49 protein-coding genes (2 of these 49 running past the window's edge) are annotated in these 57,671 nt (G+C 61.1%); 23 read left to right on the top strand and 26 right to left on the bottom strand.

Annotation, left to right across the window (positions count from 1 at the left end; all coding sequences use genetic code 11):
- Nucleotides 1-75, top strand: the end of a protein-coding gene (gene mdoH, locus ACQKEN_RS01835) for a glucans biosynthesis glucosyltransferase MdoH (protein ID WP_427683232.1). The gene continues 2,523 nt to the left of window position 1, outside the view; the window shows 75 of its 2,598 coding nt (coding positions 2,524-2,598); its start codon lies beyond the left edge, outside the window; the stop codon is at nucleotides 73-75.
- Between the two features lie 216 nt (nucleotides 76-291).
- Here the strand turns inward: mdoH and ACQKEN_RS01840 are convergent, their stop codons facing one another.
- From ACQKEN_RS01840 to ubiE, 11 genes are all read right to left on the bottom strand, one after another.
- Nucleotides 292-2,235 carry a methyl-accepting chemotaxis protein gene (locus tag ACQKEN_RS01840; protein WP_427683234.1) on the bottom strand — a complete coding sequence of 648 codons (1,944 nt, stop codon included), beginning with the start codon at nucleotides 2,233-2,235 and terminating at the stop codon, nucleotides 292-294.
- 496 nt (nucleotides 2,236-2,731) lie between these two features.
- Nucleotides 2,732-4,648 (bottom strand): methyl-accepting chemotaxis protein, encoded by a 1,917-nt coding sequence (locus ACQKEN_RS01845; protein ID WP_427683236.1) that lies wholly within the window; start codon nucleotides 4,646-4,648, stop codon nucleotides 2,732-2,734.
- 362 nt (nucleotides 4,649-5,010) lie between these two features.
- On the bottom strand, nucleotides 5,011-5,718 hold the full coding sequence (locus ACQKEN_RS01850) for a 16S rRNA (uracil(1498)-N(3))-methyltransferase (RefSeq protein WP_427683238.1): 708 nt from the start codon (nucleotides 5,716-5,718) through the stop codon (nucleotides 5,011-5,013).
- Nucleotides 5,715-6,509, bottom strand: a complete 795-nt coding sequence (gene tatC, locus ACQKEN_RS01855) for a twin-arginine translocase subunit TatC (RefSeq protein WP_065986665.1) — start codon at nucleotides 6,507-6,509, stop codon at nucleotides 5,715-5,717. Before tatC ends, ACQKEN_RS01850 begins: the two co-directional genes overlap by 4 nt.
- Nucleotides 6,506-7,093 carry a Sec-independent protein translocase protein TatB gene (tatB, locus tag ACQKEN_RS01860; protein ID WP_427683240.1) on the bottom strand — a complete coding sequence of 196 codons (588 nt, stop codon included), beginning with the start codon at nucleotides 7,091-7,093 and terminating at the stop codon, nucleotides 6,506-6,508. The genes tatC and tatB overlap by 4 nt, the downstream gene beginning before the upstream one ends.
- Before the next feature lie 10 nt (nucleotides 7,094-7,103).
- Complete coding sequence (locus tag ACQKEN_RS01865; protein WP_427683242.1) at nucleotides 7,104-7,388, bottom strand: twin-arginine translocase TatA/TatE family subunit; 285 nt, start codon at nucleotides 7,386-7,388, stop codon at nucleotides 7,104-7,106.
- Between the two features lie 42 nt (nucleotides 7,389-7,430).
- The gene (locus ACQKEN_RS01870) at nucleotides 7,431-7,763 is read right to left on the bottom strand and encodes a phosphoribosyl-ATP diphosphatase (RefSeq protein ID WP_427683244.1); all 333 of its coding nucleotides are present in this window, start codon (nucleotides 7,761-7,763) and stop codon (nucleotides 7,431-7,433) included.
- Between the two features lie 2 nt (nucleotides 7,764-7,765).
- Nucleotides 7,766-8,158 (bottom strand): phosphoribosyl-AMP cyclohydrolase, encoded by a 393-nt coding sequence (gene hisI / locus ACQKEN_RS01875; RefSeq protein WP_427683246.1) that lies wholly within the window; start codon nucleotides 8,156-8,158, stop codon nucleotides 7,766-7,768.
- A gap of 56 nt (nucleotides 8,159-8,214) precedes the next feature.
- Nucleotides 8,215-9,834 (bottom strand): ubiquinone biosynthesis regulatory protein kinase UbiB, encoded by a 1,620-nt coding sequence (ubiB, locus tag ACQKEN_RS01880; RefSeq protein WP_427683248.1) that lies wholly within the window; start codon nucleotides 9,832-9,834, stop codon nucleotides 8,215-8,217.
- Nucleotides 9,831-10,454, bottom strand: a complete 624-nt coding sequence (locus tag ACQKEN_RS01885; protein ID WP_427683250.1) for a ubiquinone biosynthesis accessory factor UbiJ — start codon at nucleotides 10,452-10,454, stop codon at nucleotides 9,831-9,833. Before ACQKEN_RS01885 ends, ubiB begins: the two co-directional genes overlap by 4 nt.
- The gene (ubiE, locus tag ACQKEN_RS01890; protein WP_122534362.1) at nucleotides 10,454-11,224 is read right to left on the bottom strand and encodes a bifunctional demethylmenaquinone methyltransferase/2-methoxy-6-polyprenyl-1,4-benzoquinol methylase UbiE; all 771 of its coding nucleotides are present in this window, start codon (nucleotides 11,222-11,224) and stop codon (nucleotides 10,454-10,456) included. The genes ACQKEN_RS01885 and ubiE overlap by 1 nt, the downstream gene beginning before the upstream one ends.
- Before the next feature lie 141 nt (nucleotides 11,225-11,365).
- On the opposite strand from ubiE, the gene ACQKEN_RS01895 reads away from it, so the two are divergent.
- On the top strand, nucleotides 11,366-11,644 hold the full coding sequence (locus ACQKEN_RS01895; RefSeq protein WP_108119118.1) for a polyhydroxyalkanoic acid system family protein: 279 nt from the start codon (nucleotides 11,366-11,368) through the stop codon (nucleotides 11,642-11,644).
- A 209-nt stretch (nucleotides 11,645-11,853) separates the two neighbouring features.
- Here the strand turns inward: ACQKEN_RS01895 and ACQKEN_RS01900 are convergent, their stop codons facing one another.
- From ACQKEN_RS01900 to ACQKEN_RS01925, 6 genes are all read right to left on the bottom strand, one after another.
- Nucleotides 11,854-12,231 carry a gamma-butyrobetaine hydroxylase-like domain-containing protein gene (locus ACQKEN_RS01900; protein ID WP_427683252.1) on the bottom strand — a complete coding sequence of 126 codons (378 nt, stop codon included), beginning with the start codon at nucleotides 12,229-12,231 and terminating at the stop codon, nucleotides 11,854-11,856.
- A gap of 143 nt (nucleotides 12,232-12,374) precedes the next feature.
- Nucleotides 12,375-13,712 carry an ATP-dependent protease ATPase subunit HslU gene (hslU, locus tag ACQKEN_RS01905; RefSeq protein WP_192171220.1) on the bottom strand — a complete coding sequence of 446 codons (1,338 nt, stop codon included), beginning with the start codon at nucleotides 13,710-13,712 and terminating at the stop codon, nucleotides 12,375-12,377.
- Nucleotides 13,713-13,781: 69 nt separating this feature from the next.
- A complete protein-coding gene (gene hslV, locus ACQKEN_RS01910) occupies nucleotides 13,782-14,312 on the bottom strand; it encodes an ATP-dependent protease subunit HslV (RefSeq protein WP_074890792.1) in 531 nt (176 codons plus the stop codon).
- Between the two features lie 265 nt (nucleotides 14,313-14,577).
- Nucleotides 14,578-15,267: an SPOR domain-containing protein gene (locus ACQKEN_RS01915; RefSeq protein WP_427683255.1), complete on the bottom strand. Its 690-nt coding sequence runs from the start codon at nucleotides 15,265-15,267 to the stop codon at nucleotides 14,578-14,580.
- A gap of 1 nt (nucleotide 15,268) precedes the next feature.
- A complete protein-coding gene (gene argS / locus ACQKEN_RS01920) occupies nucleotides 15,269-17,014 on the bottom strand; it encodes an arginine--tRNA ligase (RefSeq protein ID WP_427683257.1) in 1,746 nt (581 codons plus the stop codon).
- Nucleotides 17,015-17,134: 120 nt separating this feature from the next.
- Entirely contained in the window at nucleotides 17,135-19,354 is a 2,220-nt protein-coding gene (locus ACQKEN_RS01925; RefSeq protein WP_427683259.1) for a primosomal protein N', read from the bottom strand.
- A 168-nt stretch (nucleotides 19,355-19,522) separates the two neighbouring features.
- Between ACQKEN_RS01925 and rpmE the strand changes: the two genes are divergently transcribed.
- The 3 genes from rpmE to ACQKEN_RS01940 all read left to right on the top strand — a co-directional run bounded on the left by rpmE (nucleotide 19,523) and on the right by ACQKEN_RS01940 (nucleotide 22,030).
- Entirely contained in the window at nucleotides 19,523-19,756 is a 234-nt protein-coding gene (gene rpmE / locus ACQKEN_RS01930) for a 50S ribosomal protein L31 (protein WP_065986634.1), read from the top strand.
- Between the two features lie 23 nt (nucleotides 19,757-19,779).
- Nucleotides 19,780-20,583, top strand: a complete 804-nt coding sequence (locus ACQKEN_RS01935; protein WP_427683261.1) for a thermonuclease family protein — start codon at nucleotides 19,780-19,782, stop codon at nucleotides 20,581-20,583.
- A 178-nt stretch (nucleotides 20,584-20,761) separates the two neighbouring features.
- Nucleotides 20,762-22,030, top strand: a complete 1,269-nt coding sequence (locus ACQKEN_RS01940) for a malic enzyme-like NAD(P)-binding protein (protein ID WP_427683263.1) — start codon at nucleotides 20,762-20,764, stop codon at nucleotides 22,028-22,030.
- A 245-nt stretch (nucleotides 22,031-22,275) separates the two neighbouring features.
- Here ACQKEN_RS01940 and ACQKEN_RS01945 read toward each other — a convergent pair whose 3' ends face one another.
- A complete protein-coding gene (locus tag ACQKEN_RS01945) occupies nucleotides 22,276-24,750 on the bottom strand; it encodes a penicillin-binding protein 1A (RefSeq protein ID WP_427683788.1) in 2,475 nt (824 codons plus the stop codon).
- A gap of 209 nt (nucleotides 24,751-24,959) precedes the next feature.
- On the opposite strand from ACQKEN_RS01945, the gene ACQKEN_RS01950 reads away from it, so the two are divergent.
- The 11 genes from ACQKEN_RS01950 (at nucleotide 24,960) to hemE (ending at nucleotide 40,917) form a co-directional block, all read left to right on the top strand.
- A complete protein-coding gene (locus tag ACQKEN_RS01950; RefSeq protein WP_237253552.1) occupies nucleotides 24,960-26,024 on the top strand; it encodes a type IV pilus assembly protein PilM in 1,065 nt (354 codons plus the stop codon).
- On the top strand, nucleotides 26,024-26,593 hold the full coding sequence (locus tag ACQKEN_RS01955) for a PilN domain-containing protein (protein WP_427683265.1): 570 nt from the start codon (nucleotides 26,024-26,026) through the stop codon (nucleotides 26,591-26,593). Before ACQKEN_RS01950 ends, ACQKEN_RS01955 begins: the two co-directional genes overlap by 1 nt.
- Nucleotides 26,590-27,237: a type 4a pilus biogenesis protein PilO gene (pilO, locus tag ACQKEN_RS01960; protein WP_346629402.1), complete on the top strand. Its 648-nt coding sequence runs from the start codon at nucleotides 26,590-26,592 to the stop codon at nucleotides 27,235-27,237. Before ACQKEN_RS01955 ends, pilO begins: the two co-directional genes overlap by 4 nt.
- On the top strand, nucleotides 27,234-27,761 hold the full coding sequence (locus ACQKEN_RS01965) for a pilus assembly protein PilP (protein ID WP_427683267.1): 528 nt from the start codon (nucleotides 27,234-27,236) through the stop codon (nucleotides 27,759-27,761). The genes pilO and ACQKEN_RS01965 overlap by 4 nt, the downstream gene beginning before the upstream one ends.
- 53 nt (nucleotides 27,762-27,814) lie before the next feature.
- Nucleotides 27,815-29,899, top strand: coding sequence for a type IV pilus secretin PilQ (pilQ, locus tag ACQKEN_RS01970; protein ID WP_427683269.1), 2,085 nt, complete (start codon nucleotides 27,815-27,817; stop codon nucleotides 29,897-29,899).
- 4 nt (nucleotides 29,900-29,903) lie between these two features.
- A complete protein-coding gene (gene aroK, locus ACQKEN_RS01975; RefSeq protein WP_427683271.1) occupies nucleotides 29,904-30,422 on the top strand; it encodes a shikimate kinase AroK in 519 nt (172 codons plus the stop codon).
- A gap of 130 nt (nucleotides 30,423-30,552) precedes the next feature.
- On the top strand, nucleotides 30,553-31,656 hold the full coding sequence (aroB, locus tag ACQKEN_RS01980) for a 3-dehydroquinate synthase (RefSeq protein ID WP_427683273.1): 1,104 nt from the start codon (nucleotides 30,553-30,555) through the stop codon (nucleotides 31,654-31,656).
- 10 nt (nucleotides 31,657-31,666) lie between these two features.
- Nucleotides 31,667-33,286 carry an SPOR domain-containing protein gene (locus ACQKEN_RS01985; RefSeq protein ID WP_427683275.1) on the top strand — a complete coding sequence of 540 codons (1,620 nt, stop codon included), beginning with the start codon at nucleotides 31,667-31,669 and terminating at the stop codon, nucleotides 33,284-33,286.
- 358 nt (nucleotides 33,287-33,644) lie between these two features.
- Complete coding sequence (gltB, locus tag ACQKEN_RS01990; RefSeq protein WP_427683790.1) at nucleotides 33,645-38,090, top strand: glutamate synthase large subunit; 4,446 nt, start codon at nucleotides 33,645-33,647, stop codon at nucleotides 38,088-38,090.
- 122 nt (nucleotides 38,091-38,212) lie between these two features.
- Nucleotides 38,213-39,631 (top strand): FAD-dependent oxidoreductase, encoded by a 1,419-nt coding sequence (locus ACQKEN_RS01995; RefSeq protein ID WP_346629398.1) that lies wholly within the window; start codon nucleotides 38,213-38,215, stop codon nucleotides 39,629-39,631.
- A gap of 221 nt (nucleotides 39,632-39,852) precedes the next feature.
- Nucleotides 39,853-40,917: a uroporphyrinogen decarboxylase gene (hemE, locus tag ACQKEN_RS02000; RefSeq protein ID WP_427683277.1), complete on the top strand. Its 1,065-nt coding sequence runs from the start codon at nucleotides 39,853-39,855 to the stop codon at nucleotides 40,915-40,917.
- Between the two features lie 272 nt (nucleotides 40,918-41,189).
- On the opposite strand, the gene ACQKEN_RS02005 is transcribed toward hemE, so the two are convergent.
- A complete protein-coding gene (locus tag ACQKEN_RS02005) occupies nucleotides 41,190-42,455 on the bottom strand; it encodes an MFS transporter (protein WP_427683279.1) in 1,266 nt (421 codons plus the stop codon).
- A gap of 116 nt (nucleotides 42,456-42,571) precedes the next feature.
- Between ACQKEN_RS02005 and ACQKEN_RS02010 the strand changes: the two genes are divergently transcribed.
- On the top strand, nucleotides 42,572-43,462 hold the full coding sequence (locus ACQKEN_RS02010) for a LysR family transcriptional regulator (RefSeq protein ID WP_122625545.1): 891 nt from the start codon (nucleotides 42,572-42,574) through the stop codon (nucleotides 43,460-43,462).
- A gap of 83 nt (nucleotides 43,463-43,545) precedes the next feature.
- On the opposite strand, the gene ACQKEN_RS02015 is transcribed toward ACQKEN_RS02010, so the two are convergent.
- Nucleotides 43,546-44,034: a DUF3261 domain-containing protein gene (locus ACQKEN_RS02015; RefSeq protein WP_427683281.1), complete on the bottom strand. Its 489-nt coding sequence runs from the start codon at nucleotides 44,032-44,034 to the stop codon at nucleotides 43,546-43,548.
- 353 nt (nucleotides 44,035-44,387) lie between these two features.
- On the opposite strand from ACQKEN_RS02015, the gene ACQKEN_RS02020 reads away from it, so the two are divergent.
- Entirely contained in the window at nucleotides 44,388-45,170 is a 783-nt protein-coding gene (locus tag ACQKEN_RS02020) for a ParA family protein (RefSeq protein WP_427683283.1), read from the top strand.
- Nucleotides 45,171-45,173: 3 nt separating this feature from the next.
- Here the strand turns inward: ACQKEN_RS02020 and ACQKEN_RS02025 are convergent, their stop codons facing one another.
- Nucleotides 45,174-45,551: a PAAR domain-containing protein gene (locus ACQKEN_RS02025; protein WP_427683285.1), complete on the bottom strand. Its 378-nt coding sequence runs from the start codon at nucleotides 45,549-45,551 to the stop codon at nucleotides 45,174-45,176.
- Nucleotides 45,552-45,687: 136 nt separating this feature from the next.
- A complete protein-coding gene (gene trxC, locus ACQKEN_RS02030; RefSeq protein WP_427683287.1) occupies nucleotides 45,688-46,122 on the bottom strand; it encodes a thioredoxin TrxC in 435 nt (144 codons plus the stop codon).
- Between the two features lie 286 nt (nucleotides 46,123-46,408).
- Here trxC and ACQKEN_RS02035 point away from each other — a divergent pair, with 286 nt between their 5' ends.
- The 5 genes from ACQKEN_RS02035 to ACQKEN_RS02055 all read left to right on the top strand — a co-directional run bounded on the left by ACQKEN_RS02035 (nucleotide 46,409) and on the right by ACQKEN_RS02055 (nucleotide 49,035).
- The gene (locus ACQKEN_RS02035; protein ID WP_427683289.1) at nucleotides 46,409-46,678 is read left to right on the top strand and encodes an AbrB/MazE/SpoVT family DNA-binding domain-containing protein; all 270 of its coding nucleotides are present in this window, start codon (nucleotides 46,409-46,411) and stop codon (nucleotides 46,676-46,678) included.
- Entirely contained in the window at nucleotides 46,678-47,040 is a 363-nt protein-coding gene (locus tag ACQKEN_RS02040) for a type II toxin-antitoxin system PemK/MazF family toxin (protein WP_427683291.1), read from the top strand. The genes ACQKEN_RS02035 and ACQKEN_RS02040 overlap by 1 nt, the downstream gene beginning before the upstream one ends.
- Nucleotides 47,041-47,320: 280 nt before the next feature.
- On the top strand, nucleotides 47,321-48,265 hold the full coding sequence (locus ACQKEN_RS02045) for a hypothetical protein (protein ID WP_427683293.1): 945 nt from the start codon (nucleotides 47,321-47,323) through the stop codon (nucleotides 48,263-48,265).
- Nucleotides 48,266-48,343: 78 nt separating this feature from the next.
- Nucleotides 48,344-48,637, top strand: a complete 294-nt coding sequence (locus ACQKEN_RS02050; RefSeq protein WP_427683294.1) for a type II toxin-antitoxin system HigB family toxin — start codon at nucleotides 48,344-48,346, stop codon at nucleotides 48,635-48,637.
- Nucleotides 48,634-49,035 (top strand): helix-turn-helix domain-containing protein, encoded by a 402-nt coding sequence (locus ACQKEN_RS02055; RefSeq protein WP_427683296.1) that lies wholly within the window; start codon nucleotides 48,634-48,636, stop codon nucleotides 49,033-49,035. Before ACQKEN_RS02050 ends, ACQKEN_RS02055 begins: the two co-directional genes overlap by 4 nt.
- Before the next feature lie 17 nt (nucleotides 49,036-49,052).
- Here the strand turns inward: ACQKEN_RS02055 and selO are convergent, their stop codons facing one another.
- The 4 genes from selO to ACQKEN_RS02075 all read right to left on the bottom strand — a co-directional run.
- Nucleotides 49,053-50,516 (bottom strand): protein adenylyltransferase SelO, encoded by a 1,464-nt coding sequence (gene selO, locus ACQKEN_RS02060; protein ID WP_427683298.1) that lies wholly within the window; start codon nucleotides 50,514-50,516, stop codon nucleotides 49,053-49,055.
- Nucleotides 50,517-50,564: 48 nt separating this feature from the next.
- On the bottom strand, nucleotides 50,565-53,933 hold the full coding sequence (gene mscK / locus ACQKEN_RS02065) for a mechanosensitive channel MscK (RefSeq protein ID WP_427683300.1): 3,369 nt from the start codon (nucleotides 53,931-53,933) through the stop codon (nucleotides 50,565-50,567).
- 36 nt (nucleotides 53,934-53,969) lie between these two features.
- Entirely contained in the window at nucleotides 53,970-55,712 is a 1,743-nt protein-coding gene (locus ACQKEN_RS02070) for a potassium/proton antiporter (RefSeq protein ID WP_427683302.1), read from the bottom strand.
- Between the two features lie 427 nt (nucleotides 55,713-56,139).
- Nucleotides 56,140-57,671, bottom strand: partial view of an acyl-CoA dehydrogenase gene (locus ACQKEN_RS02075; RefSeq protein WP_427683304.1) — the 3' portion only. The gene runs 271 nt beyond the window's last position; the window shows 1,532 of its 1,803 coding nt (coding positions 272-1,803); its start codon lies beyond the right edge, outside the window — the gene reads right to left on this strand; it ends in the stop codon at nucleotides 56,140-56,142.

Genomic DNA, 57,671 nt, shown 5'->3' on the forward strand with positions numbered 1-57,671 from the left:
GCCGATCCCCATGCGCCGCTGCTGCCCCTGCAGCCAGCGACCCATGTGAAAGACGTGACCCCCGTCCACGCCTGATTCATGCGCTAAACAAAACGCCGCCGAAGAGTGATCTTCGGCGGCGTTTTTGTGTCTGGGCTTCGGACGTCTGCGCAGGGCCCATGGCCATGCGCAAATCAATTGTAGGAGCGCGCTTGCCCGCGAAAGCATTCCGTCAGCAAATAATGAGTCGTCTGATCCACCGCAATCGCGGGCAAGCGCGCTCCTACAGGTAAGGCGGTGGTACCTGCGCGATCAACTCACCCGAAACTTGCCGACCAGCTCCTGCAACTGCACGCCCAACCGCGCCAGTTCGATGCTGGAAGCGGCGGTTTCTTCGCTGGATGCCGCGGTTTGCTCGGACACATCCCGCACGTTCAGCACGCTGCGGTTGATCTGCTCCGCCACGCTGCTCTGTTCCTCGCCCGCCGCAGCGATCTGCTGGTTCATCGCCTGAATCGTCGACACTGTACGTGTGATGTGCCCCAGCGCGCTTCCGGCCTGACGACTCAGCTCGACGCTGCTGTCGGTCAGGGTTCGGCTGGCATCAAGGGTCATGACCACTTGCTGGGTCCCACTCTGCAAAGCCGCGATCAGCACTTCGATTTCCTCGGTGGACTCCTGTGTGCGTTGCGCCAGGCCGCGAACCTCATCGGCGACGACCGCAAAACCGCGTCCCGCTTCGCCTGCCCGGGCGGCTTCGATCGCGGCGTTCAAGGCGAGCAAATTGGTCTGCTGTGACACCGACTTGATCACGTCGAGCACCCCGCCGATCTTGTCGCTCTCCAGCTTGAGTTTGCCCATGGCCTGGGTGGAATTATTCACCTCCAGCGCCAGGCGCTCGATCTGCGCGATGGCGTCGTTGACCACCTTGTCGCCGTCCCGGGCTTGCTGATCAGCTTGCCGCGCGGCTTCACTGGCTTCTTCCGCATTGCGGGCCACTTCAATCACGGTTGAGGTCATCTGGTTCATCGCCGTGGCGACGCAGTCCGTCTCGTCTTTCTGGCTGTTGACGCCCACACTCGTCTGCTCGGTGACGGCTGACAGCTGCTCGGCCGCGCTGGCGATCTGGGTCACGCCCTCGCTGATGCCGCTGATGAGCTGGCGCAGGCTCAGTGTCATGTCCTGCATGCTGCACTGGAGCATGCCCATCTCGTCGCGACGGCCGACGTCTATGTCCTGACTCAAATCACCCTTGGCGATGCGCGCAGCGGCACTCAAGGTCAGCCGCAGTGGAGCGATAATCTGCTGGGTAATCAGCCATGCCGCGAGCAGGCCGAGCAGCATTGCCAGCCCGGCCACGGCACTGAGCGTCTGCCGCGACTGAGTGGCTTCGGCATCACGCCTCTGGCCTTGCAGCGTACTAATCTCGCCGGTCGAGGTGAGCAGGCTCTCACCTAGCTCCTCCATAGACTCCTGAGCCGCTTCAACCTTGACCTGCAGGTCTTTGAACTGGCCCATGTGCTCGCGGTATTTGAGCAGCGTCTTACGGGCGTTGAGCAATTCACTGACATTGCCATCGGCCTGATCGCTGGCGATCTGCTCGACTTCCTTGAGCGCTTCATCGATGGCGGTAATAGCGGCGATCTCGTAGGACTCTTTACCGCTGAACACGTACGCCTGGACTTCGTAACGGGCGTTCTGCACCTGCCCGCGCAATTGCTGAATGTTGGTGAACTCCCCGAGGCGCTCGCTGCTGTCCTGCTCCTGACTGACGGCTTTCAGGACCTCGCCTTCCACTTGGCCGATGGACGTGATTGCCTCCTCAGACAGAGCGGCCAGTTGCGCACGTGAATCAGCCCGCGCACTTAACAGCTTGGTCAGATCGGCAAAGGTGGCTTCGAGCGCCCTGACAGTGTCGCTCTGCCCATTGAGCAGCTTGAGAATGTCGGCAGGCGGGGCGTCGTCACGCAATACCACCAGATGCGCCTCGATCTCGTTGATGCGGTCAACGACCCGAGAAGCGCTTTCAGCGGTGTTTTCGACTCGAAAGACGATGCGCTCGGCGCGCAGGTCCTTGGTCATCGCGTTGAGTTGGGCGATGGAGGTCAATGACTCCGAGCGCTCGATCATGGTGTCGAGCCCGTGCCAGCCGGTCAGGGTTATGGCCAGGGTCAGAAGCAGAACCAGGCCAAAGCCCAGCGACAGTTTGAGTTTGACACTGGTATTGGCCAGCGCCTGATTGATGCCTTGCAGCATGATGCGTCTCCTGCGGATGAGCGATAAACGCGCATCGGCAGGGAAAGCGGAGGCGTGACCTGATCAGGTCGTAGGAGATTTCCGAGGGGAGGGAAGAGGTGACGCGTGTCACAGATTCCACCCGCTCGGAAGGCTGTTTTCCGCAGCGGTATGGCTGAGCGGCAGTACGCTAAATCCGTAGGAGCCGGCTTGCTGGCGAATGTGTTGGTTCAGTCACCATCTTTGCTACTGATCCACCGCATTCGCCAGCAAGCCGGCTCCTACAGGAGAAATTGCATCCACTGGCAAGCCGGTATCCACGGAGAAATTGCATTCACTGGCAAACCGGTATCCACAGGAGAAATTGCATTCACTGGCAAACCGGTATCCACAGGAGAAATTGCATTCACTGGCAAACCAGTATCCACAGGAGAAATTGCATTCGCTGGCAAGCCGGTATCCGCAGTACAAATTGCATACAGCCAGCAAGGTTGTGCGAACCACTCCGGGCGATTAATCAGACCCGGAAGCGGCCCACCAACGCTTGCAGATGGCTGCCCAGGCGCGCCAGTTCGACGCTCGACGCCGCGGTTTCCTCGCTGGCCGCCGAGGTCTGTTCCGACACATCGCGCACGTTGAGCACGCTGCGGTTGATCTCTTCGGCGGTGGCGCTTTGCTCCTCGGCCGCGGCGGCGATCTGCTGGTTCATGGATTGAATCGCAGAAACCGTGCGGGTGATGCTTTCCAGGGAGGTGCCGGCGCGGCGGGTCAGCTCGACGCTGCTGACGGTAAGCTCGCGGCTGTTGTCCATGATCGTCGCCACCTGCCGGGTGCCGTTCTGCAGGCCTGAAATCAGCTCTTCGATCTCTTCTGTGGACTTCTGCGTGCGTTGCGCCAGGCTTCGCACTTCGTCCGCCACCACGGCAAATCCACGCCCGGCCTCGCCAGCCCGCGCGGCCTCGATGGCTGCGTTCAGGGCGAGGAGGTTGGTTTGCTGTGCGACGGACTTGATCACGTCGAGGACGCTGCCGATCTTGTCGCTCTCGCGCTTGAGTTCAGCCATCGCCTCGGTGGAGTGACCGACTTCGGTCGCCAGACGCTCTATTTGCGCAATGGCCTCATTGACCACTTTGTCGCCTTCGCGCGCCTGAAGGTCGGCGGCTACGGCAGCCTCGGACGCCTCTTCGGCGTTGCGCGCCACTTCCTGCACGGTAGCGGTCATCTCGTGCATCGCGGTCGCCACCTGATCGGTCTCGATCTTCTGGCTGTTGACCCCGGCACTGGTCTGCTCGGTGACCGCCGACAGCTCTTCGGCGGCGCTGGCGATCTGGGTCACGCCTTCGCCGATGCCGCTGATCAATTGGCGCAGCTCCACGGTCATGCGCTGGATGCTGCCCTGCAACTGGCCAAGCTCGTCGCGCCGGTCGACGCTTAAGTTGTGGGTCAGATCACCGGACGCCACGCGCTCGACCGCAACGAGCGTCTGGCCCAGCGGCACCGTGATTTGCCGGGTGATGACCCAGGCGGCGAGAACACCGAGGATCAGCGCCACTATCGTAACGATCCCAAGGGTCGATTGGGCCTGACCGGTGTCGGCGTCACGTTTGGCATTTTGCGAGGCGCTCAACTGATCGCTGACATCGAGCAACTGCTGCCCCAGTCCGGTCATCTTTTCCAGCGCCTGACGGCTGAGTTGTTGCGCATCGCGATATTGGCCGACAGCGGCGCGGTAGCCTTTGAGCGCCAGGTTGGCCTTTTGCAATTGCGAGATGTATTGGGAAGAGACATCGCCCGCCAGCGTGTTGACCCCGATGATCGCTTCGTCGATGGCCGCAGTGGCGTTCTTTTCAAAATCCGGATTGCCGCTGAAGGTATAACCACGCACCTGGAAGCGTGCCTGCTGAATCTGCTTGCTGACGTCCACCGCGCTGTTGAATTGCAGGATGTTGTCGTGCTGCAGCAACGCCTGTTCGATCTTGTTGACGACATCAACAGCGGCGTCGGCGGCAGCGCCCAGGTTGCTTCGGCTGGCTTCGCGAGTCTGGATAGCCTTGGTCATGTCGACAAAAGCGCGACGGTAATCGCCCGCGGCCTGAGTCTGAGCGTCCAGCAGCTTGAGATCGCCGAGGCCTTTTACCATGCCCTGCGCGGTTTTCAGGTCAGCGTCGAGGTTGTCCAGCGCGGTCATGACAGCCGTCGCGGCTTCAGCGCTGTATTGGGTTTCATACACCATGCGTGCCGTGCGCAGATCCATCGTCCGCTCACTGATCTGCGAGATCATCCCCAGTTTGTCGCCGCGCTCGATCACCGCCTTCACGCTTGACCAGCCCGTCGCCGTGATGAGCAGCGTCAGCAACAGCACAAGGCCGAAACCGATACCCAGTTTGAGACGGACGCTCATATTTCCAAGGCGTTGGGCAAACCAGCGAGACATGATGATTCCTTGCGAGTTGTTTTTATGGACGCCTGTGCATCGGCCGCTGCGCGAGGAACTGAAGCGTGGGGTGATGAAGGGCTGGGTGGACAGGTTCACGACTGCTGCGCAGCCGATCGCGGGCAAGCGCGCTCCTACGCCTTCGGCAGAAGCGGGTCAGGCATTGATCGGCAGAGATGGGTTCGGTATTGATTGTCAGGCGGAGTGCCGCTGGCGCGGATGCTCATTGCGAGTGCTGCGCGTCCGGATGTCGGCGTTTTGCCTTGGATTTTGCCCGAAGGGCGTAGGAGCGCGCTTGCCCGCGAACTGCCGCGAAGCGGCAGCAAACCAGGCGCCTCGCTCGAGGCAGGCTCAACGCAGCATTAAAACAATCGGGCCAGCAGCGCAGTCACGGCGGTTTCGACGCGCAGGATCCGCGCGCCCAACTGGACTGGATTCAGGCCGGAGGCCTGCAGAAGATCGACTTCGTAGGGAATCCAGCCGCCTTCAGGGCCGATGGCCAGGGTGACAGGCTGCTCGACCGCGCGCGGGCAGGCCGGGAAATCACCCGGATGGCCGACCAATCCCAGCGTGCCCTCAACAACCGCGGGGAGGCGGTCTTCAACGAAGGGCTTGAAGCGCTTTTCGATAACGATCTCCGGCAGCACGCTGTCGCGGGCCTGCTCCAGCCCGAGAATCAACTGCTCGCGAATCGCCGCAGGCTCCAGAAAGGGTGTCTGCCAGAAGCTTTTTTCAACGCGGTAACTGTTGACCAGAATGACCTTGGGAACACCCATCGTCGCCACGGTCTGAAACACCCGACGCAGCATTTTCGGGCGTGGCAATGCGAGGATCAGCGTTAGCGGGAGTTTGGCCGGCGGGGTGTGCGCGAAGCTCACCGAAAGCTCGGCCTCCCGAGGCTCCAGCCGCAGCAGCTGTGCGCTACCGAGCAGCCCGTTCACCCGACCAACCCGCAGGCTATCGCCGACTTCGCTGCGATGCACTTCCTGCATGTGCTTGAGGCGCCGGTCACGCAGCACCACCCGGTCCGCCGCGATGAAGTCGGCGTCCTCAAGCAACAGCAGGTTCACGGCTGGGTCGCTGGCGGTTGGCTCTGTTCGTCTTCGGCTTTTTCGTCGTCTTCATGATCGCCACGCTTGGTGATCATCGAACTGCACAGCACACCGATTTCAAACAGCAGCCACATCGGCACAGCGAGGAGGGTCTGCGAGAAGATGTCCGGCGGAGTGAGGATCATGCCCACCACGAAGCAGCCAATCACCACGTACGGGCGAATCTTCTTCAGGTATTTGACGTCGACGATGCCGATCCACACCAGCAGCACAACCGCCACCGGGATTTCGAAAGCAACGCCAAACGCCAGGAACAGCGTCATGACGAAGTCCAGATAACTGGCGATATCCGTCATCATCGAAACGCCTTCCGGGGTGACGCTGGCGAAGAAGTGGAAGATCAGCGGGAAGACCAGGAAGTAGGCAAACGCCATCCCGGCATAGAACAGGATGATGCTGGAGATCAACAGCGGCACCGCCACGCGTTTTTCATGCTTGTACAGGCCTGGGGCGATAAACCCCCAGATCTGGTACAGGATCACCGGCATCGCCAGGAACAGCGCCACCATCATCGTCAGCTTGAACGGCGTGATAAACGGCGAGGCCACATCGGTCGCGATCATCGTGGCACCGTCAGGCAGAAACTTGCGCAGCGGAGCAGAAACGAAGGTATAGATCTTCTGGGTGAAGTAGAACAGCGCGCCGAAGATCACGAAGATCGCCAGCACGCAGCGCAGCAAACGCGAGCGCAGTTCTGTCAGGTGCGAGACCAGCGGCATTTGCTGGTCGTTTTCGGGAATTTCGCTCATGGGGCTCGTGGTGGCAGTGACGAATCGTTGGCGGAAGGCGCACTTTGCACCGCAGTCGCAGGGGTGATGACTGGCGCAGATACGGGTACAGATCCTGGCCCGGCAGGCGAAGGTGCCGACGCAGGCGCGGTAGGCTCGACATGAACGGGTGGCGGCGTGACCGACGCGCTTTCGGCCGGGGCGGCCGGGCCAATGTCGGCGCTCTGTACCGGTGAGGCCGCACCCATGACCGGTGCCGTGGATGGTGCTGTCGATACCGGAGCAGGCGAAACCGGCGTCTCGGCAGCAGGTTCAGCCGGCGCCGGCGTGACAGGCGCTACAGGCGCAGCAGGCGGTTGCTGAGGCTGCATGATCTTGCGAGCCTCTTCTTCCAGCGAAAGAATATGCTCGTTGTGCAACTGACGCCGAATCTCGTCAGCGCCGATTTCGCGCTCAACTTCCTGTTTGATCGCATTGAAGCTGCGTTTCAGGCGGCCGATCCAGAGCCCGGCCGTCCGTGCTGCGCCGGGTAGACGCTCGGGGCCCAGGACCAGCAGGGCAACGAGGCCGACCAGCAGCAGTTCAGAAAAGCTGATACCAAACATGCGTCACGACCTAGTCTTTGCGGAGGGGGTCTTCGACTCGTTGTGCCTGAGCGTCGATGGTGTGCGGCTGGTGCAGCGGCTGAGCCGGAGGCACAGGCTGCGCAGTCGGCTGTGGCTGAACCGGCGGTTGAACCGTCGGCTCTTCCGGATGCTTGTCGTCGTCATTCATGGCCTTGCGAAAGCCCTTGATCGACTCACCCACGTCAGTGCCCAGGTTCTTGAGTTTCTTGGTGCCGAACACCAGCACGACAACCACAAGAATGACGATCCAGTGTTTCCAGTCAAAAATGCCCATGACGCGTTCCTCACAAGAAATTTCGGGCCGCAGCCCAGGTGTTTATTCCGCCGAGCGAGACGCTTTCTCGGCGTGGCCGGACAGGCCGAAACGGCGGTCCAGCTCATCGAGCACGGCTTGCGGGTGTTGGCCCAGTTGGGCAAGCATCACCATGCTGTGGAACCACAAATCGGCGGTTTCGTAGATGACATCACTGCAGTCACCGCTGATGGCAGCGTCCTTGGCAGCGATTATGGTTTCGACCGACTCTTCGCCGACCTTCTCCAGAATCTTGTTCAGTCCCTTGTGATAAAGGCTGGCGACGTAAGACGAGTCGGCAGCCGCGCCCTTGCGTGATTCAAGCACCTCGGCAAGGCGTGACAAGGTATCAGTCATGTTCAGTGTCCTGCTTGGTAAATGGCGTCCGGGTCTTTGAGCACCGGGTCCACGGTCTTCCAGCCGGCGGCGTCATAGACGCGGTAGAAGCAGCTCTCGCGGCCGGTATGGCAAGCGATGCCGCCGATCTGCTCGACCATCAGGATAATGACGTCGGCATCACAGTCCAGGCGCAGTTCATGAAGCTTCTGCACGTGGCCCGATTCTTCGCCCTTTCGCCACAACTTGCCACGCGAACGTGACCAATAGATAGCGCGCTGTTCGCTGGCAGTCAGGCTCAAGGCTTCGCGGTTCATCCAGGCCATCATCAGCACGCGACCGGTCTTGTGGTCCTGCGCGATGGCGGGCACCAGACCGTCCTTGTCCCACTTAATCTCGTCCAGCCAGTCTTTCATCATCGGCTCCGGCCGCTCCAGGGGAGGGTTAGTGTGCCAGCGGCTCGCGCCGATGGCTATCGGCGAACGACCAGATAGACGCCTGCCGCCAGCATCAGCAAGGCAGGCCAGGCACTCAGGGTGTTCAGCGCTGCGCCGGTCTGGGTATGGGTGATCGCCAACAGTACGCCGCCGGCCAGCAGGCCAGCGCCGAGCAAGCGAAGGGCCCAATGATCACCATCGCGCCGATACGGCGGAGGCGGATCGTGACGATGGGGCTGCGACAGACGCTCGAGCAAATCCCGGGTCATGTTGGCCAGATGCGGAATCTGTTCGACCTGGGATTGCAGGTTGCCCAGCAGGGTTTTCGGGCTGACGCGCTCACGCATCCAGCGTTCGAGGAACGGCTGTGCAGTCGCCCAGAGATCCAGCTCGGGGTACAGCTGACGGCCGAGGCCTTCGATGTTGAGCAGCGTTTTTTGCAGCAGCACCAGTTGCGGCTGCACTTCCATGTTGAAGCGGCGTGCGGTCTGGAACAGGCGCATCAACACCTGCCCAAAGGAAATGTCCTTCAGCGGCTTCTCGAAAATCGGCTCGCAGACCGTACGGATGGCCGCTTCGAATTCATTCAGCTTGGTCTCGGCGGGCACCCAGCCCGAATCGATGTGCAGCTGTGCAACGCGGCGGTAGTCGCGCTTGAAGAAGGCAAACAGGTTGCGCGCCAGGTAGTCCTGATCCTCAGGGGTCAGGCTGCCGACGATGCCGCAGTCGATGGCGATGTACTGCGGATCCCACGGCGTGACCGTGCTGACGAAAATATTGCCGGGGTGCATGTCGGCGTGGAAAAAGCTGTCACGGAAGACTTGGGTGAAGAACAGTTCGACACCGCGCTCGGCCAGCTTCTTCATGTCGGTGCGCTGATCGGCGAGGGTCGCCAGATCGGTCACTTGCACGCCGTAGATGCGCTCCATGACCAACACCTTCGGCCGGCACCAGTCCCAATAGACCTGCGGCACGTAAAGCATGGTCGAGCCTTCGAAGTTACGGCGCAACTGGCTGGAGTTGGCCGCCTCGCGCAAAAGGTCGAGTTCGTCGTAAATGGTTTTTTCGTAATCGGCGACCACGGCCACCGGATGCAGGAGGCGCGCGTCCGCGGAGACCCGCTCGGCAATCTTCGCCAGAATGAACAGCCACGCAAGATCGGAACCGATGATCGGCTTCAAGCCCGGCCGTACGACCTTCACTACCACCTCTTCGCCCGTCTTCAGGCGCGCGGCGTGGACTTGGGCGACAGAGGCAGAGGCCAGCGGGGCTACGTCGAAACGGCTGAATACTTCGCTGATCTTTGCGCCCAGCTGCGATTCGATCAGCGCCACGGCCTTGGCGGAGTCGAACGGCGGCACGCGGTCCTGCAGCATCATCAACTCGTCGGCGATGTCTTCAGGCAGCAGGTCGCGGCGGGTGGACAGCAACTGCCCGAACTTGATGAAGATCGGCCCCAGGTCCTGCAACGCCAGGCGCAGACGGGCGCCACGGCTCAGTTCGTTCTTGCGCCGCGGCAGCCAGCGCCACGGCAGCACGAAGCGCACAGCCAGCAGCCACCACGGCAGGGGCAGGGCGAACAGCAGATCATCGAGGCGGTAACGGATTACGACACGCTGGATGCGAAACAGGCGGCGGACGGCAAGCAGGCTCATGCGTTATCGCTGGATTTGAGGGAGTGGGCCAGACGCTCGAAGCGGGCTTCGAGGCGTTCCAGGTCTTGTTTGGTCTGATCCAGTTCGGCGAAGCGGGCTTCGGCCTCGCGTTTGCCGACCAGCGTGCGGGATTCTTCGGCCAGGTATTCGGCCAGGTTGTGGCTGAGGCTGGCCGCGCTGTCGCGAGTCCAGCGCGCGCTGTTGCGCAAGTGCCCGCCGATCAGGGGCGCCGCGACAGGACCGAGCCAGCGTTGCAGCTCGTATTCCCAGTCGAGGTCGAGATCCTGCAGCACACCCACCAGCTCAAGCAGCACGGCGCTTTCGCCATCCAGCTCGACTTCCGGGCTGTGCAGCACGGCATTTTTGTCTTTGCTCATCGCCAGGCGCATCAGGCTCGCAGCGGGCGCGCGCAAGGTCACGTCAGCGCCGCCCTCCCAGTTCGCGGCCAGCATCAGGCCGTCGTCGCTGGGCAGCACGTGCAGATGAAACGTCGGGCTGGTGCACTCGATCGCGATGACCTTGCCGCTCAGCCGGTCAAGGCGCGGCAGGGCGGTGCTGTCCATGCGCAGCACGCGGTTGATGCCGTGTTCGGCACTGGCGAGCAAGCCGTTGATCAGCATCAGGGTTTGATGCCCCGATGCAGCGCAACGATACCGGAGGTCATGTTGTGGTAGGTCACGCGGTCAAAACCGGCCTGGACCATCATTGACTTCAGGGTTTCCTGATCGGGGTGCATGCGGATCGACTCCGCCAGATAACGGTAGCTTTCCGAATCGTTGGTGATCAGCTTGCCGGCCAGCGGCATGAAAGCGAACGAATAGGCGTCGTAGATCTTGGACATGACTTTGCTGGTGGGCTTGGAGAATTCCAGTACCAGCAAACGACCACCCGGCTTGAGCACGCGCAGCATGGAGCGGATCGCGTCTTCCTTGTGCGTCACGTTGCGCAGGCCGAAGGCGATGGTCACGCAGTCGAAGTAGTTGTCAGGGAACGGCAGCTTTTCAGCGTCGGCCTGGACGAACTTGATGTTGCCGGCCACGCCGCGATCCAGCAGGCGGTCACGACCGACCTTAAGCATCGACGCGTTGATGTCGGCCAGCACGACTTCGCCGGTCGGGCCGACAAGATGGGAAAACTTCTTCGCCAAGTCGCCAGTGCCGCCCGCGATGTCGAGCACGCGGTTGCCGCTGCGAACGCCGGACAGTTCGATGGTGAAGCGCTTCCAGAGGCGATGCATGCCGCCGGACAGGACGTCGTTCATCAGGTCATATTTGGCCGCGACGGAGTGAAACACCTCGGCGACTTTCTCGGCCTTCTGGCTTTCCGGTACGTTTTTGTAACCGAAGTGGGTGATGGGTTCGGCATCGCTGCCTTTGCGCGGATCATTCATATCGCTGTCACCGGAATAAAGTGGCGCCATTCTAATCGTCGGGGCTGGCTTTGTCTTGACAAGGCGCACGGCCAACAGTTTCTTCGGTCCGGGCCGCTGGTATAGTGCGCCGACGATTTAAGCCGAAGCAGGAGCCCGTCAGTGGCCAGAATTACCGTGGAACGCCAGCACACGCTGGGAAAGGAAAAGGCCCGCGAGAAGGCTGAGATCATGCTTCAGAAACTGTCCGACAAGTACGGCATCGAGCACGAGTGGACAGGCGACACCGTGGCCCTGGAAGGCAAGGGCGCCAAAGGCACTGTCGCCGTCGAAGATGAATGGGTGCGGGTGAATATCGACCTCAACTTCTTCCTCTCCCCCATGAGCAGCTCGATTCAGACCGAAGTTGAACGGCAACTGGACAAAGTGCTGACCGCCTGAGGGGCCGTGAGCAGAGATACACCTGCTGAATCATCGCAGACGCCACGCCGCATTTGCCGCCGGAGTCATTTCTGGAGGGGCTTAAATCTGTAGGAGCCGGCTTGCTGGCGAACGCGTTTGTCAGTCAGCGCCGCTTCGTCAGGCAGGTCGGTTCGCCAGCAAGCCGGCTCCTACGGGTTGGAAGGTGCGGTTGGGGACATCCATGGGTATCAGAGCATCAGCTTGATGACTTGCTCGGAAGGGTCGCGGGACTTGCCGGCGGCCTTGAGCTCGGCCAGATACTCATCCCACAGTTGCGCTTGGCGTTGCGCCAGTTGCTCCAGGTATTCCCAGGTAAACAACCCGCTGTCATGACCGTCGTCGAAGGTCAGCTTCAGCGCGTACTGGCCGGCGGGCTCCACTTTGGTAAGCCCGACCCCCAGCTTGCCGAATTGCAGAATCGGATTGCCATGGCCCTGCACCTCCGCCGAAGGCGAGTGCACCCGCAGAAATTCCGCCGGCAAGCGGTACTCCTCATCCGGCCCGTATTTCAGGCTGAGGACTTTCGAGGCTTTGTGCAGCTGGACAGCGGTGGGGATTCTCGACATTGGGGTAAGGCCTTGCAACGTAGACAGGCTGCATGAGCTGTAGGAGCCGGCTTCCTGGCGAATGCGGTGTATCAGACGCAGATCAGCGCCTGACAGGTTGCCTTCGCCAGCAAGCCGGCTCCTACAAATCGTGGTGCAGCGCGTTAGAGGATATAGCGCGACAAATCTTCGTCTTCCGCCAGCTCACCCAGGTGACTGTTCACGTATTCAGCGTCGATCTGAATCGTCCCGCCGTCCTGCGCACCCGCCAGGTCACCGGCACTGAAAGACACCTCCTCCAGCAACCGCTCAAGCAGCGTGTGCAGGCGACGCGCACCGATGTTCTCGGTTTTTTCGTTGACCTGCCAGGCGATCTCGGCCAGACGCTTGATGCCGTCCGGCAGGAACGCGATGTTCAGGCCTTCGGTCTTCAACAGTTCGCGGTATTGCTCGGTCAGCGACGCATGGGGTTCGGTCAGAATGCGTTCGAAATCCTGCGGGCTCAGCGCTTTCAGCTCAACGCGAATCGGCAGACGACCCTGAAGCTCAGGCACCAGATCGCTCGGCTTGCTCAAGTGGAACGCACCAGACGCAATGAACAGAATATGATCAGTCTTGACCATGCCCAGCTTGGTGTTGACGGTGCAGCCTTCGATCAGCGGCAGCAGGTCGCGCTGCACGCCTTCGCGGGACACATCGGCGCCGCCAACGTTGCCGCGCTTGGCCACTTTGTCGATCTCGTCGATAAACACGATGCCGTGCTGCTCAACCGCTTCCAGCGCCTTGGCTTTGAGCTCTTCGTCGTTCACCAGGCGGCCCGCTTCTTCATCGCGAACCATCTTCAGAGCGTCTTTGACTTTTAGCTTGCGGCTTTTCTTCTTGCCCTTGCCCATGTTGGCAAACAGGCTTTGCAGCTGGTTGGTCATCTCTTCCATGCCTGGCGGCGCGGAAATATCGACGCCGCCCATCTCGGCGACCTCAATCTCGATTTCCTTGTCGTCCAGCTGGCCTTCGCGCAGACGCTTACGGAACAGCTGACGGGTGTTGGAATCGCTGCCTGACGACGCGTCCTCGTTGAAGCCCGCCCGTGCCGGGGGCAGCAGGGCATCGAGAATGCGGTCTTCGGCAGCGTCTTCGGCGCGATGGCGAACCTTGGTGATTTCCTGTTCGCGCAGTAGCTTCATTGCGGCATCGGCCAGATCACGGATGATCGACTCGACGTCGCGGCCCACATAGCCGACTTCGGTGAACTTGGTCGCTTCGACCTTGATGAACGGCGCGTTGGCGAGCTTGGCCAGACGACGGGCGATTTCGGTTTTACCGACGCCGGTCGGGCCGATCATCAGGATGTTCTTGGGGGTGACTTCGACGCGCAGCTCTTCAGGCAGCTGCATCCGGCGCCAGCGGTTACGCAGCGCAATGGCGACGGCGCGTTTGGCATCGTCCTGGCCGATGATATGGCGATTGAGTTCGTGGACGATTTCACGGGGAGTCATGGACATGGTTTTCAACGGTCCTCGGCAGAATGCAAGTCGGGCAGGCCGCGATGAATGGCGGCCATCACCAGCGGCTTACTCGGCGAGGTCCTGCTCCTCAATGGTGATGTTGTGGTTGGTGAAGACACAGATGTCGCCGGCAATGTGCAAGGCGGTTTCAGCGATTTCACGGGCAGAGAGTTCGGTCTTCAGCAGCAGTGCGCGGGCCGCGGCCTGGGCAAAGGCGCCGCCGGAACCCATGGCGATCAGGCCGTCTTCGGGCTCAACCACGTCGCCGTTACCGGTAATGATCAGCGAAGCGTCTTTGTTGGCAACGGCCAGCATGGCTTCAAGGCGGCTCAGAGAGCGGTCGGTACGCCATTCTTTCGCCAACTCTACGGCGGCGCGCACAAGGTGACCCTGGTGTTTTTCCAGCTGGGCTTCGAAACGCTCGAACAGGGTGAAGGCGTCAGCGGTGGCGCCTGCGAAGCCGGCGATGACCTGGCCGTGGTAAAGGCGCCGGACTTTCTTGGCGTTGCCTTTCATGACGGTATTGCCCAGGGAAACCTGGCCGTCACCGGCCATGACGACTTTGCCTTGGCGGCGCACTGAAACGATGGTGGTCAAGGGGAGAGTCTCCACGCTGCGGGGCGAAAATGCCCTGATGGAAACTCATATGGGGGTGGGGGCGGGTATTTCAACCGTTGAGTGGGTTGAGGGATGAATGGCGTTGCGTAGGAGTGCTGTAGGAGTGAGCTTGCTCGCGATTGCGGTGAACCAGGCACCCATTATGTTGGATATGCCAATGTCATCGCGAGCAAGCTCACTCCTACAACTGATCGTGCCCGCGTGGAGCGGGACCGATCGTTGGTCCTGCGGTGGGTGGCGTGCCCTAGCGAGCCTGGCGCTGTTGCAGCAGCAGGTTGCTGAAGCCGCCGCCCGCCAGTTGCTTCTGAGCTGTGGTCAGCTGTTCGCGGTTGCTGAACGGGCCGACCAGCACGCGGTACCAGGTTTCATCCTTCACCGTGCCCGACTCCACCGTCGACGTTTGCCCCAACAGAATGATCTGCGCGCGCACTTTCTCGGCGTCGGCCTGTTTGCGGAACGAGCCCGCCTGCAGGAAGAACGTCGTCACCGCTGCCGGCTTGGTCACCGGAGGTGCTGGCGGTGGCGTCAAACCGCTGAGCGCCGCCTGTGCGCGAGCCGTGTCGATCTTCGCGGCCACTTCAGGCGTAACCGGGGTGCTTGGCGCCACGACCGGTGGCGTCTTCTCCGGCACCGCTTCGTTCGGCACGATGACTTCCGACTCAGGCAACAGTGTGTAGAAGTCGTACTTCGGCTTCACCGGTGCGGTCGGGCTGGGCGGCGTCTTGTTCGCTTCGGCAATCTTCGCGGCCTTGGCTTCGGCCTTGACGCGCTTGATGTCGTCGCCACTGCCGGGCTCAAGCTTCATCAGGAAAACAACGAAAGCGCCGACGGTCAGGCCGATCGCCATCCACACCCAGCCCGGAATCGGCGTCTTTGCGGGAGCCTGATACCGGCTGGCGCCGCGCTTGGGAGCAGGTTTCTTTTTAACGGCCAACTTACATACGCTCCAGTGTGTCCAGACCCAGCAACTGCAGGCCTTGCTTGAGGGTGCGACCGGTCAGGGCGGCGAGGCGCAGACGGCTTTGCTGTTGTTCGGGGTTTTCTGCCGCCAGGATCGGGCAGTTCTCGTAGAAACTGGAGAACAGACCGGCGAGGTCGTACAGATACGCGCAGAGCACATGGGGCGTGCCCTTGTCGGCGACGGTGTTGACGGTCTCGCCGAACTGCGCCAGACGCGCGGCCAGGTCTTGCTCCTGGGGTGCGTCCAGGATGATTTGGCCCTGGCTCGCGTCGAAGGTATCGCCCTTTTCTTCGAGCTTGCGGAACACGCCGGCCACACGGGTGTAGGCGTACAGCAGGTATGGCGCTGTGTTGCCTTCGAAACTGAGCATCTGGTCGAAGTTGAAGCTGTAATCGCTGGCGCGATGCTTGGACAGGTCGGCATATTTCACCGCGCTGATGCCCACGACCTTCGCGATCGAGCGCAACTCGTCTTCGGCGACGTCCGGGTTTTTCTCTTTGACCAGCGTGTAGGCGCGCTCTTCGGCTTCGTCGAGCAGGTCGACCAGCTTGACCGTGCCGCCATCGCGGGTCTTGAACGGACGGCCATCGGCGCCGTTCATGGTGCCGAAGCCCATGTGCTCCATCTGCATGCCGTTGGTGACGAAGCCTGCGCGGCGCGCCACTTCGAAGACCTGCTGGAAGTGCAGGGCCTGACGCTGATCGACGAAATACAGCGAGCGGTCGGCTTTCAGCACGTTGCTGCGGTAGCGAATGGCGGCGAGGTCGGTGGTGGCATACAGATAACCGCCACCGGCCTTCTGCACGATCACCGGCAGCGGCGTGCCTTCAGCGGTTTTGAATTCTTCAAGGAACACGCACTGCGCGCCGTTGCTCTCGACCAGCAGGCCGGCTTTCTTCAGGTCAGCGACGACATTGGCGAGGTCGTCGTTGTAGGCGCTTTCGCCCATGACGTCCTTCGGCGTGAGTTTGACGTTCAGGCGTTCGTACACTTCCTGGCAGTGAGACAGGGAGATGTCCTTGAAGCGCGTCCACAGGCTCAGGCACTCGGCATCGCCCGCTTGCAGCTTGACCACCAGCCCACGTGCGCGCTCGGCGAACTCTTCGGACTCGTCGAAGCGGCCCTTGGCGGCGCGGTAGAAGTTTTCGAGGTCAGCCAGCTCGTCGCTGGTTGCCGGGGTTTCCTGCAGATAGGCCAGCAGCATGCCGAACTGAGTGCCCCAGTCGCCGACGTGGTTCTGGCGGATCACGGTGTCGCCGAGAAACTCAAGGACGCTGGCCACGCCGTCGCCAATGATGGTCGAGCGCAAGTGGCCAACGTGCATCTCTTTGGCCAGATTCGGCGCTGACAGGTCGACCACCACGCGTTGGGCGGGGCCGTTCTTGCGCACGGACAGGGTCGCGTCCGCAAGGGCTTCGTCGAGACGCGCCGCCAGGGCCTGGGTGTTCTGGAAAAAATTGAGGAAGCCGGGACCGGCAATGTCGACCTGGGTGATCTGCTCGTCGGCGGGCAACGCAGCGACGATTTTCTCGGCCAGATCGCGCGGTTTCAGGCCGGCGGGCTTGGCCAGCATCATGGCGATATTGCTGGCGAAGTCGCCGTTTTTCTTGTCCTTGGCGTTCTCCACCTGAATCGCCGGCGTCAGCCCTTCCGGCAAGACGCCATCGGTGACGAGTTGGCTCAGAGCTTGTTGAATCAGCTGGCGGATGGTGTCTTTCATGGTGCTCTCTTTCGACCGCAAGCGCGGCCGCGCCTGGATGCGCGGGTGGAAAAACTGGGCATTATCCGTGGCCGGGGCCACCTTGCCAACCGCGCTGGATGCGCGGTCAGCCAATGCGAATCAATAAAGGTCCACCGGGTCCACGTCCAGCGACCATCTGACCTGGCGCCCGCTCGGCATGTTTTCCAGTGTCAGCAGCCAGGTCGCGAGCAGCTTGTGCAGCGGCGCGCGGGCGTTGGCCTGCACCAGCAACTGAGCGCGATAGCGCCCGGCACGTCGCTCCATCGGCGCCGGAACCGGCCCCAGCAGCTCGATTCCGCCCAAGGCCATGTCCTTCAGCAATCGCTCGGCTTCGGTGCAGGCTTCGTCCAGAAACCCCTCGGCCTGACCCGGCTTGTGCGCTTCGGCGCGCAGCAGCGCCAGGTGTGAAAACGGCGGCAGCCCGGCGGCGCGACGTTCGCTCAGCGCCTGCTCGGCAAAGGCGAAGTAGCCCTGCTCGGTGAGTTGAATCAATAAAGGGTGATCGGCCAGGTGAGTCTGAATGATCACCTTGCCCGGCTCTTCGGCACGACCGGCTCTGCCTGCGACCTGCACAATCAGTTGCGCCATGCGTTCGCTGGCGCGGAAGTCACCGGAGAACAGCCCGCCATCGGCGTCGAGGATCGACACCAGCGTCACACGCGGGAAGTGATGCCCTTTGGCGAGCATCTGCGTGCCCACCAGAATGCACGGCTGGCCTTTCTGGATGGTCGCGAACAGCTGATTCATCGCGTCCTTGCGCGAAGTGCTGTCGCGATCGACGCGCAGCACCGGGTAGTCGGGGAACAGAATCGCCAGCCGCTCCTCGGCACGTTCGGTCCCTGCACCCACGGGGCGCAGATCGACCTTGCCGCATGCCGGGCAGTTGCGTGGCACGCGCTCGACATGGCCGCAATGGTGACAACGCAGCTCGCCCGACCGCTGGTGAACGGTCATGCGTGCGTCGCAGCGAGGGCATTCCGACAGCCAGCCACAGTCGTGGCACAGCAGCGTCGGGGCAAACCCACGTCGGTTGAGGAACACCAGAACTTGCTGGCCCGCCGCCAGGGTCTGACCAATGGCTTGCTGCATGGGGCCTGAAATGCCGCTGTCGAGGGGGCGGCTTTTGACATCCAGCCGCAGGAAGCGGGGTTGCTGCGCACCGCCCGCGCGCTGATTCAGACGCAGGAGCGCATACCGACCGGTGTGGGCATTGTGCAGGCTTTCCAGCGAAGGCGTCGCCGAGCCGAGCACGATCGGGATGTCCTCCTGATGCGCCCTCACCAGCGCCAGATCCCGGGCGTGATAGCGCAGGCCTTCCTGCTGTTTATAGGAGCCGTCGTGCTCCTCGTCGATGATGATCAGCCCCGGATTTTTCATCGGGGTGAACAGCGCCGAGCGCGTGCCGATGATGATGTCGGCTTCGCCATCGCGTGCTGCCAGCCAGGCGTCCAGTCGATCCCGGTCGTTCACAGCCGAATGCAGCAGCGCGATGCGCGCGTTGAACCGCTGCTCGAAACGCGCGAGGGTCTGCGGGCCCAGGTTGATTTCCGGAATCAGCACCAGCGCCTGCTTGCCCGCTTCCAGCGTCTCGCGGATGAGCTGCAGGTACACCTCGGTCTTGCCGCTGCCGGTGACGCCCGCGAGCAGTGACGCGTGAAAGCTGCCGAAACCCGAACGAATGGCTTCATAGGCGGCCCGTTGCTCAGTGTTGAGCGGCAGCTCCGGCTGCGCCAGCCAGTGCTCGTGCCGTTCGACCGGTCCGTGACCGCGCACCTCGACGGTGACCAGTCCCTTGGCGAGCAGCAGATTCAGGCTGTCCCGGTTGAGCATCAGCTTGCTCAGCAGTTGATGAGCCACGCCGTGGGGGTGCTGGGCCAGGGTGCGCAGCGCCTCCTTTTGCTTCGGCGCCCGGACGATGCGCGGGTCATCGACGCTGGCGTCTGGCGCCGCGTGCCAGAACCGCTCTTGCCGCGCTTCCGCAGGTTCGCCCTGGCGCAGCAGCACCGGCAACGCCCAACTGAGCGTGTCGCCCAGGCTGTGCTGGTAATACTGGGCAGTCCACAGGCACAGCTTGAACAAGGCCGGTGGCAAGGGCGCTTCGGCGTCCAGCACGGCAATGGCCGGCTTGAGTTTGTCGGCCGGCACGTCGCTGTGATCGACGACCTCCACCAGCACGCCGATCATTTCCCGACGGCCGAACGGCACGCGCAGACGCATCCCCGGCTGCAAGGCACTGCGCGCCACACCTGCGGGGGCAAGGTAGTCGAACAGGCGGCGCAGCGGCGAGGGCAGGGCGAGGCGCAAGATGGCGTCGGGCACGCGGGGGATATCCTGTTACGGAGTATGACGAAGGGCGCGATCTTAGCAGACGACCGGCGTGAACGTTCCCTTGCGTGATTGGCGTTGTCTGTTAATATGCGCGGCCTAATTCCGTGCGGTATTCAACAATAGTGTTGGGTGGCGGCACGATAGCCTGAGGAAATACCCATGAAAGCTGATATCCATCCAGTTTACGAAGCCATTGACGCAACCTGCAGCTGCGGCAATGTCATCAAAACCCGTTCCACACTGGCCAAGCCTCTGAGCCTGGACGTGTGCAACGAGTGCCACCCGTTCTACACCGGCAAGCAAAAAACTCTGGACGTCGGCGGTCGTGTCGACAAGTTCAAGTCGCGTTTCGGTGCGTTCGGTCCTACCAAAGCTCCTGCTGCTGCAGAGTAAGGTTGGCCGTTCTGGAGTCGCCGATGCGTTTCTCCAGGCTGCTTAAAAAGGCGTCCCTCGTGGGCGCCTTTTTTATGTCCGCGATTTGGCTTTCGACGGCCCAGGCCTTGTGCCCGGCGCCGCCTTCGCTGCCTGTGGCTCAGGTACAGCGAGTGGTCGATGGCGACACGGTGCGCCTGAGCGATGGTCGCAGCGTTCGCATGATTGGCCTGAATACGCCCGAAACCGGCAAAAAGGGTCGGTCCGCCCAGCCGTTTGCCGAAGCGGCCAAACGTCGTTTGCAGGCGTTGGTGGAGGCCAGCGACGGGCAGGTCAGGCTGCGCGTTGGTGAAGAGCCGGCCGATCACTACGGGCGCACCCTCGCCAACGTGTATGGCCGCGATGGCGCCAACCTTGAGGCTCAACTGCTGGCGGAAGGCCTTGGCTATCTCGTCGCAGTCTCTCCGAACGTTGCGCTGGTCAGCTGCCAGCAGGCCGCAGAGAGGTCAGCTCGCCAGGCCGGCCTGGGCCTGTGGCGAAATTCGCCGGTTCAGCCGGTCGAGCAGATCAACACCGGCGGGTTCGCGTTGGTCAGCGGGCGCGTGACTAGCGTGCAGCGCAATGGCGGCGGCCTGTGGATCGAATTCGGCGATGCGCTGGTGCTGCGCATTGCGCCCAAGCTGCTCGGCGAGTTTGACACTGCCGCGCTGCAGCGCTTGAAGGGTCAGCGAATCGAAGCCCGTGGCTGGGTGGTCGATCGTTCGCGTCGGGGCGGTCTGAAATCAGGCCAACCGCGCTGGATGATGGCGATCACTCACCCTGCAATGTTGGATACAGTTAATAAATAAATTGTAGACATTTCTAGCGGGGATTGTCGCCGCTGGAGGCCTTGTGTCCTGCGGCTCTACGCTGAAAGTCGTAGATGCGGCCTCTTGACACAGGTGACCCGCCAGTCTTGTTAGGACTTTATGACTTGCGTATGCTCGGCGGTCCGTCTGTCCAACAGCAAAAAAGCGGAATGCCCCCATGTCAGATTTGAAAACTGCCGCTCTCGAATATCACGCTCATCCCCGTCCAGGGAAACTCAGCGTCGAGCTCACCAAAGCCACTGCCACCGCTCGCGATCTGTCGCTGGCCTACAGCCCGGGTGTGGCTGAGCCGGTCCGCGAAATCGGTCGCGATCCGGAACTTGCCTACAAGTACACCGGCAAAGGCAACCTGGTAGCGGTCATCTCTGATGGCACCGCGATTCTGGGTCTGGGTAACCTCGGGCCTCTCGCGTCCAAGCCGGTCATGGAAGGCAAGGGCGTGCTGTTCAAGCGCTTTGCCGGTATCGACGTGTTCGATATCGAAGTCGACTCGGAAAGCCCGCAGGCCTTCATCGACACCGTGCGACGCATCTCCATCACGTTCGGTGGCATCAACCTGGAAGACATCAAGGCACCTGAGTGCTTCGAGATCGAAAAGGCGCTGATCGAGCAGTGCGACATCCCGGTTTTCCACGATGACCAGCACGGCACCGCGATCGTTACCGCAGCCGGCATGATCAACGCATTGGAAATCGCAGGCAAAACCCTGGAGGCGGCGAAGATCGTCTGCCTGGGCGCTGGCGCTGCGGCCATCTCCTGCATGAAGTTGCTGGTGAGCATGGGCGCGAAGATCGAAAACATCTTCATGATCGACCGTAGCGGCGTGGTTCACGACGGGCGTACCGACCTGAACCAGTACAAGGCCCAGTTCGCGCACTCCACCGACAAGCGCACGCTGGCCGATGCGCTGGAGGGCGCCGACGTGTTCGTCGGTCTGTCCGGTCCGAACCTGCTGAGCGCTGAAGGCCTGAAGTCGATGGCCGCCAACCCGATCGTGTTCGCTTGCTCGAACCCGGATCCGGAAATCTCGCCAGAACTGGCTCACGCCACCCGCAACGACGTGATCATGGCCACCGGCCGTTCGGACTACCCGAACCAGGTCAATAACGTGCTGGGCTTCCCGTTCATTTTCCGTGGTGCACTGGATGTTCGCGCCAAGCGCATCAACGAAGAAATGAAGATCGCAGCGGCCAACGCCCTGCGTGAACTGGCCAAGCTGCCGGTGCCTCAGGAAGTTTGCGACGCCTACGGCGGCATCGCCCTGGAATTCGGTCGTGAGTACATCATCCCGAAACCACTGGACGTGCGCCTGCTGACGGTCGTTTCCGATGCCGTGGCGAAAGCCGCCATCGAAAGCGGCGTCGCGACCCTGCCGTATCCGAAGCACTACCCGCTGAAGAGCGTGGATGAAGTGTTTAACGGCTGATAGCTGAACGCTGCACAAAAAAAGCCCTGCACAGATGCAGGGCTTTTTTGTGGGTGCTTGTTTTGCAGCCTGGCGGATCGCTGGAACCTTGCCTCGAATGACCGTAGGAGCCGGCTTGCTGGCGAACCGGCCTTGTCAGTCGACACCCTTTGTCGCTGATTCGCCGGGTTCGCGAGCAAGCCAGATCCTACAGAGCTGGGGTACACCAACGTCTGTAGCGCAGCCGGCAGCGGACTATGCCCTCATCAGAAAAGGTCGATCGGCGCTGATTCGTCCGCCGGCAGCGGGCTGCCTGGAGGCGGGCTGCCGCCGAGTTCGTTCACGCTAGGCGGCGTGTCTTCGCTCTTGAACAGCTCGAAGAACGCACCCGGCGTGCTCGGCGTGGCAGAGCGGCCGCTGACCGGGTCGATCCGCAGGCTGAGGATGCCCTCAGGTTCTGCCTGAACATGCGGCGGTTTGTCCTTCAATGCAGCACTCATGTACTTCATCCAGATCGGCAGCGCGACCGTGCCGCCGAACTCATGGCGACCGAGGCTTTCTGGCTGATCGAAACCGGTCCAGACCGTCGTCACGTAATCGGCGTTGTAACCCGTAAACCACGCATCTTTCGATTCGTTGGTGGTACCGGTTTTGCCTGCGATGTCCGGACGGTTCATCGCCAGGGCGCGGCGGCCGGTGCCGCGTTTGATCACGTCCTGCAGCATGCTGTTGAGGATGTAAACGGTGCGGCCGTCAACAATCCGTTCCGCCACCACGGGTGCTGGCGCCGAAGGGGATGCATCCAGCGCGTTCGGCACGACGTTGGCAGTCAGTGGCGGGGCTTCTGGCGCGGCATAGGTCGATGCGCTGCTGATGGCCGCTTCGCTGACCGCCTTCGGGTTCGGGTCGTTGGCCGGCACTGTCGGCGGGTTGGCGACGAACAGGGTTTTACCTTCACGGTCCTCGATCTTCTGGATGAGGTACGGGCTGATCCTGTAGCCGCCGTTGGCAAACGCGCTCCAGCCGCTGACGATTTCCATTGGTGTCAGGGTGGCTGTGCCCAGGGCCAGGGACAGGTTTGGCGGCAAGTCCTGTTTGTTGAAGCCAAATCGGGTGATGTAGTTGATCGCGGTGTTGACGCCCAGGCTTTGCAGCAGGCGGATCGAGACCAGGTTACGTGACTTGTACAGCGCCTCGCGCAGACGGATCGGGCCGAGGAAGGTGCCCGTGTCATTCTTCGGACGCCAGACCTTGTCGATGGCTTCGTCGACGAACACGATCGGCGCATCGTTGACCAGGCTGGCGGCGGTGTAGCCGTTATCCAGCGCTGCCGAGTACAGGAACGGCTTGAAGCTGGAGCCCGGCTGGCGCTTGGCCTGCATCGCTCGGTTGTAGTTGCTCTGCTCGAACGCGAAACCGCCGACCAGCGCACGAATCGCGCCGTTCTGCGGGTCCAGCGAGACCAGCGCGCTCTGTGCCACGGGAAGCTGGCTGAACTTGAGCGAGTTGTCCGGCTGACGCTGCAAGCGCACCAGGTCGCCGACGTGGGCGACATCGCCAGGCTGCTTGGGATTGGCGCCGACGCTGTTAGTGTTCAGGAACGCCTTCGCCCACTTCATGCTGTCCCAAGCGACGGTTTCTTCGTTCTCGCCGCTGCGGGTCAGTACGCGGATGCCGGTCTTGTCGACCTGAGTGACGATGGCCGGCTCCAGACCGCTGATCGGACGCTGTTTACTCAGTTCCTGCACCCAGCCCTCGCGGGTCAGGCCCGGGAATCGGCTCTCAGGCCCGCGATAGCCATGGCGCTGGTCGTATTCGATCAAGCCGTCCTGCACCGCCTTGTTGGCGTCTTCCTGTAAGCCGCTCGGCACGGTAGTGGTGACGCGGAAGCCTTCTGTGTAGGCTGCGCTGCCATAACGACCCACCATTTCGGCGCGTGCCATTTCGGCGATATACGGCGCGTTCACTTCAGGGCTCTGAACGTGGTAGCTGGCGTTGATCGGCTCGACAAGGGCGGTCTGGTAGGTGTTCTGGTCGATTTTCCCCAGCTTGAACATGCGGCCCAGAATCCAGTCGCGTCGCTCTTTGGCGCGCACCGGGTTGGCCAGTGGGTTGAATCGTGACGGCGCCTTGGGCAGGCCGGCAATCATCGCCATCTGCGCAACGCTCAGGTCACGGATGGATTTGCCGTAGTAAACCTGCGCTGCCGCCTCGATGCCATAAGCCCGGTTACCCAGATAGATCTTGTTGACGTACAGCTCGAGAATCTCGTCCTTGGTAAGTTGGCGCTCGATTTGCAAGGCCAAGAGAATCTCGGTGGTTTTGCGCGAAAAACTGCGCTCGCTGGTCAGGAAGTAGTTCTTCGCGACCTGCATGGTGATGGTTGAGCCGCCGGACTGAATGTGACCGCTCTTGACCAGTTGGCTGGCCGCGCGCATCAGGCTGCTCGGGTCCACCCCATAGTGGTTCTCGAAGTTGTCGTCTTCGGCCGACAGCAGGGCGTGAATGAAATTGGGGGGAATGTCGGCGAAACGGATGGGAGAGCGGCGCATTTCGCCAAACTCTGCGATCAATTTGCCGTCGCTGCTGAAGACGCGAAGGGGGATCTGCAGCTGGATATTGCGCAGCGCATCGACCGATGGGAGGTTCGGGGCCAGGTAGAGAAAGGCGCCGCTCAGGCCGAGCAGCAGCCCGCAGACGACCGCGACGATGGACCACCAGACAAACTTCAGCAGGCGTATCAAGGCTTTTGGATTTCCAGAAAAAAGAATGAGTTAGACGCAGGCATTTACAAATGAACACGCCTTGAAGCTTTGGTACACGAAAAAAACGCTGGGCATTATAAGCATTTTTCGTCGTCGAGCGTTATTTGCGCTACTGTCAAGTCAGCCGACAGTGGCACTGGACTAGAAATCATCCGTAAGTGACGGAAACGCATAGGGAATCGGTTGTGTTCGAACTCTTCAGTAAGAAGGCCAACACCCTTCTAGGGATCGATATTAGCTCCACCTCGGTCAAGCTCCTGGAGCTAAGTCGGTCCGGCAACCGTTACAAGGTCGAGTCTTATGCGGTCGAGCCACTGCCCGCCAACGCAGTGGTCGAAAAGAACATCGCGGAGCTCGAAGGTGTCGGCAGTGCTTTGACGCGTCTGCTCGTAAAAGCCAAGAGTAACGTCAAAATCGCGGCGGTTGCCGTCGCCGGTTCGGCTGTTATTACCAAGACCATCGAGATGGATGCAGGCCTTTCCGACGACGAGATGGAAAACCAGCTCAAAATCGAGGCCGATCAGTACATTCCCTATCCGCTGGAAGAAGTCGCCATCGATTTCGAAGTCCAGGGCTATTCGGCGCGCAATCCCGAACGCGTCGAAGTGTTGCTGGCCGCCTGCCGCAAGGAAAACGTCGAAGTACGCGAAGCCGCGCTGGCACTGGCCGGTCTGACGGCTCGTGTGGTCGATGTCGAAGCCTATGCGCTGGAGCGCTCGTTCGGGCTGTTGTCTGCGCAGCTGGGCCAGGACCACGAGCAGTTGACGGTCGCCGTCATCGACATCGGCGCGACTATGACCACCCTCAGCGTGCTGCACAATGGCCGCATCATCTATACCCGTGAACAATTATTTGGCGGTCGCCAGCTCACCGAAGAGATCCAGCGCCGTTATGGTTTGTCCGTGGGCGAGGCCGGGCTTGCGAAAAAGCAGGGCGGGCTCCCCGACGACTACGTCATGGAAGTGCTGCAGCCGTTCAAGGACGCTGTGGTGCAACAGGTGTCCCGTTCGCTGCAGTTCTTCTTCGCGGCCGGACAGTACAATCGCGTCGACTACATCATGCTGGCCGGCGGCACGGCTTCGATCTCGGGCCTCGATCGCCTGATCCAGGAACGTCTCGGCACGCCGACGCTGGTGGCAAACCCCTTTGCTGACATGGCGCTGAGCGCCAAGGTCAACGCCGGCGCACTCGCCAGCGATGCTCCCGCACTGATGATCGCTTGCGGTCTGGCCCTGAGGAGCTTCGACTAATGGCACGAATCAACTTACTTCCCTGGCGTGAACAGCAGCGCGAGGAGCGCAAGAAGCGCTTCATCCTGGCGCTGGTGGGTGTGCTGGTGCTGGGCATCGGCGCCATTCTTTTAGCTGATCAATATTTGAGCAGTGCCATTGCCCATCAAAACGCCCGCAATCAGTTCATCAGAACCGAAATCGTCCAGCTCGACGCGCGCATCAAGGAGATCAGCGAGCTCAAGGCACGTCGTAAACAACTGCTGGAGCGGATGAAGATCATTCAGGACCTGCAGGGCAACCGGCCGATCATCGGGCGCATCTTCGATCAGATGGCTCGCACCCTTCCCGATGGCGTCTATTTCAACGACGTGAAGATGACCGGGCAGATGATCAGCATTTCCGGCGCTGCCGAATCCAATAACCGGGTCTCGGATCTGCTGCGTAATCTGGATGCATCTGACTGGCTGGAGTCGCCGAGTCTCACCGAGGTCAAGGCAAACACTGCGGCGGGCGGCGTGGATCAGACCAACACCTTCCAGTTGACGGTGCGTCAGACGCAGCCAGCGGTTGAGGGGGTCAGGCCATGAACATGAATGATTGGCTCGATAGCCTGAAAAAGATCGACATCAACGACCTGGACATCAATAACCTGGGTTCATGGCCCGCCGCGGTGAAGACCATCGCCGGCGCGCTGTTGCTGGCGCTGGTGCTGGCCGGTGGGTACTTCTTCTATATCCAGGACATGCAGGCTCAGCTCGATCAAGCCCGTGGCGAAGAGACGGCGCTGAAAGAGCAGTTCGCGACCAAGGCATATCAGGCTGCCAACCTCGCGGCTTACAAGAGCCAGATGGTGGAAATGGAAAACACCTTCGGCGCCTTGCTGCGGCAGTTGCCAAGTGACACCGAAGTCCCCGGCCTGCTGGAAGACATCACCCGCACCGGTCTGGGCAGCGGCCTGGAGTTCGAGGAGATCAAGCTGCTCCCTGAAGAGGCTCAGCAGTTTTATATCGAATTGCCGATCCAGATTACCGTGACAGGCAGTTATCACGACCTCGCGACCTTCGCCAGTGGCGTCGCCAGCCTGCCGCGAATCGTGACGCTGCATGACTTCGAGATCAAACCGCTGGACGCCAAGTCCCCCGGAAAGCTGCGCATGAGCATCCTTGCCAAGACCTACCGCTATAACGACAAAGGTCTTCAGAACGTTGATACGAAAGGGCCAGCGAAATGAGGGCGATGCGTTGGTTGTGCGTCGGCATCACGCTGATGGGGCTCGCGGGTTGCGACAGCTCGAACGAATTTGATGATCTCAAGCAGTTCATGGCCGAGGTGCGCGCGCGGCCAGTGGGAACCATTGAGCCGATGCCCAAGTTCAGGCCGTATGAGGCCTTTACCTATGCGGCGGCCAGTTTGCGGAGTCCGTTTCAGCCGCCGATCAAGATCGATCTGGTCAACCGTCCAAAGGGCTCGCACCTGGTGCAGCCTGATCCGACGCGGGTGAAGCAGTTCCTCGAAGGCTTCAACATCGACTCCTTTGAAATGGTCGGCACGTTGAGCAATGAAACCGGCACGTTCGCACTGCTTCGCGGGGCGGGTGGCGTGCATCGGGTGAAAGTGGGCGATTACCTGGGACGTAACGATGGCCGGATTACGGCGATCACCGACTCGGCGGTGCAAGTGATGGAAATCGTTCCGGATGGAGAGGGGGCCTGGCTTGAGCGTCCGCTCAGTATTTCCCTCAAGGAACGCTCATGAAGACGGCAAGCAAGCGAAGCACCTTCGGATCTGCACAGTGGTGGAATGTGAACATGAACAGGATTCTTTCGATTATCGGCCTGTCGCTAGGGATGGCGATGCTTTCACCGGTTGTCCAGGCGGCTAACCTCAAGACGCTGGATGTCGCCGCATTGCCGGGGGATCGAGTCGAACTGAAACTGTCCTTCGACGGTCCGGTGGCGGCGCCGCGCGGCTACACCACCGAGCAACCGGCGCGCATTGCGCTGGACCTGCCGGGGGTGACCAGCCAACTGGCGATCAAGAGCCGTGACTTGGGTTCAGGCAACGCCCACAGTGTGGTGGTCGTCGAAGCCAAGGACCGTACGCGGGTGATCATCAACCTCACCACGCTTGCGCCCTACAGCTCGCGTGTCGACGGCAACAACCTGTTCGTGGTCGTGGGCCAGGGCGCCGCTGCGGCCCAGAGCTCGCAACCGAGCACCGCCATGGGCGCGGCGCGAGTGAGTGTGCCGAGCGGACCTGCCGCGCAATCCAAACCCGTTGCCCGTTCGTATACGCCAGGCCCACGGTCGGTGAAAAACGTCGACTTCCAGCGCGGCGAGTTGGGTGAAGGCAACGTCATCATCGAACTGAGCGACACCGGCATTGCCCCGGACATTCAGGAGCAGGGCGGCAAGATCCGCGTCGACTTCGCCAAAACGCAATTGCCTGAACCGCTGCGCGTGCGTCTGGACGTGAAGGATTTCGCGACTCCGGTGCAGTTCGTCAATTCCAGCGCCACGGGTGACAAGGCCAGTATTTCCATCGAGCCGTCCGGTGCGTTCGACTACTCCGCTTACCAGACCGACAACAAGCTGACCATCAGCGTGCGTCCCCTGACCAACGAAGATCAGGAGCGCCGCAACTCGGAAAAACTGGTCTACACCGGCGAGAAGCTGTCGCTGAACTTCCAGGACATCGACGTGCGTTCGGTGCTGCAACTGATCGCTGATTTCACCAACCTCAATCTGGTGGCCTCCGACACCGTTCAAGGCGGCATCACCCTGCGCCTGCAGAACGTGCCATGGGATCAGGCGCTGGATCTGGTGCTCAAGACCAAAGGCCTGGACAAGCGCAAGATCGGCAACGTTTTGCTGGTCGGACCGGCTGACGAGATCGCCGCGCGGGAGCGTCAGGAGCTGGAATCCCTCAAGCAGATTTCAGAGCTGGCCCCGCTGCGTCGCGAGTTGCTGCAAGTGAACTACGCCAAGGCTGCTGACATTGCCAAGCTGTTTCAGTCAGTGACCAGCGCTGAATCGAAGACCGACGAGCGTGGTTCGATCACGGTCGATGAGCGCACCAACAACATCATTGCCTACCAGACCCAGGATCGTCTGGACGAGCTGCGCCGCATCGTGTCGCAACTGGACATCCCGGTACGGCAAGTGATGATCGAGGCACGCATCGTTGAAGCCAACGTCGATTACGACAAGGCCCTGGGCGTGCGCTGGGGTGGTTCGAGCAACAAGGGCAATTTCACTACTGGCGGTAATGGCACGGTCTCGGGTGCATCAGCGACCAATGGTCCCTACGTCGATATGGGCGTGACGGATGCCACCTCGTCGATCGGCCTGGGCTTTCTGACCAACAACACGATTCTCGACCTTGAGCTGACCGCGATGGAGAAGAGCGGCAACGGCGAAGTGGTCTCGCAGCCGAAGGTCGTTACGTCGGACAAGGAGACCGCGAAAATCCTGAAAGGTACGGAAGTGCCTTATCAGGAAGCCAGTTCCAGCGGCGCGACCTCGGTGTCGTTCAAAGAGGCGTCGCTGTCTCTGGAAGTGACTCCGCAGATCACGCCAGATAACCGCATCATCATGGAGGTCAAGGTCACGAAGGATGAGCCGGACTACGTGAACACGGTGCTGGGTGTGCCACCGATCAAGAAAAACGAAGTCAACGCCAAGGTCCTTGTGGCCGACGGAGAGACCATCGTAATTGGTGGCGTGTTCTCGAATACGCAGAGTAAAGTCGTCGACAAGGTGCCATTTTTGGGCGATGTACCGTATGTTGGCCGCCTTTTCCGGCGCGATGTGGTTTCGGAGTCAAAATCCGAGCTGTTGGTGTTTCTCACTCCGCGTATCATGAATAACCAGGCGATTGCTGTGAGTCGTTGATTCTGTGCGAAATTTAATTCTTGTGGGGCCGATGGGGGCTGGCAAAAGCACCATCGGTCGCTTGCTGGCCAAAGAGCTTCGACTGCCGTTCAAGGATTCCGACAAGGAAATCGAGCTGCGAACGGGTGCCAATATTCCCTGGATCTTCGACAAGGAAGGTGAAGCGGGCTTTCGTGATCGTGAACAGGCGATGATCGCCGAGCTCTGTGCTCTGGACGGCGTGGTCGTGGCCACCGGCGGTGGCGCAGTCATGCGCGAAGAAAACCGTCGTGCCCTGCATGCCGGTGGTCGGGTGGTCTATTTGCATGCTTCCGTAGAGCAGCAAGTAGGCCGGACCTCGCGGGACCGCAATCGCCCCTTGCTGCGCACTGCTGACCCGGCGCGCGTGTTGCGCGAACTGCTGGCCATCCGCGATCCGCTGTACCGCGAGATCGCCGATGTCATCATCGAAACCGATGAGCGGCCGCCGCGAATGGTGGTTATCGACATCCTCGCCCTGCTGGCCGAGCTTCCTCCCCGTTAAAGCGCAGACGGAAATGCGCTATCCTCGGCGACCATAAAAAGTGGGGTCGCTACATGGCCTTGCGCCATAGCCGGTGTCGGCGTTTTTCAAGACCCGCACAGGCAACCAATTGTTAACAGCGTGGGGACACATGCAGACACTCAAGGTCGAGCTTGGCGAACGCAGCTACCCGATCCACATCGGCGAAGGCTTGCTGGATCAGCCCGAGTTGCTCAAGCCGTACATAGCCGGAAAGCAGGTGGCGATCGTCTCCAACGCCACCGTTGCGCCGCTCTACATGGACCGCCTCACCCGATCCCTCGCCGGTTACAGCGTCTTGCCCATCGTGCTTCCCGACGGTGAAGCCTTCAAGAACTGGGAAACCCTGCAAACCATCTTCGATGCGCTGCTCACCGCACGCCACGACCGCCGCACCACTGTGATTGCGCTGGGCGGTGGCGTCATCGGTGACATGGCCGGCTTTGCCGCTGCCTGTTACCAGCGCGGCGTCGAATTCATTCAAGTGCCGACCACACTGCTCTCACAGGTCGATTCTTCGGTCGGTGGCAAAACCGGCATCAATCACCCGCTGGGCAAAAACATGGTGGGCGCGTTCTACCAGCCCAACGCGGTGCTGATCGACACGTTGTCGCTGAACAGCTTGCCTGAGCGCGAGCTGTCCGCCGGGCTTGCCGAGGTCATCAAATACGGTTTGATCTGTGACGAACCCTTCCTGACGTGGCTCGAAGAGAATGTGGACAAACTGCGCGGGCTGGATCAGGCCGCGCTGACCACGGCGATCGAGCGCTCCTGCGCCGCCAAGGCTGCGGTTGTTGGCGCCGATGAGCGCGAGTCCGGCGTGCGTGCCACGCTGAACCTCGGCCACACCTTCGGCCACGCCATTGAAACCCACATGGGTTACGGCGTGTGGCTGCACGGCGAGGCGGTGGCAGCAGGCACGGTGATGGCGCTGGAGATGTCGGCGCGTCTGGGCTGGATCAGCGAGCAGGAACGTGACCGTGGCATCCGTATTTTTCAGCGCGCCGGCTTGCCGGTGGTTCCGCCGGAAGACATGACGCCCGAGCACTTCCTCGAGCACATGGCGGTGGACAAGAAGGTCATTGACGGTCGTCTGCGCCTGGTGCTGTTGCGTCGCATCGGTGAAGCAGTGGTAACTGACGAATATCCACAAGAAGTACTACAGGCCACACTGGTCGCGGACTACCGCGCCTTGGTGGATCAGCTTAGAGGTTAATGAGAAATCCATGACTAGTTTGCACGCCGATGAGGCCTTCCTCGGTCATTACCAGTTGAGTCATGACCCCTTTGCAACGCGGGTTCCCGGCTTCAAGTTCTTCCCCGCACAGCGCAAGCCCGTGCTGGGCCAGCTGCATCACCTCGCGCGCTACAGCCAGCTGTTGCTGGTCGTGACGGGGCCGCACGGCAGTGGCAAGACGCTGTTGCGTCAGGCGCTGGTGGCGAGCACCAACAAGCAGTCGGTGCAGAGCGTGGTGGTGTCGGCCCGTGGCGCCGGAGATGCGACGGGCGTGTTGCGCCAGGTGGCCCAGGCACTGAACGTCGCTCAAGCAGAAATGCGCCCGATCCTGGCGCAGGTCGTGCAGTTGGCGCTGACCGGTCAGGAAGTTTACATCCTGGTGGACGATGCCGAACAACTGGGCGAATCCGCACTCGAAGCGTTGTTGGGATTGGCAGCAGGCACCCCGGAAGGGCGTCCGCATGTCTTCCTGTTCGGCGAGGCTTCGATCATTGATCGCCTGGATCAGCTGTGCGCCGAGAGCGGTACCGAGGAAGAACGCTTCCACGTTATCGAGCTGGCGCCGTATACCGAAGAAGAAACCCGTGAGTATCTGGCTCAGCGTCTTGATGGCGCAGGGCAGGGCGTTGAGTTGTTCAGCGCCGCACAGATCACTGATATCCACGAGCAGTCCGGTGGATGGCCAGGCGCGATCAATCAGGTCGCGCGCGATTCGATGATCGAAGCCATGATTGCCAGCCGCTCTGCGGTCAAGCGTCCAAGTATGGGGTTCAAAATGCCTAAGAAACACGTGTTGGCTTTGGGTGGGGTTGTGGTCGCAGCCGTTCTCGCGGCGTGGCTGATTCCAGGCCGCAGCAACGCACCTGCCACTGCGCCAGCCAACTCTCAGGCTCAACTGCCTCTGGGTCAGGGCCAGGCGCCGGCGCAACAATCGAACAACGGAGGCCCGGCCATCGAGTTTGCCGGTAATTCGCAACCGATGCCGCTGCCGATGAACGGCTCGCAACCGGCGACCCGCGCGCCGCTGGCGGAAGCGGCGGGTTCGGGCGAGGGTGACGGCGAAGATGGCGGCCCTGCGGCCAATCAATCGCTGCAGCCGCCGACCGTGACCACCACTGCGCCACCGGTGGGCGCGACGGCAAGTCCTGCGCCGACCGTGGCGCAGCAGCCGGTCCCGGCAACGCGTACGGCCCCTGCCGCCAAGCCAACGCCTGCCCCGGCCCCTGCCGCGAAACCTGCGCCAGCGCCGACTCAAGTGGCCACCGCCAAACCTGCCCCGGCACCGGCGGCCAAACCAGCCGCTGCAGCCTCTGGCGCGGCTGGCAGCGGTTGGTACGCGGGTCAGGCACCGACGCACTACGTGGTGCAGATCCTCGGCACCAGCTCTGAAGCTACCGCTCAGAGCTACGTGAAAGAGCAGGGCGCCGAGTACCGTTACTTCAAGAAAACCCTGCAGGGCAAGCCTCTGTTCGTGGTGACTTACGGCAGCTTCGCTGACCGCAATGCGGCACTGACCGCTATCAAGGCCTTGCCAGAGAAGGTTCAGGCTGGTAAACCTTGGCCTCGTACCGTCGGCAGTATCCAACAGGAACTCGCCGCCGCCCGCTAATGACGCAGGGACCTTATCCAGGTCCCTCGCTTGGCCCTCCCGAAATCACGCATGAGCGTGCTGCCAACGAGCAGCGCGCCTTGTGGTGTCTGCGTCTCAGACACGCATTGATCTTCGGGCTCTCATTGGTCAGACTCGCAAAAAAGCTCCGGCTAGCACGAGAATCGATATAAAACCTTTCATGAATGCGACATAAATTTGCGACACTTCGTCGTCAAATTTGTGAGGACTTATGTCGCTGTGTACAATGACCTCCCTTTTGCTCCCGCAAAGCCGGCATACGTTCGGCGTGGATGGTAAATGGTTGAATTGAAAAGAAATTTGCCTCGTTAAGAGGCAGCCTGGTGAGAATGTGTCTATGAAAGCAGGTCTGTACCATCCAGAAGAATTCAAGGATAACTGTGGTTTCGGCCTGATCGCCCACATGCAAGGCGAGCCCAGTCATCACCTGTTGCAGACGGCGATCGAAGCCCTGACCTGCATGACCCACCGTGGTGGTATCAACGCCGACGGCAAGACCGGTGACGGTTGCGGGCTGTTGATGCAAAAACCTGACACCTTCCTGCGTGCGGTGGCCACCGAGCACTTTGGCGTCGAGCTGCCGCGCCAGTATTGCGCAGGTATGGTCTTCCTCAATCAGGACGACGCCAAGGCCGAAGCGGCCCGCGAAAACATGAACCGTGAAATCCTCGCGGCCGGCCTGACCCTGATCGGCTGGCGCCAGGTGCCGATCGACACCAGCGTCCTGGGTCGTCTTGCCCTTGAGCGTCTGCCGAAAATCGAGCAGGTGTTCATCGGCGGCGAAGGCCTGAGCGATCAGGAGTTCGCGATCAAGCTGTTTTGTGCACGTCGTCGCTCTTCGGTGGCCAACGCCGCCGACACCGACCACTACATCTGCAGCTTTTCCCACAAAACCATCATCTACAAAGGCCTGATGATGCCGCGTGACCTCACGGCATTCTTCCCGGACCTCAACGACGAGCGCCTGCAAACCGCGATCTGCGTGTTCCACCAGCGCTTCTCGACCAACACGCTGCCAAAATGGCCGCTGGCTCAGCCGTTCCGCTTCCTCGCCCACAACGGCGAGATCAACACCATCACCGGTAACCGCAACTGGGCCCAGGCCCGTCGCACCAAGTTCACCAACGACCTGATGGATCTCGACGAGCTGGGCCCGCTGGTCAACCGAGTGGGCTCCGACTCTTCGAGCATGGACAACATGCTTGAGCTGATGGTGACCGGCGGCATCGACCTGTTCCGGGGCGTTCGCATGCTTGTGCCGCCGGCGTGGCAGAACGTCGAAACCATGGACCCGGATCTGCGCGCGTTCTACGAATTCAACTCCATGCACATGGAGCCGTGGGACGGCCCGGCCGGCATCGTCATGACCGAAGGTCGCCACGCCGTCTGCCTGCTGGACCGCAACGGCCTGCGCCCTGCGCGCTGGGTCACCACCAAGAACGGCTACATCACCCTCGCCTCGGAAATCGGCGTGTGGAACTACAAGCCGGAAGACGTTATCGCCAAGGGCCGTGTCGGTCCGGGTCAGATCTTCGCTGTGGATACCGAAACCGGCCAGATCCTCGACACTGACGCCATCGACAGCCGTTTGAAGTCGCGCCACCCCTACAAGCAATGGCTGCGCAAGAACGCCCTGCGTATTCAGGCGACGCTGGAAGACCACGACCACGGTTCGGCGTTCTACAATCCGGATCAGCTCAAGCAGTACATGAAAATGTTCCAGGTCACGTTCGAAGAGCGTGATCAAATCCTGCGCCCGCTGGGTGAGCAGGGTCAGGAAGCGGTCGGCTCCATGGGTGATGACACGCCGATGGCGGTGCTGTCCCGTCGCGTCCGCACGCCGTACGACTATTTCCGTCAGCAGTTCGCGCAGGTCACCAACCCGCCGATCGACCCGCTGCGTGAAGCCATCGTCATGTCGCTGGAAGTCTGCCTCGGTGCCGAGCGCAACATTTTCCAGGAGTCGCCAGAGCATGCGTCTCGCGTGATCCTCAGCTCGCCGGTCATTTCCCCGGCCAAGTGGCGCTCGCTGATGACCCTGGATCGTCCTGGCTTTGATCGTCAGATCATCGACCTGAACTACGACGAAGCCATGGGCCTTGAAGCGGCCGTGCGCAACATCGCCGATCAGGCTGAAGAAGCCGTGCGTTCGGGCAAGACCCAGATTGTCTTGAGTGACCGCCATATCGCGCCGGGCAAACTGCCGATTCACGCATCGCTGGCCACTGGCGCGGTGCACCATCGCCTGACCGAAAAAGGCCTGCGCTGCGACAGCAATATCCTTGTCGAGACCGCGACGGCGCGTGACCCGCATCATTTCGCCGTATTGATCGGCTTCGGCGCGTCGGCGGTGTATCCGTTCCTGGCGTATGAAGTGCTGGGCGATTTGATTCGTACCGGGGAAGTGCTGGGCGATCTCTACGAAGTCTTCAAGAACTACCGCAAAGGCATCACCAAAGGCCTGCTCAAGATCCTGTCGAAGATGGGTATCTCGACCGTCGCTTCGTACCGAGGCGCGCAGCTTTTCGAAGCCATCGGCCTGTCGGAAGAAGTCTGCGACCTGAGCTTCCGTGGCGTGCCGAGCCGTATCAAGGGCGCGCGTTTCGTCGATATCGAAGCCGAGCAGAAAGCCCTGGCGTTCGAAGCCTGGAGTCCGCGCAAGCCGATCCAGCAGGGTGGGCTGCTGAAGTTCGTCTACGGCGGCGAATACCACGCGTACAACCCCGATGTGGTGGCGACGCTGCAAGCCGCCGTTCAGCAGGGCGATTACAGCAAGTTCAAGGAATACACAGCGCTGGTGGACAACCGTCCGGTGTCGATGATTCGTGACCTACTCAAGGTCAAAGAGCTCGACACGCCGCTGGGCATCGATGAAATCGAGCCGCTGGAAGGCATTCTCAAGCGCTTCGACTCGGCGGGCATCTCGCTGGGCGCGCTGTCGCCGGAAGCTCACGAAGCGCTGGCCGAGGCGATGAACCGCCTGGGCGCGCGCTCCAACTCCGGTGAGGGCGGCGAAGACCCGGCGCGCTACGGCACCATCCGCAGCTCCAAGATCAAACAGATCGCGACCGGCCGTTTTGGCGTGACGCCTGAGTACCTGGTCAACGCCGATGTGCTGCAGATCAAGGTCGCCCAGGGCGCCAAGCCGGGCGAGGGCGGGCAACTGCCGGGCGGCAAGGTCAACGGCCTGATCGCCAAGCTGCGTTATGCAGTGCCGGGCGTGACGTTGATTTCGCCGCCGCCCCACCATGACATCTATTCCATCGAAGACTTGTCGCAGCTGATCTTTGACCTCAAGCAGGTCAACCCGGCCGCGCTGGTATCGGTCAAGCTCGTAGCGGAAGCAGGCGTGGGCACGATTGCGGCCGGCGTGGCCAAGGCCTATGCCGACCTGATCACCATTTCCGGTTATGACGGCGGCACCGGTGCGTCGCCGCTGTCGTCGATCAAATACGCGGGCTCGCCATGGGAAATCGGCCTGGCCGAAACCCACCAGACCCTCCGCGGCAACGACCTGCGCGGCAAGGTTCGGGTGCAGACCGACGGTGGTTTGAAGACCGGCCTGGACGTGATCAAGGCGGCAATCCTTGGCGCCGAAAGCTTCGGCTTTGGCACCGCGCCGATGATTGCGCTGGGCTGCAAGTACCTGCGCATCTGCCACCTGAACAACTGCGCCACCGGCGTGGCGACCCAGAACGACAAGCTGCGCAAAGACCACTACATCGGCACCGTCGACATGGTGATCAACTTCTTCACCTACGTGGCGGAAGAAACCCGCGAGTGGCTGGCCAAGCTGGGCGTGCGTTCGCTGGAAGAACTGATCGGGCGTACCGATCTGCTGGAGATCCTGCCGGGTGAAACCGCCAAGCAGCAGCACCTGGACCTGACGCCGCTGCTGGGCAGCGACCATATTCCGGCCGACAAACCGCAGTTCAGCCAGGTCGAGCGCAACCCGCCGTTCGACAAGGGCCTGCTGGCAGAGAAGATGGTCGAACTGGCGATCTCCGCCATTCAGGCCAAGAGCGGCGGCGACTACGAACTGGACATCTGCAACTGCGACCGCTCCATCGGCGCGCGGATTTCCGGCGAAATCGCCAAGCTCCACGGCAACCAGGGCATGAACGATGCGCCGGTGACCTTCCGCTTCAAGGGCACGGCCGGGCAGAGCTTTGGCGTATGGAACGCCGGCGGCCTGAACATGTACCTGGAAGGCGACGCCAACGACTACGTCGGCAAAGGCATGACCGCCGGCAAGCTGGTGATCGTGCCGCCGAAAGGCAGCCCGTTCAAAACCCAGGACAGCGCCATCATCGGTAACACCTGTCTGTACGGCGCGACCGGCGGCAAGCTGTTCGCGGCGGGCACGGCGGGCGAGCGTTTCGCGGTGCGCAACTCCGGCGCCCACACCGTCGTGGAAGGCACGGGCGACCACTGCTGCGAATACATGACCGGCGGTTTCGTTTGCGTCCTGGGCAAGACCGGCTACAACTTCGGCTCAGGCATGACCGGCGGCTTCGCTTACGTGCTCGATCAGGACAACACCTTCGTTGACCGGGTCAACCACGAACTGGTCGAGATTCAGCGCATCAGCGGCGAAGCGATGGAAGCCTATCGCAGCCACCTGGAGCGCGTGCTGGCCGAATACGTGACCGAAACCGACAGCGAATGGGGCCGCAACCTCTGGGAAAACCTGGACGACTACCTGCGCCGCTTCTGGCTGGTGAAGCCAAAGGCCGCGAGCTTGAAGTCGCTGTTGTCCAGCACCCGCGCGAATCCGCAATAACAGCAGCTGCGAGCGGCAAGCTTCAAGCCGCAAGTTAACGGCAGCGCGCGAGTGCCTGCGAACATGATTTTCTTGCAGCTTCAAGCGTGACGCTTGAGGCTGTAGTCAGGAGTTTTAACACCATGGCTGAACGTCTCAGTAACGACTTCCAGTTCATCGAAGTCGGGCGTAAAGACCCGAAAAAGAAACTGCTGCGTCAACGCAAGAAAGAGTTCGTGGAAATCTACGAACCTTTCAAGCCGCAGCAGTCGGCTGATCAGGCGCACCGTTGCCTGGGTTGCGGCAACCCGTACTGTGAATGGAAATGCCCTGTGCATAACTTCATTCCCAACTGGCTGAAGCTGGTGGCCGAGGGCAACATCCTTGCGGCTGCCGAGCTGTCGCACCAGACCAACACCCTGCCGGAAGTCTGCGGCCGCGTGTGCCCCCAGGACCGTCTGTGTGAGGGCGCGTGCACCCTCAACGACGGCTTCGGCGCGGTCACCATCGGTTCGGTCGAGAAGTACATCACCGACACGGCGTTCGCCATGGGCTGGCGCCCAGACATGTCCCGCGTCGTGCCAAACGGCAAGCGCGTGGCAATTATTGGCGCAGGCCCGGCGGGTTTGGGCTGCGCTGACGTTCTGGTGCGTGGCGGGGTGAAGCCGGTGGTGTTCGACAAGAACCCGGAAATCGGCGGTCTGCTGACCTTTGGTATCCCCGAGTTCAAGCTTGAGAAAAGCGTGCTGAGCAATCGCCGCGAAGTGTTCACCGGCATGGGCATCGAGTTCCGCCTCAACACCGAGATCGGCAAGGACATCACCGTCGAGCAGTTGCTGGAAGAGTACGACGCGGTATTCATGGGCATGGGTACGTACACGTACATGAAGGGCGGCTTCCCCGGTGAAGACCTGCCGGGCGTGCACGATGCACTGGATTTCCTGATTGCCAACGTCAACCGCAACCTGGGCTTTGAAAAGTCGCCGGAAGATTTCGTCGACATGAAGGGCAAGAAGGTTGTGGTGCTGGGCGGTGGTGACACGGCGATGGACTGCAATCGCACGTCGATCCGCCAGGGCGCCAAGTCAGTGACCTGCGCCTATCGCCGCGACGAAGAAAACATGCCCGGCTCGCGCAAGGAAGTGAAGAACGCCAAGGAAGAGGGCGTGAAGTTCCTCTACAACCGTCAGCCCATCGCCATCGTTGGCGAAGATCGGGTCGAAGGCGTGAAAGTCGTCGAAACGCGTCTGGGCGAGCCGGATGCGCGAGGTCGTCGCAGCCCCGAGCCGATCCCGGGTTCCGAAGAGATCATCCCGGCGGATGCCGTGGTCATCGCCTTCGGTTTCCGTCCAAGCCCGGCGTCGTGGTTCGATCCGCAGGGCATCCAGATGGACAGCCAGGGCCGCGTCGTGGCGCCGGAGCAGGGCCAGTTCAAGCACCAGACCAGCAACCCGAAGATCTTCGCCGGTGGCGACATGGTGCGCGGGTCTGATCTGGTGGTGACGGCGATCTTTGAAGGCCGCAACGCGGCTGAAGGGATTCTGGATTACCTGGGCGTCTAGTTGACGCTGCCGTCTGTAGGAGCAGGCTTGCTGGCGAATAAGGCCGACGCGGTTCGCCAGATGCACCGCGTTAGTTGGGTTCGCCAGCAAGCCGGCTCCTACAGAACCTAAGTCGCGCATTGATGCGACAAATCGCCCCGATAAATAAAAGGCACGGCACCGACCGTGCCTTTTATGTTGGTGTCTGAGAAAATGCCCGCACTTTTTTTCCGGATGCCGACATGACTGCCCTGAAGAACGACCGTTTCCTTCGCGCCCTGCTCAAGCAGCCTGTTGACGTCACGCCTGTATGGATGATGCGACAGGCCGGCCGCTATCTCCCGGAGTACCGCGCCAGTCGCGCCAAGGCCGGAGACTTCATGAGCCTGTGCATGAATCCGGCGTTTGCCTGCGAAGTCACCCTGCAGCCCCTTGAGCGCTATCCGCTCGACGCCGCCATTCTGTTCTCCGACATCCTCACCGTTCCCGACGCCATGGGTTTGGGCCTGTACTTCGAAACCGGCGAAGGCCCGCGCTTCCGCAAAACCGTCACCACCCTGGCTGACATCGAAGCGTTGCCGATCCCTGATGCGCAGAAAGACCTCGGCTACGTCATGGATGCGGTCAGCACCATCCGCCGCGAGCTCAACGGTCGCGTGCCGCTGATCGGCTTCGCCGGCAGCCCGTGGACTCTGGCGACTTATATGGTTGAAGGCGGCTCGTCCAAGGACTTCCGCAAATCCAAGGCCATGCTCTATGACAACCCGCAGGCCATGCACTTGCTGCTCGACAAGCTCGCGCAATCGGTCACGGCGTACCTGAACGGCCAGATTCTCGCGGGCGCCCAAGCGGTGCAGATCTTCGACAGCTGGGGCGGCAGCCTCTCGGCCGCGGCGTACCAGGAGTTCTCACTGGCCTACATGCGCAAGATCGTCAACGGCCTGATCCGTGAGCACGACGGGCGCAAAGTGCCGGTCATTCTGTTCACCAAAGGCGGCGGCATGTGGCTGGAAAGCATCGCCGACGCCGGCGCCGACGCACTGGGCCTGGACTGGACCTGCGACATCGGCGAAGCCCGCCGTCGCGTCGGCAGTAAAGTCGCGCTGCAAGGCAACATGGACCCGACCGTGCTCTACGCAAATCCAAACGCCATCCGCCAGGAAGTCTCGAACATCCTCGCCAGCTACGGCAGCGGCACCGGCCACGTCTTCAACCTCGGCCACGGCATTACCCCCGAAGTCGACCCGGCCAACGCCGGCGCCTTCATCGAAGCGGTGCACGAAATGTCGGCGAAATATCACCAGTAAGCGGTTCGCAGATACGAAAACGCCCGGCTAATGTCGGGCGTTTTCATGTGGGGTTCATACCCGCAAAGCGCACAGATCTATCGATGCTGAGCGTTGGGCGCAGGATCGCGTCTGCCGAAGGCGTAGGAGCGCGCTTGCCCGCGATCTGGCGCGAAGCGGCAGTGGCTGCACCTCTGTGGTGGACCGGCAAGTCGGTGCTCTAAGGTCTGCGGCCGGTTCCCGCCCGATCGCGGGCAAGCGCGCTCCTACAATTTGCATGTGCGGCTGTTGGCTCAGACCTGCACATTCACCGCCAGCGGTTTGACTTTCGCCAGTTTCAGCGCCACGGCGAGGGCAATCAGCAGGAGGGTACCGATGAAGGCGCCTATGCCGTTCCAGCCGGCGTAGTGCCAGAACACGCCGCCGCCGGTGCCGGCAACGCTGGAGCCCACGTAATAGCTGAACAAGTAAAGCGACGAGGCCTGGCCTTTGGCTTTGATGGCGCGGCGGCCGATCCAGCTGCTGGCGACGGAGTGGGCGCCGAAGAAGCCGAAGGTGAACATCAGCACGCCAACGATCACCACCACCAGCGGGGTGAACATGGTTAGCGCCACGCCGACGAGCATCAGCACGATTACGGCCCACAACACGTTGCGTCGGCCCAGTTGGTCGGCCAGCGCGCCGATCTTCGCCGAGCTGTAGATGCCGGACAGGTACACCACCGAGAACAAGCCGACCACGGCCTGGCTCAAGTTGTACGGGTCGGCCAGCAAGCGGTAGCCGATGTAGTTGAACAGCGTTACGAACGCGCCCATCAGCAGGAAGCCTTCCAGAAACAGCCACGGCAGCCCGGCATCACGGAACTGCAGGACAAAGCCTTCCAGCAGGCTGCGGCCATTGAGCGGTCGTGCGCGGAAATTGCGCGACGGCGGCAGGATCTTCCAGAACACGCCGGCCGCGCCCAGCGCGATGATGCCCATGATCAACAGCGCTGTGTGCCAGCTGACGTAATCGCTCAAGACCCCGGTGATCACCCGGCCGCTCATGCCGCCGATGGCGTTACCGCCGATGTACAGGCCCATTGCCAAGCCGATGTGCTGCGGGTGGATTTCTTCGCTGAGGTAGGTCATGGCGACGGCGGCGAGTCCGCTCAACGACAACCCTACGAACGCCCGCGTGATGAGCACGCCCTCCCAGGTCGGCATCAATGCGCTGGCGATGGTGAAGAGGGCGGCAGAGAACAGCGAGAACACCATGACCGACTTGCGCCCGAGGCGGTCGGAAATGGGGCCGGTGATGAGCAATCCGATCGCCAGCATCGCGGTGGACACCGACAGAATCATGCTGCTCTGGGCGGCGTTGATGGAGAAGTCCCGCGACAGCACCGGCATCATCGGTTGCACGCAGTACAGCAGCGCAAACGTCGCGAAACCGCCAGAGAACAGCGCCAGTACGGTACGAATGAATGCGGGCGTGTCCTTCTCGATGTACGTGTCGCCCAACGGAATGGCCGCAGTGGTGAACGCGGCGGACGCAGAAGGAGATGCAGCAGTATTCACGGGTGACCTCAGACGGGAGAGCGGGGAGCAGTGGCAAAAGAATATAGCCGCCTAACGATTGCTTCCAATATATTGTTCGACCTGTTTGATAGGTTTGACGACCTAATGGAATGACCGTGGAATTACGACACCTGCGTTACTTCATCGCTGTCGCTGAAGAGCTGCATTTTGGTCGGGCCGCTCAGGCGCTCGGCATCTCGCAACCGCCGTTGAGCCAGCAGATTCAGGCCCTGGAGCAGGAACTCGGCGCGCGTTTGTTTGAACGCACCAATCGACGGGTGGAACTCAGCGAAGCGGGCCGGTTGTTCCTCGACGAAGCGCGCCTGGTGCTGGCGCAGGTCGAGAAGGCTTCTGACGTGGCGCGGCGCGCACAGTTGGGCGAACTGGGCGAGCTGAAGATCGGCTTTACGGCATCCGCGCCGTTCACCTCAAGCATCCCCCAGGCCATCTTCGCGTTTCGCCAGCGTTATCCGGCGGTGCATCTGGCACTTCAGGAAATGAGCAGCCGGGAAGTGGCCGAGCGGCTGGAGAACGAGTCAATGCAAGTGGGCATCATGAGGCCCCTGCCGTTGCCGGATTCACTGGTGGCCGTGGAACTGCTGCACGAACCGTTGGTGGCGATTCTGCGCTCGGACCATCCACTGGCCGAGGGCTCGGAACGCGGCATTCATCTGCGGGAACTGGCCAGTGAGCCGTTCGTGTTCTTTCCGCGCAGTTATGGCAGCGGGCTTTACGCGCAGTTGCTGGATCTGGCTCGGGAAGCAGGATTCAGCCCGTTGTTTACCCAGGAGGCGGGCGAGGCGATGACAATCATTGGTCTGGTGGCGGCGGGACTGGGCGTGACGGTGCTGCCGGCGTCTTACCAACGCATGCGCATCGATGGGGTGGTGTACCGGACGCTGCTGGATGCCCAGGCGACGTCAGCGGTGTGGCTGGTGCAACGTAAGGACCAGAAGTCGCCCATGGCCAAGGCGTTTGTCGAGCTGGTGACGCGCAAGGCGGGATAACGCAGAGCCACAGCGCAAAAATGCGGGGGTGGTTGCACGGAGCCCAATGTGCAGCGCAATGCCAAGGTAGCTGAGCTACCCCGTCATTTGCTCGCCTTGCCCTGGAGTGGACCGACCACGTATTTCAGTTCGCCGCTTTCCATGCTGATACGGAAGATACCTTCGGAGGCGTAATCGACGAACCAGCGATCGTCCAGGCTGCGACCGTAGGGACGCAGCTGCACGCCAGGATAGTCAAAGCGCACTTCTTCCAGGGACGTCAGGGCGAACAGCACGGCGGCGAACAGCTCCCTCGCCTCGTGGTTGGGCGGCAGCTGGCTGTCTGCCTTCCAGCGCTCTTCGCGAAGCTGCTGCCGCGCTACCGGAGTACCGAGGGTGTCCATCAACGAGAAGCGCAGGCCGTGGCGCTCCTTCTGGATCGTCATCAGCCACTCTTCGCGCTGACCGGCTTGCTCGCGCTGGACGTGCAACTGCACGGGAAATTTGATGTGAGGTATTTGCGCAGGCAGCGGCGCATGGCTGGCGCAGCCACTCACCAACAGCACGCATAACAGCAAGAAAGCGCGAATCATGAAGCTTTACCTTCCAGGTGTGCCGACAATGTTTATTCCCGGGCTTCGAGTCGCCGAAATGACACCGGCTATGGCGCGGCGCCATCACCGAGTGACGGGCATTATCTCGATGCCGGCGCACTGAGGCAAACGTTGAAACAAATAGTGTGTTTACTGACGATCATTCTTACGGGTGCAGCAGCAGCCTCTGTCACTGTGCTGTAGGCGCGACCGGTCTTTCGACGACGTGGTCCTCATCCTACAGTCAGATTTTTCCAAGAGGCTCGCCCTACTCTTCGCGATTGCCTAGACTCGAGACCATTCATCGGGTCGCAGGCGATCCTTCACGGCTAGACAGCAACAGGGAGTCTTACATGCGGCGTGTGGTGTTCAATCAGAAGGGCGGCGTTGGCAAGTCCAGCATCGCCTGCAATCTGGCGGCTGTCAGTGCTCATGAAGGTTATCGGACGCTGTTGATCGATCTGGACGCCCAGGCCAACTCGACGCAGTACCTCACCGGCCTGACCGGTGAGGAGATTCCCATGGGCATCGCCGATTTCTTCAAGCAGACCTTGTCGTCTGGGCCTGGCGCCAAAAAGAATCAGGTCGACATCTACGAGACGCCCTTCGACAACCTTCATGTCGTGACCGCCACGGCAGAGCTGGCCGATCTGCAGCCCAAGCTGGAAGCCAAGCACAAGATCAACAAGCTCCGCAAACTGCTGGATGAGCTGAGCGAAGATTACGAGCGCATCTATCTGGACACGCCCCCGGCGCTGAATTTCTACGCAGTGTCGGCGTTGATCGCGGCGGATCGTGTGCTGATTCCGTTTGACTGCGACAGTTTCTCCCGCCAGGCGCTCTACGGGCTGCTCAAGGAAATCGAAGAGCTCAAGGAAGATCACAACGAGGATCTGGAGGTGGAAGGCATTATCGTCAACCAGTTCCAGGCGCGGGCGAGCCTGCCCCAGCAGATCCTTGATGAACTCATCGCTGAAGGGCTGCCGGTGTTGCCCGTCTACCTCACCAGTTCGATCAAGATGCGTGAATCTCATCAAGCCAATATGCCGCTGATCCATCTGGAGCCGCGGCATAAGCTGACTCAGCAATTTGTCGAACTGCATCACTTGCTGGAAACGGGTGCGGGTAATCGCTGACGGCTAAGCGAGCGGCGCGTGGCTTTCCCGTCGGGCTCGGGTCATGTGTTTGGCTCGCTTGCGCGCCTTTTCAGCCATGTCCTTGGGAATGTCGATGGTCGCGTCCATGTCCGCTTGAAGCTCGGTCTGGCTGGCGATCAAACGATGGGTGCCTTCCGCGCAGCCGCAGCGCACTGTCTGGCCGTGCGTTGCCACGGCCACGAGTTCGTCGATGAAGGTCGGATTGCCTTGGGCAATGAAGCCGATCTGAGCGCACCGCTCGCACCAGACCGGATCACCCATGCGCGCCAGGCGCCGGTCCTCCCAAGTGTGCAAGCCTGTAGCACTCAAAACCATGCCGCCGGTTGTCGTTGAATCGCCCTCTCTGACCACGTATGTCATTGCTAACCACTCCAGGGTACCGATAGGAGTGGCGAAGCCTAGACCCAGAGTTCGACGAATTCGGGGCAAAAGAGTGTTTTCAGAACATGCCTACAGCGCTGGCTGCCACGCGCTTCAATCGCTGAAGAAACGCCTTTCAGATTCCCTGACTGCTCAGCCAGGCCATCAGCTGTTGCAACGGCATTGCGCCACTTTGCCGAGTGATTTCACGGCCGTCCTTGAACAGGATCAGGCTCGGGATCGAGCGAATTCCCAACTGTGCGGAAAGCTGCTGATTGGCCTCACTGTCCAGCTTCGCCAGCCTAACCCGCCCGCTCAGCTGAGTGGCCGCTTGCTCGAACGTCGGTGCGAAGGATTTGCACGGCCCGCACCACTCTGCCCAGACGTCCACCAGCAACGGCAGATCGCCCTTGATCTGGCTGGCGTAATCGCCCTGCGTCAGGTTGAACGGCTTGCTCAGCAAAACCGGCTGCTTGCAGCGCCCGCATTTCGGCTGGTCGGACAGCCGCCCGGCAGGGATGCGATTGAGCCCGTTGCAGTGCGGGCAGGGGATCAGCAGGGAATCGGACATGACAGAGGCCTGAGTAGGATTGATGACTACTAGGTGGAGCTGGCGGGGTGAGTTATCAAGCTTTACAGGGCTCCACTCTATCGCGGTAGCTATGTTTTATATGGATTGGTTAAGGCGACGGGGGATTCAGCGAATTCCTACGACCTTGGTCGTGGCTTCTCATTGGTGACGAATCGGCTCCTGAGTATGCTTCGCCCCTGCCTCCATCGCTCGCATCGAGATGTAGCGAGTGCTACGTTCGTAGCACTTCTGGTGAGGCCCTGTTATGAACCGAAAGAGAAATAAGATGACGATGAACTCTACAATCCGGCGCCACGGTGGCGCAGCAGTCATGACCATTCCGCCCGCGTTCCTCAAGCTGCTTGACCTGGATATCGGATCCCAAGTCGAGCTGAGCGTGGAGGCAGGAGGCTTGGTCGCAAAGCCTCTCACGCACATTGCACGCAGACGATATACGGCCACCGAGCTGCTCAAAGGCGCGGAGCATGTGGCTGAACTCAACAGCGAAACGGCATGGGCCAGAGAGGGTGATTCGGTAGGACGGGAAATAACCTGATGGTTCGTCGCAAGGCACCTCGTCAAGGCGACGTGTACTGGATAGATCCAAATCCGGTTTCAGGTCGTGAAATGAAAGGGCGGCACCGGTTCATCATTATCACCTCCCAACGTATAAATCAGTTGGGTTTGTGTATGACCGTTCCGGTAACTAGTGCTGGCGTGCATGCGCGAGAGTCAGGGTTGGCAGTCGTCATCGGCGGTCACGAAACAAATGGCGTCGCGGTGTGTAATCAGGTGCGCAGCTTTGACATAGAGAGCCGAGTGCAAACGGGGTCCGCAAGGCTCATCGAAAGTCTGGACAAGATCACGACTAACGACATTGTCTCGAAAGTGCTGAGTGTCATCGACTTACAAGACTGATTGCGGCGAGCTGAGGTGTGATCTGTCTCAAATTTAGACGCTCGTCTAAGCGCCTACGGGTAAAAAACTCAAGCCTGAAGACGCAACGGATTCCTTTTTAATCCATCGTCCCAGCCGCCAACTCCGCGCGTTACGCCAAATTCCCAAACGCTGACTCTCCGAAAGCACCCCCCGTTTGCCCAACTGTTCGCCCTGCCTGCCTGTCGCTAGTGTCGATGCGAGGGGCTGACTGACGACGATGCGTGTTGGCTCCCGCCATCTCATAGCCAGGGAGTCGCCCATGATCAGCCAGATCCAGGCCGCGGTTGCAGCGGTTGTCTCGAACAAAACGCAAGCCCTCGGCACTGTCGCGACCAGCGATCCAAAAGCTGTCGACGAGGCCGCACCGGCGACTGCCGACAAAGCGACGTTTTCGACACTGGCGGCACAACTGAACGAGAGCGCAGCACGAGCCCAGAAGAGGGACGCAGGGATGACCCACGCCGAGCTGGGGCAATACGGGCGTAATCGCATCAATGAGTTTTTGATCGAAGGCCGCACAGTCAACAGCGGCACCCGGGCCATGGAAGTGCCCAAGACAAATGACCCCGAATTGCTGGACCGGGCGCGCGAAGCCAGCGCGTTCGTGACCCGAACACTGGCCGGTGACAAGAACGCCAAAAGCCCGTTCGAGAACCTTTCCCGTGAACAACTGAACCTGATTGCCTTTGACGACAGCGCAAGCTTCACGCTCAACGAGCGGCGCGCGGCTTGGCAGGGCGTGCAGAAGATGGACGAGAGCTGGCGCAAGGTTGCGATAAACGAGGGGGTGATCGAGCAAGCTCGGACGGGCAAGGCCTCCCGGTTTTGCAACAACGCCCTGAGCTACCTCAAGTCGCTGCCTGCGATTGAAAAGGCTGTGAGCTATCCCAAAGGAGCAGAAGCGATCGTGGAAGCGCGGATCAAAAGCGACCTCACGCTGCCCGGTTTACCGGGCGCTTTCGGACGCCAGGCGCCAGACCGCAAGCTGACCCTCTACGACATCCTCGCCGGCATCGTCGACACCAGCAAAGACAAGAAAGCTGACCCAAAAAACATCGCCTACACGAAGAAGTTCGCGCCTCGTACTTCACCTGAGCCAGCTACGGCGGCTGCGCAGGGGGTTGAAAAGCCAGCGGCTGTGAATGCGGATGCGCGAGTTGAGCAAGCGGGTGCTACGTCCAGGGATGAGAAGGCAGCGGGATAAAAGAATGCTTCGGCCATCGCAGTGTGTGATGGCCGTATGGGTGGCTAAGCTTGATATTGCACGCACAACGGTAGGGAAATGCACGTCATCACTGAAAAGCGAATCTGGGAGGCAAAGAAGAAATGGCCACAATCGGCAACGGCTCTTGACGCTTGGTACCGCTTAATCAAAGCATCCAGGCTGAACGACTTTAGTGCGATGAGAGCGATGCTGCCTTCGACAGATAAAGTGGGGAAATTTCATGTTTTTGATATCGGCGGGAACAAGATCCGGTTGATTGCGTCGGTTAACTACTCAGCACAGAGGCTGTACATAAAGCATGTGTTCGACCATCGTGAATACGACAAAGGTAAATGGAGGGATGAGCAATGAGCGCGCTCATTAAGCAGGCTGCGGAGCACTGGCATCATTTGGCGCCATTACTGACTCGGCCTGAAACGGAAGCTGAATATGATCTGCTTGTCAGCGGGCTCGACGAACTTTTGGAGATCATCGGGGAGGATGAGCAGCACCCTCTGAATCGTCTCGCCATTTTGGTCAGCGAAATGATTGAAGCCTATGACCATGAGCATCGGCCCATGCCTATGGCCTCAGGCGCGGAGACACTGCGTTACCTGATGCACGAGCACGACCTTGGCCAAGGCGACTTGCCTGAAGTGGGGACGCAGTCCGTCATTTCCGAAATACTCTCAGGCGAGCGTCAGTTGAGCCTCAAGCAGATCCGCAAGATTTCGGAACGTTTCGGCGTGCCGGTAGAGGTCTTTATCTGACCTTGACTCATTCGCACTCACGACGAACAACTGATCTCCAGATGTTTGCCCCAATCCGGCGGCCGCTGTGCATAACTCTCCATTCCGGGCTGCTCCTCGAACGGGTTGCACAGCACCTGATGCAAACGGCGGACTTCGCTGTCGTCGCCTTGTTCGGCGGCTTCGATGGCGCGTTGGGCCAGGTAGTTGCGCAGGATGTACAGCGGATTGACCGCGTGCATGCGCGCACGACGATCCTCTTGGCTGGACTCGGGTTCGCGGGCGATGCGGGCTTGGTAGGCTTCGGCCCAAGCGTCGAAGCCAAGCATGTCGACGAAGTCGTCGCGCAACTTTCCTGCCGCGACTTCGGCTGATTCTTCCCCCAGATGGCGGAAAAACAAGGTGTAGTCGACGCCGCTGTTCTGCATCAGTTGGAGCAAGCGTGCGATCAGATCAGCGTCATCTTCTTCTGCCGTTGTCAGGCCTAGACGCCGACGCATCAGGTCCAGGTAATGCGCCTGATACAGCGGCAAAAACAGGCCCAGCGCCTCACGCAATGCCTCGACGCTGATGAAGGGTGTCAGCGCCTGGGCCAGCGCGCTGAGGTTCCACTGGCCAATCGGCACCTGGTTGCTGAAGGAGTAGCGGCCTTCGTGATCGGAATGGTTGCAGACGAAATGCTGGTCGAAGTCATCCAGAAACGCGAACGGACCGAAGTCGAAGGTGATGCCGAGAATTGACATGTTGTCGGTGTTCATCACGCCATGACAGAAGCCATAGGCCTGCCATTTCGCAATCAGCTCGGCCTGACGCTCGACGATCACGCGAAACATCGCCAGATGCGGTTCGGGCTGTTCCAGGCACTCGGGGTAGTGCAGGGACAATACGTGATCGGCCAGTTGCTTCAGCTGTTCCGGCTGTTTGGTGTAGAAGAAATACTCGAGGCTGCCGAAGCGCACGTGGCTTTGCGCCAATCGCAGCACCATCGCCGCACGCTCCTGGGTTTCACGCCACACCGGGGTGCTGGAGCCGATCACACAGGCCGCGCGACTGGTCGGTATACCCAAGGCATGCAGGGCTTCTGACGCCAGAAACTCGCGGATCGACGAGCGCAGGACAGCGCGACCATCGCCCATGCGCGAATACGGCGTCTGCCCGGCGCCCTTCAGGTGCAGATCCCAGTGTTCGCCGGCGTCGTTGTAGACCTCGCCGAGCAGTAAACCGCGGCCATCACCCAGGCGAGGGTTGTACGAACCGAATTGATGACCCGAATAAACCATCGCCCGCGGATCGGCCTCGGCCCACAGTTTGTGGCCGCTGAAAATTTCAGCAAACAGAGGGTCTTGTGCCTGAGCGAGGTCCAGATCGAGCAGCGCGAGTGCCGCCTCGCTGGCAACCACCAGCCGCGGGTCGGCAATGGGCTCGGGCAGGACGGTGGTGGAAAACGCATCGCCCAGACGGGCAAAACGATTATCGAAGGTCAGCTCGTCGAGGGCTTTCAAGGGATGCCTCCAGCAGAATGTCCGACCATTCTGCTGGGATTTTCCGGGTCAGTCGAGCCTGACTTCCGGCGGCTCCGGTGCATCTTTTGGCGCAGGGGGCACAGCAGCAGGCGGTGTGATGGTTTTCTGCTCGGGTTCAACGGGTACCATCTTGTACTCCTGTCCCTGCATGTTTTTGAGGTAAACCTCCATCTGCCGGAACGAGATATTGATGTGCTGCTTCTTGAATTCCTTATTGATAAACCGGTTGATCTCGTCGAGCACCGGGTTGCGGTCGCCCAGGTCACGTACGTGCATGCGCAGCTCGTGATCGAGGGTGCTTTCGCCAAAATTGAGGAAGTAGACGATCGGCTCGGGCTCTTTCAAGACTCGCGGATTGTCACGGGCGGCCTTGAGCAGCAGGTTGCGCACCAGGTCCAGATCCGAGCCGTAATCCACGCCCAGCTTGAGCGTGACGCGGGTGATGGTGTCCGTCAGCGACCAGTTGATCAGCTGCCCGGTGATGAACGTCTTGTTCGGGACAATGATGTCCTTGCGGTCGAAGTCGGTGATGGTGGTCGCGCGAATGCGGATCTTGCTGACCGTACCTGACAGCGCGCCGATGGTGATGGTGTCGCCGATCCGCACCGGGCGCTCGAACAGGATCATGATCCCGGAGATGAAGTTGGCGAAGATCTCCTGCATGCCGAAACCCAGGCCCACCGATAGCGCCGCCACCAGCCATTGCAGCTTGTCCCAGCTCACGCCGAGGGCCGAGAGTGTCGAAACAAAGCCCACGCCAGCGATGGTGTACGACAGCAACGTGGTGGTCGCGTATGAGCTGCCTTGCTTGAGATTGAGCTTCGACAGCACCAGCACTTCCAGCAGGCCCGGCAAGTTGCCGGCCAGCACAAAGGTGATGCCGATGATCACCAGCGCGCCGATAAGGTCGCCCAGGCTGATCGGCACCATGCTGATGTTGGCGCCTGTGCCGCTGGTGTACTCGTACAGCGTGATGTTATCGAGGTACGAGAACACCGAAATCAGGTCGGCCCAGACGAAGTAGAGCGCGCCGATGAAGCCGGCGATCAGGGCCAGACGAATCAGGCGCAACGACTGCTGGTTGACCTGTTCGATGTCCAGCGTCGGCTCCTCGATCAGCGTCTCGCCTTCGCCGGCTTCTTTCGCGGCCTGACGTTTGCTCAGCGCACGTTGATACGCCAGACGGCGCGCGGCGACGCTAAGCCCGCGTACGAAAGCGGCTTCGATCACCAGCCACAGCATGAGCAGATACAGTGTGTCGATCAGGCGATCACTGAGCTTCAGCGCCGTGTAGTAATAGCCAAAGCACACGGCGACGAACAGCGCGACGGGCAGGGCGGTGAAAGCCAGGCCCACTGCGCGGCGAAACAGCGAGGCACTGTGGTGGGTCGGGCTGGTGAGCAGCAGGCGCGCGAGCAGCCAGGTCATGAGGGCGTAGCAGGTCAGCACCACGGCGATGCCGATGACATCGTCGGCCAGTGCCGAGGGTTCGTGCTCGGCTACCGCAACCACCGTCACCAGCGCCAGCACCACAAGACCCAGACGGCGGATCCAGCCGCGCAGGAATTCCACCTGCGGTTTTTCCCAGCGGAAGTGCAATTGCGCCACGCCGCCCGGCGCAAGAATCCGGTAGGCGGTGTAGAACACCAGCCAGGCCAGCGCCACTTGCAGCAGTGCCGAGCCCAGATTGACGTTCTGCCCGCGAGCGTCGATCTGCAACGCGAACGCACACACCGCCAAGGTCAGCGACAACGGCATCGCCAGCAGCACGTTGATGAAAATCGCCAGCGGCGTCTGCCACTGCCTGTCCCGCTTGAAGTGGCCGATGTCGGCGTGCAGTCGATTGAGCTTGTCGTACAGCGCCTTGCGTTTCCACATCAGCGCGCCGATCACCAGAAACAGCGGCAGGAAGATCAGCGGGCGCTGGGTCAGCCCGTCGTAGAGTTCGCTGACGCTGGACGTCCATGGCAGGGTGGTGACCTGTTTGACGAGTCGCGGCTGGACGCGCTCGAACCATTCCAGGTCCAGCGGCTTGTTGCTCGGAATCCAGAACATCTGCTCATCGAGGGTGGCCCGCAGGCTGTTGGCCGTGCTGACCAGCTGTTTCTGATTGAGCTGCAGGGTGATGGATTCGTTGAGCAGGGCGCTGAGCTCTCGGTTCAGCCGCTCCAAAAGGTCGCTGCGGGTGGTGGCCAGATCGAGCAGCGTCTTGCGCAGCGCGGGCGTGACGTCTTCCGGCTTCTGCGTCGCCAGCAGTGTGTCGACGTATGCGCTTGGGCTGCTCATCTGCTCGCGCTGCTGATTGACCTCGAATTGGTACAGGCGGATGTCGGCGATTTCGTCGGCCAGACCGCTGTCGAGCTTGAGTTTGGGTAAGGATTGCTTCTGTTTGTAGAGGATTTTCGACAGCAGCAGACTGCCGCTCAATACGTTGATCTGCTCGTCGAGCGCCTGATCGGTTTGCGTGATGGCATCCAGCTGGGTCTTGGTCTTGAGGTTCTGCTGGGTCAGCTCGTTGAGGCGGTCGGTGCCACGCAGCAGGTAGTCGGAGAGCTTGAGGTTGGCGGCGCTTTCGGTCGCCAGCAGACTGCTGCCCCCGGCTTTCTGCGCTTCAAGGGACAACTGCGTCACGGTTTCCTGGGACTGGGCGCGACGCTTCTCGTTGATCAGCGTTTGCAGGTCCTGGATTTCCTGATCCTGTCGGTTGACCTTTTCCGTGAGCAGGTCGCGCTGGCTGCCGCCCAGGTCCTGCAACTGGCTGTTGCCGGCAAGCTCCTGACGGCGCAGTGCAATCAATGCGTTCAATGAGGCCTGTTCAGCGTTCAACGCGTTGCGCTGGTCGGCGTTGATGGCTTTGCCACCGTCCTTGCCGGACTTGAGGATGCCATTGATGGCCTGAATGCGCGTCTGGCTGCTGCTGATCTCGGCCTGGGCGCGTTCGGGCCGGGTCTGCGCGTTGATGGTCAGGCTGTTGGCGTCATTGAGGGCTTTTTGCAGATCAGCCTGCTGGGCGCTGCGCTGACTCAGTACTTGCTCAAGCTGCGGTACGTCCACATTGGCGTAACGCTGCGCGACCGGAATGACTTTACTGGCCTTGAGCTTGGTCAGCTCGCGCTGGTTCTCGGTGGTCTCCCGAGGTGCATCGGCGAGCTGCTTTTTCAGGTCTTCCAGCTTCTGCTGGTTGTCCTTCTGGCTGGACAGGAACGTCAGCGTCTGTTCCAGCACCTGCTGCAGCGCTTTCTGATCGTCAGCGGTCAGTTTGCGGTCGGCGATCTTGTCCAGGCTGCGCTGGACGGCCTCGCTGGACAGGGGAGGCGTATCGGCGGCGTGGGCCGGTACGGACGACAGGCAAAGCCCAAGCAGGGCCGAGGCAAAAAGGTTACGCAGCGTGGACATAGACACCGGGTCGAGCGAGCAGAAATGGGGGGCAGTTTAAAGGAACAGCGCGGGTCCCGGGCTGCTTCCTTCGGGGAATCTGACGCCCACTTTGAGGATCTTGTTCCCGTCCATAACCGCAACCGTCCAAATAGTTCCATTCCATTCGATCTGGTCACCCACGATCGGCGCCCCGCGATTCTTCTGAATGATGAACTGACTCAGCGGCATGCCTGGATCCAGCCCGTCGAGTTTAAGACCGTAGAGTGCCGCGACAGCCCCCAGCTCAGCGTCTCCTTCCAGTACGAAGTCACCGAAGAAGCGCAGATCCAGACCACGTTGCGGCGCCTGACTGAATAGCTTGCCGAGGGCAGGAAGGTCGTGTTCATGGCCGATGACGCACAGCAGATCGCCGACTTCCAGCACCGTACTACCCGACGGGTGGAGCAGTTGCTGGCCACGAAAGAGGGCTGCGATTCGCGTGCCTTCCGGCATTTTCAACTCGCGCAGTGCGGCGCCGATGCACCACTTTTCGGCGCCAAGGCGATACACGAACAGCTCCCACTCACTGGTGACATGCACTTCCAGCGCTGCGCGGGAAATCGGCGCCGGATCAGGCGGCACCGTCACTTTCAGCCACTTCGCCACCCACGGCAGGCTCGTGCCCTGAACCAGCAGCGACACCAGCACGATGAAGAACGCGAGATTGAAGTACAGCTGGGCATGGGGCAGCCCGGCCATCAGCGGGAACACCGCCAGAATGATCGGTACCGCGCCACGCAAACCGACCCAGGCGATAAAGGCTTTTTCGCGACCGTGGAACACCCGGAAAGGCAGCAGCCCGGCCAGCACCGACAGCGGCCGCGCCACCAGAATCATCCACAGCGCCAGGCCCAGGGCCGGCAGCGCGATCGGCAACAAATCGTGGGGCGTGACCAGCAGGCCGAGCACAAGGAACATGCCGATCTGCGCCAGCCAGGCCATGCCGTCGAGCATGTGCAGAATGCCGTGGCGGCTGCGAATAGGCTTGTTGCCCAGTACCAGGCCGCACAGGTAAACCGCGAGAAAGCCGCTGCCGTGAATGGCGTTGGTCAGTGCGAAGACGACGAGACCGCCGGCCACCACCAGAATCGGGTACAGGCCGTTGGCGAGGTTAATCCGGTTGACCAGTTGCAGCATGATCCAGCCGCCGCCCAGCCCGACGATGCCGCCGATGCCGAATTCCTGAATCAGGTGGCCCAGCAGGCTCCAGTGCAGGCCGGTCTGGCCGCTGGACAGCATGTCGATCAACGTGACCGTGAGGAATACCGCCATCGGGTCGTTGCTGCCGGATTCGATTTCAAGGCTGGCCGTCACCCGTTCGTTGAGGCCTTTGCCGCCCAGCAGCGAGAAGACGGCAGCGGCGTCTGTGGAACCGACGATGGCGCCGATCAGCAGGCCCTGAATGATGTTGAGGTTGAATAGCCAGGCGGCGACCATGCCAGTCAGCCCCGTGGTGATCAGCACCCCGACTGTCGCCAGCGACAAGGCTGGCCAGAGTGCGACCCGGAAACTCGCCACCCGTGTGCGCAGGCCGCCGTCGAGGAGGATGACCGCCAGCGCGAGGTTGCCGACCAGATAGGCCGTCGGGTAATTATCGAAGATGATGCCGCCGCCATCGACACCGGCGACCATGCCGACCGCCAGGATGATCACCAGAATGGGAATGCCAAGGCGGGAGGACAGCGAGCTGACCAGAATACTTGCACCCACCAGCAACGCGCCGATCAGGAACAGGCTGTTGATGGTCGTGGCATCCAAGGGCGGTACTCCAGAAACGAATTCGAACAGACGAGGGCGCGAACTGACCATGCAGTCCGCGTGCCAAGGGATTTAACCTGTTGAATTGCATGGCTGTCAAAGCGTAATTCTTGACGGCCGGGCACTGGGTGCCGCGAGATAGACTCATATCAAGAGGCCGCTGCGCAACGGTTGGTCAACCGTTCAGCGCCCACTTGCGGGGGTGACGGCGCCATGGCAACGATAAATATGCAGGGCAGATAAAGCGGGGAAATCTGATCACGTGTGGTGTTCATCAGCAGGCAGCGATCCGCGCCATGCAGGTTTCAAGCACAGCAACAGCTGCCTCTTCAGACGAGCGACAGCTCAAGCAGATAGCCAGGCGCTACGTTGCTGATGATCCCGATCTCCTGCGCCCAACTTTGTAAGTTACGCAGAGCTCAGTCGCTTAAAACCAGGCTTCCTGCATGGAGAGGCACGCGTCATCGCGCCGCTCGAGAATGGCCAGTTCGTGATGGCAGCCCGGCACTTCCCACGTCAGGAAGAACCGTGCGGCTTGCAGTTTGCCGTTGTAAAAGTCGGTGTCGACATCCCGCCCGTGATTCAAACCTTCCTGCGCACGAATGGCCTGTTCCAGCCAGCGCCAGCCAATCACCGCGTGCCCGAAGGCCTTCATGTACAGCGCGGAGTTGGCCAGTGTCGCGTTGACCTTGCCTTGGCTCAGGTCGGTGAGCAGGCCGAGGGTGACCGCTTGCAGGCGGGCGACCAGTTGCTCCAGCGGCTGTCGCAGAGCGGTCAGCGATTCATGTGCCTGCGCGCGCTCGCAGGTGTCAGCGATCAGGCGAATCAGTTGCTTGAGCCCGTCGCCACCGTTCTGGGCCAGTTTCCGGCCCAGCAGATCCAGCGACTGAATGCCGTGGGTGCCTTCATGAATCGGGTTCAGGCGGTTGTCGCGGTAGTACTGCTCCACCGGGTACTCCCGGGTGTAGCCGTGGCCGCCGAGAATCTGGATCGCCAGTTCGTTGGCCTTCAGGCAAAACTCCGAGGGCCAGGATTTGACGATGGGCGTCAGCAGATCAAGCAGCTCGTGGGCGTGTTTTCGCACATCTTCGCTTTCGCCCGTTTGTGTGTCGTCGAACAGACGAGCGGCGTAAAGGCCCAGGTCGAACGAGCCTTCGACGTAAGCTTTTTGGGTCAACAGCATGCGTTTGACGTCGGCGTGCTGAATGATGGACACCGGCGAGCCGTCCGGTGATTTGCTGTCAGGCAGTCGGCCTTGCGGACGTTCGCGGGCGTATTCCAGCGAGTAGAGGTAACCGGCGTAACCCAGCATGACTGCGCCCATGCCGACACCGATACGTGCCTCGTCCATCATCTGGAACATGCAGCTCAGGCCCTGATGGGGCTTGCCCACGAGGTAGCCGACGCAGTTGCCGTTGTCGCCGAAGTTCAGCGCGGTGGACGTGGTGCCGCGCCAGCCCATCTTGTGAAACAGGCCGGCCAGAATGACGTCGTTGCGCTCGCCGAGGCTGCCGTCGTCGTTAACCAGAAACTTCGGGACGATGAACAGGGAAATGCCTTTCACCCCCGCCGGTGCGTCGGGCAGTTTGGCGAGGACCAGATGGACGATGTTTTCGGAGAGTGGGTGATCGCCGCCCGAGATAAAAATCTTGTTGCCGCGCAGGCGATAGCTGCCATCTTCGGCGGGCTCGGCGCGGGTGCGAATGTCCGACAGCGACGAGCCGGCGTGGGGTTCGGTCAAGGCCATGGTGCCGAAGAAACGACCCTCGATCATCGGTTGCAGAAAGCGCCGCTTTTGCTCGTCGGTGCCGAAGTTTTCAATGAGATTCGCCGCGCCCATGGTCAGGAACGGATAGGACGACGTCGCGGTGTTTGCTGACTGGAAATGGGCAAAGCAGGCCTGGGACAGTAACGTCGGCAGCTGCATGCCGCCCGCTTCGAAGTCCCGGGCGGCGTTGA

It is taken from the genome of Pseudomonas sp. NPDC078416, from assembly GCF_050268485.1.
Lineage (GTDB): Bacteria > Pseudomonadota > Gammaproteobacteria > Pseudomonadales > Pseudomonadaceae > Aquipseudomonas.

What these genes read in the sequence shown, in the direction of transcription:
- ACQKEN_RS01940 (WP_427683263.1), top strand. Translation starts at nt 20,762, where the DNA reads ATGTCAGATTTGAAAACTGCCGCTCTCGAATATCACGCTCATCCCCGT.
- ACQKEN_RS02050 (WP_427683294.1), top strand. Translation starts at nt 48,344, where the DNA reads ATGCACGTCATCACTGAAAAGCGAATCTGGGAGGCAAAGAAGAAATGG.
- ubiB (WP_427683248.1), bottom strand. Translation starts at nt 9,834, where the DNA reads ATGAGCCTGCTTGCCGTCCGCCGCCTGTTTCGCATCCAGCGTGTCGTA.
- ACQKEN_RS01840 (WP_427683234.1), bottom strand. Translation starts at nt 2,235, where the DNA reads ATGCTGCAAGGCATCAATCAGGCGCTGGCCAATACCAGTGTCAAACTC.
- tatC (WP_065986665.1), bottom strand. Translation starts at nt 6,509, where the DNA reads ATGAGCGAAATTCCCGAAAACGACCAGCAAATGCCGCTGGTCTCGCAC.
- ACQKEN_RS02020 (WP_427683283.1), top strand. Translation starts at nt 44,388, where the DNA reads ATGCGGCGTGTGGTGTTCAATCAGAAGGGCGGCGTTGGCAAGTCCAGC.
- ACQKEN_RS02040 (WP_427683291.1), top strand. Translation starts at nt 46,678, where the DNA reads ATGGTTCGTCGCAAGGCACCTCGTCAAGGCGACGTGTACTGGATAGAT.
- trxC (WP_427683287.1), bottom strand. Translation starts at nt 46,122, where the DNA reads ATGTCCGATTCCCTGCTGATCCCCTGCCCGCACTGCAACGGGCTCAAT.
- ACQKEN_RS01995 (WP_346629398.1), top strand. Translation starts at nt 38,213, where the DNA reads ATGGCTGAACGTCTCAGTAACGACTTCCAGTTCATCGAAGTCGGGCGT.
- ACQKEN_RS01965 (WP_427683267.1), top strand. Translation starts at nt 27,234, where the DNA reads ATGAGGGCGATGCGTTGGTTGTGCGTCGGCATCACGCTGATGGGGCTC.
- ACQKEN_RS02025 (WP_427683285.1), bottom strand. Translation starts at nt 45,551, where the DNA reads ATGACATACGTGGTCAGAGAGGGCGATTCAACGACAACCGGCGGCATG.
- ACQKEN_RS01885 (WP_427683250.1), bottom strand. Translation starts at nt 10,454, where the DNA reads ATGCTGATCAACGGCTTGCTCGCCAGTGCCGAACACGGCATCAACCGC.
- ACQKEN_RS01985 (WP_427683275.1), top strand. Translation starts at nt 31,667, where the DNA reads ATGACTAGTTTGCACGCCGATGAGGCCTTCCTCGGTCATTACCAGTTG.
- hisI (WP_427683246.1), bottom strand. Translation starts at nt 8,158, where the DNA reads ATGAAAGACTGGCTGGACGAGATTAAGTGGGACAAGGACGGTCTGGTG.
- ACQKEN_RS02045 (WP_427683293.1), top strand. Translation starts at nt 47,321, where the DNA reads ATGATCAGCCAGATCCAGGCCGCGGTTGCAGCGGTTGTCTCGAACAAA.
- aroB (WP_427683273.1), top strand. Translation starts at nt 30,553, where the DNA reads ATGCAGACACTCAAGGTCGAGCTTGGCGAACGCAGCTACCCGATCCAC.
- argS (WP_427683257.1), bottom strand. Translation starts at nt 17,014, where the DNA reads ATGAAAGACACCATCCGCCAGCTGATTCAACAAGCTCTGAGCCAACTC.
- ACQKEN_RS01845 (WP_427683236.1), bottom strand. Translation starts at nt 4,648, where the DNA reads ATGTCTCGCTGGTTTGCCCAACGCCTTGGAAATATGAGCGTCCGTCTC.
- ACQKEN_RS02015 (WP_427683281.1), bottom strand. Translation starts at nt 44,034, where the DNA reads ATGATTCGCGCTTTCTTGCTGTTATGCGTGCTGTTGGTGAGTGGCTGC.
- ubiE (WP_122534362.1), bottom strand. Translation starts at nt 11,224, where the DNA reads ATGAATGATCCGCGCAAAGGCAGCGATGCCGAACCCATCACCCACTTC.
- ACQKEN_RS02035 (WP_427683289.1), top strand. Translation starts at nt 46,409, where the DNA reads ATGACGATGAACTCTACAATCCGGCGCCACGGTGGCGCAGCAGTCATG.
- ACQKEN_RS01935 (WP_427683261.1), top strand. Translation starts at nt 19,780, where the DNA reads ATGCGTTTCTCCAGGCTGCTTAAAAAGGCGTCCCTCGTGGGCGCCTTT.
- gltB (WP_427683790.1), top strand. Translation starts at nt 33,645, where the DNA reads ATGAAAGCAGGTCTGTACCATCCAGAAGAATTCAAGGATAACTGTGGT.
- tatB (WP_427683240.1), bottom strand. Translation starts at nt 7,093, where the DNA reads ATGTTTGGTATCAGCTTTTCTGAACTGCTGCTGGTCGGCCTCGTTGCC.
- ACQKEN_RS01955 (WP_427683265.1), top strand. Translation starts at nt 26,024, where the DNA reads ATGGCACGAATCAACTTACTTCCCTGGCGTGAACAGCAGCGCGAGGAG.
- ACQKEN_RS01865 (WP_427683242.1), bottom strand. Translation starts at nt 7,388, where the DNA reads ATGGGCATTTTTGACTGGAAACACTGGATCGTCATTCTTGTGGTTGTC.
- pilQ (WP_427683269.1), top strand. Translation starts at nt 27,815, where the DNA reads ATGAACAGGATTCTTTCGATTATCGGCCTGTCGCTAGGGATGGCGATG.
- ACQKEN_RS02055 (WP_427683296.1), top strand. Translation starts at nt 48,634, where the DNA reads ATGAGCGCGCTCATTAAGCAGGCTGCGGAGCACTGGCATCATTTGGCG.
- mscK (WP_427683300.1), bottom strand. Translation starts at nt 53,933, where the DNA reads ATGTCCACGCTGCGTAACCTTTTTGCCTCGGCCCTGCTTGGGCTTTGC.
- rpmE (WP_065986634.1), top strand. Translation starts at nt 19,523, where the DNA reads ATGAAAGCTGATATCCATCCAGTTTACGAAGCCATTGACGCAACCTGC.
- pilO (WP_346629402.1), top strand. Translation starts at nt 26,590, where the DNA reads ATGAACATGAATGATTGGCTCGATAGCCTGAAAAAGATCGACATCAAC.
- hemE (WP_427683277.1), top strand. Translation starts at nt 39,853, where the DNA reads ATGACTGCCCTGAAGAACGACCGTTTCCTTCGCGCCCTGCTCAAGCAG.
- ACQKEN_RS01870 (WP_427683244.1), bottom strand. Translation starts at nt 7,763, where the DNA reads ATGACTGATACCTTGTCACGCCTTGCCGAGGTGCTTGAATCACGCAAG.
- ACQKEN_RS01900 (WP_427683252.1), bottom strand. Translation starts at nt 12,231, where the DNA reads ATGTCGAGAATCCCCACCGCTGTCCAGCTGCACAAAGCCTCGAAAGTC.
- hslU (WP_192171220.1), bottom strand. Translation starts at nt 13,712, where the DNA reads ATGTCCATGACTCCCCGTGAAATCGTCCACGAACTCAATCGCCATATC.